Annotated in this window: 53 protein-coding genes, 1 tRNA gene and 1 pseudogene (2 of these 55 only partly in view); 28 read left to right on the forward strand and 27 right to left on the reverse strand. The window is 70.9% G+C overall.

Annotated elements, in window-relative coordinates; translation table 11 throughout:
• Window positions 1-20, reverse strand: partial view of a DUF2277 domain-containing protein gene (locus tag ACFYZQ_RS02930; RefSeq protein WP_389140936.1) — the beginning only. The gene continues 214 nt to the left of window position 1, outside the view; only the first 20 of its 234 coding nucleotides appear in the window; the start codon lies at window positions 18-20; its stop codon lies off the left edge, out of view.
• A 97-nt stretch (window positions 21-117) separates the two neighbouring features.
• Here ACFYZQ_RS02930 and ACFYZQ_RS02935 point away from each other — a divergent pair, with 97 nt between their 5' ends.
• Entirely contained in the window at window positions 118-1,029 is a 912-nt protein-coding gene (locus tag ACFYZQ_RS02935; RefSeq protein ID WP_389140938.1) for a ketopantoate reductase family protein, read from the forward strand.
• Window positions 1,030-1,140: 111 nt separating this feature from the next.
• The gene (locus tag ACFYZQ_RS02940; protein ID WP_389140940.1) at window positions 1,141-1,491 is read left to right on the forward strand and encodes a hypothetical protein; all 351 of its coding nucleotides are present in this window, start codon (window positions 1,141-1,143) and stop codon (window positions 1,489-1,491) included.
• Window positions 1,492-1,534: 43 nt separating this feature from the next.
• Here the strand turns inward: ACFYZQ_RS02940 and ACFYZQ_RS02945 are convergent.
• Window positions 1,535-1,606, reverse strand: a tRNA-Val gene (locus ACFYZQ_RS02945).
• A gap of 82 nt (window positions 1,607-1,688) precedes the next feature.
• Here ACFYZQ_RS02945 and ACFYZQ_RS02950 point away from each other — a divergent pair.
• The 3 genes and pseudogenes from ACFYZQ_RS02950 to ACFYZQ_RS02960 form a co-directional block, all read left to right on the forward strand.
• Window positions 1,689-2,179: pseudogene (locus ACFYZQ_RS02950) on the forward strand (hypothetical protein); the annotation flags it as partial.
• 74 nt (window positions 2,180-2,253) lie between these two features.
• A complete protein-coding gene (locus ACFYZQ_RS02955) occupies window positions 2,254-3,522 on the forward strand; it encodes a hypothetical protein (RefSeq protein ID WP_389140942.1) in 1,269 nt (422 codons plus the stop codon).
• A 76-nt stretch (window positions 3,523-3,598) separates the two neighbouring features.
• Window positions 3,599-4,171: a DUF4383 domain-containing protein gene (locus tag ACFYZQ_RS02960; protein WP_389140944.1), complete on the forward strand. Its 573-nt coding sequence runs from the start codon at window positions 3,599-3,601 to the stop codon at window positions 4,169-4,171.
• Here the strand turns inward: ACFYZQ_RS02960 and ACFYZQ_RS02965 are convergent.
• The 3 genes from ACFYZQ_RS02965 to ACFYZQ_RS02975 all read right to left on the reverse strand — a co-directional run bounded on the left by ACFYZQ_RS02965 (window position 4,159) and on the right by ACFYZQ_RS02975 (window position 9,075).
• A complete protein-coding gene (locus ACFYZQ_RS02965) occupies window positions 4,159-5,274 on the reverse strand; it encodes an amidase domain-containing protein (protein ID WP_389141870.1) in 1,116 nt (371 codons plus the stop codon). The genes ACFYZQ_RS02960 and ACFYZQ_RS02965 overlap by 13 nt on opposite strands.
• A gap of 174 nt (window positions 5,275-5,448) precedes the next feature.
• Window positions 5,449-6,747, reverse strand: coding sequence for a hypothetical protein (locus ACFYZQ_RS02970; protein ID WP_389140946.1), 1,299 nt, complete (start codon window positions 6,745-6,747; stop codon window positions 5,449-5,451).
• A 129-nt stretch (window positions 6,748-6,876) separates the two neighbouring features.
• Window positions 6,877-9,075, reverse strand: a complete 2,199-nt coding sequence (locus ACFYZQ_RS02975; protein ID WP_389141872.1) for a transglycosylase domain-containing protein — start codon at window positions 9,073-9,075, stop codon at window positions 6,877-6,879.
• Between the two features lie 343 nt (window positions 9,076-9,418).
• Here ACFYZQ_RS02975 and ACFYZQ_RS02980 point away from each other — a divergent pair, with 343 nt between their 5' ends.
• On the forward strand, window positions 9,419-9,640 hold the full coding sequence (locus ACFYZQ_RS02980) for a zinc ribbon domain-containing protein (protein WP_389140948.1): 222 nt from the start codon (window positions 9,419-9,421) through the stop codon (window positions 9,638-9,640).
• Window positions 9,641-9,646: 6 nt separating this feature from the next.
• Here the strand turns inward: ACFYZQ_RS02980 and ACFYZQ_RS02985 are convergent, their stop codons facing one another.
• Genes ACFYZQ_RS02985 through ACFYZQ_RS02995 form a run of 3 tightly spaced genes read right to left on the reverse strand, consistent with a single transcriptional unit; the run spans window position 9,647 to window position 14,750 of the window.
• A complete protein-coding gene (locus ACFYZQ_RS02985) occupies window positions 9,647-10,459 on the reverse strand; it encodes an HAD family hydrolase (protein WP_389140950.1) in 813 nt (270 codons plus the stop codon).
• The gene (locus ACFYZQ_RS02990) at window positions 10,459-13,569 is read right to left on the reverse strand and encodes a phosphoribosyltransferase (RefSeq protein ID WP_389140952.1); all 3,111 of its coding nucleotides are present in this window, start codon (window positions 13,567-13,569) and stop codon (window positions 10,459-10,461) included. Before ACFYZQ_RS02990 ends, ACFYZQ_RS02985 begins: the two co-directional genes overlap by 1 nt.
• 14 nt (window positions 13,570-13,583) lie before the next feature.
• A complete protein-coding gene (locus ACFYZQ_RS02995) occupies window positions 13,584-14,750 on the reverse strand; it encodes an HpcH/HpaI aldolase/citrate lyase family protein (RefSeq protein ID WP_389140954.1) in 1,167 nt (388 codons plus the stop codon).
• Between the two features lie 185 nt (window positions 14,751-14,935).
• On the opposite strand from ACFYZQ_RS02995, the gene ACFYZQ_RS03000 reads away from it, so the two are divergent.
• Window positions 14,936-15,727: a TerD family protein gene (locus tag ACFYZQ_RS03000; RefSeq protein WP_389140956.1), complete on the forward strand. Its 792-nt coding sequence runs from the start codon at window positions 14,936-14,938 to the stop codon at window positions 15,725-15,727.
• A gap of 16 nt (window positions 15,728-15,743) precedes the next feature.
• Here ACFYZQ_RS03000 and ACFYZQ_RS03005 read toward each other — a convergent pair whose 3' ends face one another.
• The 6 genes from ACFYZQ_RS03005 to ACFYZQ_RS03030 form a co-directional block, all read right to left on the reverse strand.
• On the reverse strand, window positions 15,744-16,484 hold the full coding sequence (locus tag ACFYZQ_RS03005; RefSeq protein ID WP_389140958.1) for a Tellurium resistance: 741 nt from the start codon (window positions 16,482-16,484) through the stop codon (window positions 15,744-15,746).
• 91 nt (window positions 16,485-16,575) lie between these two features.
• Entirely contained in the window at window positions 16,576-17,715 is a 1,140-nt protein-coding gene (locus ACFYZQ_RS03010) for a DUF475 domain-containing protein (protein ID WP_389140960.1), read from the reverse strand.
• A 120-nt stretch (window positions 17,716-17,835) separates the two neighbouring features.
• Window positions 17,836-18,411 carry a TerD family protein gene (locus tag ACFYZQ_RS03015; protein WP_389140962.1) on the reverse strand — a complete coding sequence of 192 codons (576 nt, stop codon included), beginning with the start codon at window positions 18,409-18,411 and terminating at the stop codon, window positions 17,836-17,838.
• A gap of 120 nt (window positions 18,412-18,531) precedes the next feature.
• Entirely contained in the window at window positions 18,532-19,107 is a 576-nt protein-coding gene (locus ACFYZQ_RS03020; RefSeq protein ID WP_100826004.1) for a calcium homeostasis/redox stress adaptation protein, read from the reverse strand.
• 129 nt (window positions 19,108-19,236) lie between these two features.
• Entirely contained in the window at window positions 19,237-19,701 is a 465-nt protein-coding gene (locus tag ACFYZQ_RS03025) for a peroxiredoxin (RefSeq protein WP_389140965.1), read from the reverse strand.
• 116 nt (window positions 19,702-19,817) lie between these two features.
• The gene (locus ACFYZQ_RS03030) at window positions 19,818-20,255 is read right to left on the reverse strand and encodes a DUF3052 domain-containing protein (protein WP_388787770.1); all 438 of its coding nucleotides are present in this window, start codon (window positions 20,253-20,255) and stop codon (window positions 19,818-19,820) included.
• Window positions 20,256-20,705: 450 nt separating this feature from the next.
• On the opposite strand from ACFYZQ_RS03030, the gene aceE reads away from it, so the two are divergent.
• Together aceE and ACFYZQ_RS03040 are read left to right on the forward strand one after the other, a co-directional pair.
• Complete coding sequence (gene aceE / locus ACFYZQ_RS03035) at window positions 20,706-23,453, forward strand: pyruvate dehydrogenase (acetyl-transferring), homodimeric type (RefSeq protein ID WP_389140967.1); 2,748 nt, start codon at window positions 20,706-20,708, stop codon at window positions 23,451-23,453.
• A gap of 88 nt (window positions 23,454-23,541) precedes the next feature.
• Window positions 23,542-24,285: a potassium channel family protein gene (locus tag ACFYZQ_RS03040; RefSeq protein ID WP_389140969.1), complete on the forward strand. Its 744-nt coding sequence runs from the start codon at window positions 23,542-23,544 to the stop codon at window positions 24,283-24,285.
• A gap of 40 nt (window positions 24,286-24,325) precedes the next feature.
• Here ACFYZQ_RS03040 and ACFYZQ_RS03045 read toward each other — a convergent pair whose 3' ends face one another.
• Window positions 24,326-24,631, reverse strand: a complete 306-nt coding sequence (locus ACFYZQ_RS03045) for a small hydrophobic protein (RefSeq protein WP_389141873.1) — start codon at window positions 24,629-24,631, stop codon at window positions 24,326-24,328.
• A 229-nt stretch (window positions 24,632-24,860) separates the two neighbouring features.
• On the reverse strand, window positions 24,861-26,477 hold the full coding sequence (locus ACFYZQ_RS03050) for an MFS transporter (protein ID WP_389140971.1): 1,617 nt from the start codon (window positions 26,475-26,477) through the stop codon (window positions 24,861-24,863).
• A 63-nt stretch (window positions 26,478-26,540) separates the two neighbouring features.
• Between ACFYZQ_RS03050 and ACFYZQ_RS03055 the strand changes: the two genes are divergently transcribed.
• The 3 genes from ACFYZQ_RS03055 (at window position 26,541) to ACFYZQ_RS03065 (ending at window position 29,404) form a co-directional block, all read left to right on the forward strand.
• On the forward strand, window positions 26,541-27,173 hold the full coding sequence (locus ACFYZQ_RS03055; protein WP_389140973.1) for a TetR family transcriptional regulator: 633 nt from the start codon (window positions 26,541-26,543) through the stop codon (window positions 27,171-27,173).
• 82 nt (window positions 27,174-27,255) lie between these two features.
• Window positions 27,256-28,473: an alpha/beta hydrolase gene (locus ACFYZQ_RS03060; RefSeq protein ID WP_389140975.1), complete on the forward strand. Its 1,218-nt coding sequence runs from the start codon at window positions 27,256-27,258 to the stop codon at window positions 28,471-28,473.
• A gap of 67 nt (window positions 28,474-28,540) precedes the next feature.
• Window positions 28,541-29,404, forward strand: a complete 864-nt coding sequence (locus tag ACFYZQ_RS03065; protein WP_389140977.1) for a DUF4429 domain-containing protein — start codon at window positions 28,541-28,543, stop codon at window positions 29,402-29,404.
• 136 nt (window positions 29,405-29,540) lie between these two features.
• Here ACFYZQ_RS03065 and ACFYZQ_RS03070 read toward each other — a convergent pair whose 3' ends face one another.
• Window positions 29,541-30,557, reverse strand: a complete 1,017-nt coding sequence (locus ACFYZQ_RS03070; protein WP_389140979.1) for an aldo/keto reductase — start codon at window positions 30,555-30,557, stop codon at window positions 29,541-29,543.
• On the reverse strand, window positions 30,554-31,024 hold the full coding sequence (locus ACFYZQ_RS03075) for a MerR family transcriptional regulator (protein WP_389140981.1): 471 nt from the start codon (window positions 31,022-31,024) through the stop codon (window positions 30,554-30,556). The genes ACFYZQ_RS03070 and ACFYZQ_RS03075 overlap by 4 nt, the downstream gene beginning before the upstream one ends.
• Before the next feature lie 97 nt (window positions 31,025-31,121).
• Here ACFYZQ_RS03075 and ACFYZQ_RS03080 point away from each other — a divergent pair, with 97 nt between their 5' ends.
• From ACFYZQ_RS03080 to ACFYZQ_RS03090, 3 genes are read left to right on the forward strand one after another with little or no spacing between them, the layout of a single operon-like run.
• Complete coding sequence (locus ACFYZQ_RS03080; RefSeq protein ID WP_389140983.1) at window positions 31,122-31,601, forward strand: GNAT family N-acetyltransferase; 480 nt, start codon at window positions 31,122-31,124, stop codon at window positions 31,599-31,601.
• 18 nt (window positions 31,602-31,619) lie between these two features.
• A complete protein-coding gene (locus ACFYZQ_RS03085; protein WP_389140985.1) occupies window positions 31,620-32,447 on the forward strand; it encodes a serine hydrolase domain-containing protein in 828 nt (275 codons plus the stop codon).
• A gap of 48 nt (window positions 32,448-32,495) precedes the next feature.
• On the forward strand, window positions 32,496-33,626 hold the full coding sequence (locus tag ACFYZQ_RS03090; RefSeq protein ID WP_389140987.1) for a DUF5954 family protein: 1,131 nt from the start codon (window positions 32,496-32,498) through the stop codon (window positions 33,624-33,626).
• A 76-nt stretch (window positions 33,627-33,702) separates the two neighbouring features.
• On the opposite strand, the gene ACFYZQ_RS03095 is transcribed toward ACFYZQ_RS03090, so the two are convergent.
• On the reverse strand, window positions 33,703-34,359 hold the full coding sequence (locus ACFYZQ_RS03095; protein WP_389141875.1) for a pirin family protein: 657 nt from the start codon (window positions 34,357-34,359) through the stop codon (window positions 33,703-33,705).
• A 61-nt stretch (window positions 34,360-34,420) separates the two neighbouring features.
• Here ACFYZQ_RS03095 and ACFYZQ_RS03100 point away from each other — a divergent pair, with 61 nt between their 5' ends.
• From ACFYZQ_RS03100 to fabF, 5 genes are all read left to right on the forward strand, one after another.
• A complete protein-coding gene (locus ACFYZQ_RS03100) occupies window positions 34,421-35,635 on the forward strand; it encodes a PucR family transcriptional regulator (protein ID WP_389140989.1) in 1,215 nt (404 codons plus the stop codon).
• Window positions 35,636-35,724: 89 nt separating this feature from the next.
• The gene (locus tag ACFYZQ_RS03105; protein ID WP_389140991.1) at window positions 35,725-36,639 is read left to right on the forward strand and encodes an ACP S-malonyltransferase; all 915 of its coding nucleotides are present in this window, start codon (window positions 35,725-35,727) and stop codon (window positions 36,637-36,639) included.
• 9 nt (window positions 36,640-36,648) lie between these two features.
• Complete coding sequence (locus ACFYZQ_RS03110) at window positions 36,649-37,716, forward strand: ketoacyl-ACP synthase III (RefSeq protein WP_389140993.1); 1,068 nt, start codon at window positions 36,649-36,651, stop codon at window positions 37,714-37,716.
• 87 nt (window positions 37,717-37,803) lie between these two features.
• Window positions 37,804-38,052: an acyl carrier protein gene (locus ACFYZQ_RS03115; protein ID WP_388787728.1), complete on the forward strand. Its 249-nt coding sequence runs from the start codon at window positions 37,804-37,806 to the stop codon at window positions 38,050-38,052.
• 86 nt (window positions 38,053-38,138) lie between these two features.
• A complete protein-coding gene (gene fabF / locus ACFYZQ_RS03120; protein ID WP_389140995.1) occupies window positions 38,139-39,401 on the forward strand; it encodes a beta-ketoacyl-ACP synthase II in 1,263 nt (420 codons plus the stop codon).
• A 70-nt stretch (window positions 39,402-39,471) separates the two neighbouring features.
• Here the strand turns inward: fabF and ACFYZQ_RS03125 are convergent, their stop codons facing one another.
• Window positions 39,472-40,383, reverse strand: coding sequence for a hypothetical protein (locus tag ACFYZQ_RS03125; protein ID WP_389140997.1), 912 nt, complete (start codon window positions 40,381-40,383; stop codon window positions 39,472-39,474).
• Window positions 40,384-40,618: 235 nt separating this feature from the next.
• On the reverse strand, window positions 40,619-41,113 hold the full coding sequence (locus tag ACFYZQ_RS03130; RefSeq protein ID WP_330340336.1) for a DUF3145 domain-containing protein: 495 nt from the start codon (window positions 41,111-41,113) through the stop codon (window positions 40,619-40,621).
• A 257-nt stretch (window positions 41,114-41,370) separates the two neighbouring features.
• Between ACFYZQ_RS03130 and ACFYZQ_RS03135 the strand changes: the two genes are divergently transcribed.
• Both ACFYZQ_RS03135 and ACFYZQ_RS03140 read left to right on the forward strand, forming a co-directional pair.
• Window positions 41,371-42,258, forward strand: coding sequence for an SGNH/GDSL hydrolase family protein (locus ACFYZQ_RS03135; RefSeq protein ID WP_389140999.1), 888 nt, complete (start codon window positions 41,371-41,373; stop codon window positions 42,256-42,258).
• 36 nt (window positions 42,259-42,294) lie between these two features.
• The gene (locus ACFYZQ_RS03140; RefSeq protein WP_389141001.1) at window positions 42,295-43,305 is read left to right on the forward strand and encodes an aldose epimerase family protein; all 1,011 of its coding nucleotides are present in this window, start codon (window positions 42,295-42,297) and stop codon (window positions 43,303-43,305) included.
• On the opposite strand, the gene ACFYZQ_RS03145 is transcribed toward ACFYZQ_RS03140, so the two are convergent.
• Both ACFYZQ_RS03145 and ACFYZQ_RS03150 read right to left on the reverse strand, forming a co-directional pair.
• Window positions 43,277-44,152 carry a hypothetical protein gene (locus ACFYZQ_RS03145; RefSeq protein WP_389141003.1) on the reverse strand — a complete coding sequence of 292 codons (876 nt, stop codon included), beginning with the start codon at window positions 44,150-44,152 and terminating at the stop codon, window positions 43,277-43,279. The two genes, ACFYZQ_RS03140 and ACFYZQ_RS03145, sit on opposite strands and share 29 nt — an antisense overlap.
• A 262-nt stretch (window positions 44,153-44,414) precedes the next feature.
• Window positions 44,415-44,744, reverse strand: coding sequence for a YrdB family protein (locus ACFYZQ_RS03150; protein ID WP_389141005.1), 330 nt, complete (start codon window positions 44,742-44,744; stop codon window positions 44,415-44,417).
• A 143-nt stretch (window positions 44,745-44,887) separates the two neighbouring features.
• Between ACFYZQ_RS03150 and ACFYZQ_RS03155 the strand changes: the two genes are divergently transcribed.
• A complete protein-coding gene (locus ACFYZQ_RS03155) occupies window positions 44,888-45,613 on the forward strand; it encodes a LysR substrate-binding domain-containing protein (protein ID WP_389141007.1) in 726 nt (241 codons plus the stop codon).
• A 46-nt stretch (window positions 45,614-45,659) separates the two neighbouring features.
• Here ACFYZQ_RS03155 and ACFYZQ_RS03160 read toward each other — a convergent pair whose 3' ends face one another.
• Window positions 45,660-46,463 carry an EI24 domain-containing protein gene (locus ACFYZQ_RS03160; protein WP_389141009.1) on the reverse strand — a complete coding sequence of 268 codons (804 nt, stop codon included), beginning with the start codon at window positions 46,461-46,463 and terminating at the stop codon, window positions 45,660-45,662.
• 42 nt (window positions 46,464-46,505) lie between these two features.
• Window positions 46,506-46,961: a MarR family winged helix-turn-helix transcriptional regulator gene (locus tag ACFYZQ_RS03165; RefSeq protein WP_389141011.1), complete on the reverse strand. Its 456-nt coding sequence runs from the start codon at window positions 46,959-46,961 to the stop codon at window positions 46,506-46,508.
• Window positions 46,962-47,064: 103 nt separating this feature from the next.
• On the opposite strand from ACFYZQ_RS03165, the gene ACFYZQ_RS03170 reads away from it, so the two are divergent.
• Entirely contained in the window at window positions 47,065-48,063 is a 999-nt protein-coding gene (locus tag ACFYZQ_RS03170) for an NADP-dependent oxidoreductase (RefSeq protein WP_389141013.1), read from the forward strand.
• A gap of 101 nt (window positions 48,064-48,164) precedes the next feature.
• Here ACFYZQ_RS03170 and ACFYZQ_RS03175 read toward each other — a convergent pair whose 3' ends face one another.
• Window positions 48,165-49,322, reverse strand: coding sequence for a serine hydrolase domain-containing protein (locus ACFYZQ_RS03175; protein WP_389141015.1), 1,158 nt, complete (start codon window positions 49,320-49,322; stop codon window positions 48,165-48,167).
• A 187-nt stretch (window positions 49,323-49,509) separates the two neighbouring features.
• On the opposite strand from ACFYZQ_RS03175, the gene ACFYZQ_RS03180 reads away from it, so the two are divergent.
• Window positions 49,510-50,373 carry a hypothetical protein gene (locus ACFYZQ_RS03180; protein ID WP_389141017.1) on the forward strand — a complete coding sequence of 288 codons (864 nt, stop codon included), beginning with the start codon at window positions 49,510-49,512 and terminating at the stop codon, window positions 50,371-50,373.
• Window positions 50,374-50,583: 210 nt separating this feature from the next.
• Here the strand turns inward: ACFYZQ_RS03180 and ACFYZQ_RS03185 are convergent, their stop codons facing one another.
• The gene (locus ACFYZQ_RS03185) at window positions 50,584-51,408 is read right to left on the reverse strand and encodes a hypothetical protein (protein WP_389141019.1); all 825 of its coding nucleotides are present in this window, start codon (window positions 51,406-51,408) and stop codon (window positions 50,584-50,586) included.
• Window positions 51,409-51,609: 201 nt separating this feature from the next.
• Here ACFYZQ_RS03185 and ACFYZQ_RS03190 point away from each other — a divergent pair, with 201 nt between their 5' ends.
• The 3 genes from ACFYZQ_RS03190 to ACFYZQ_RS03200 all read left to right on the forward strand — a co-directional run.
• Entirely contained in the window at window positions 51,610-52,767 is a 1,158-nt protein-coding gene (locus tag ACFYZQ_RS03190) for a mandelate racemase/muconate lactonizing enzyme family protein (RefSeq protein ID WP_389141021.1), read from the forward strand.
• On the forward strand, window positions 52,764-53,768 hold the full coding sequence (locus ACFYZQ_RS03195) for a zinc-binding dehydrogenase (protein WP_389141023.1): 1,005 nt from the start codon (window positions 52,764-52,766) through the stop codon (window positions 53,766-53,768). The genes ACFYZQ_RS03190 and ACFYZQ_RS03195 overlap by 4 nt, the downstream gene beginning before the upstream one ends.
• A 111-nt stretch (window positions 53,769-53,879) precedes the next feature.
• Window positions 53,880-54,838, forward strand: partial view of a hypothetical protein gene (locus ACFYZQ_RS03200; protein WP_389141025.1) — the 5' portion only. The gene runs 10 nt beyond the window's last position; the window shows 959 of its 969 coding nt (coding positions 1-959); it begins with the start codon at window positions 53,880-53,882; the stop codon falls past the right edge of the window.

Here is a 54,838-nt window from a genome sequence, read left to right on the forward strand (position 1 = left end):
GTCTTGATACTCCGGCACATGTCACCAGTGTCCCTCAGCCAACGGTCCCTGTCTGCGATGATCCACACCGAGGCGGCCACCCTCCCGGGGGCCGACCGACGAGAGGAACAACCTGACATGGCGAAGAACCTCACCGTGGCCGTCCTGGGCCCCGGAGGGACCGGTGGCCTGCTCGCCGCCCTCCTGTCCCGCGCCGGCCACCGCGTGATCTGCCTGGCCGGGACCGACACGGCCCGCGCCCTGCGCACCACCGGCATCCGCGTCCGCAGCGCCCAGTTCGGCGACTTCACCGCCCCGGTGGAAGCGGACACCCGGCTCCGCGAAACCGTCGACGCCTGCCTGGTCACGGTCAAGCACACCGCCCTCGACGCGGCCCTCGCCCGCGTCCCGGCCACCGCCCTCGGCGACGCCCTCCTCGTACCGTTCCTCAACGGCGTGGAACACCCCGCCGTCCTCCGCGCGCACCACCGCCCCGAACTCGTCGCCCCGGCGGTGATCCGCGTGGAGTCCACCCGCCTCGCTCCCGGCATGATCGAGCACGGCACCCCCTTCACCGAGATCGACCTGTCCGGTGACCAGGTCCCCCGCCCCCGCCTCGACGCCCTCGCCGAAACCCTCACCGCCGCCGGCCCGAACACCCGGGTCACCGCCGACGAGTCCGCGACCCTCTGGGCGAAGATGTCCTTCCTCGCCCCCTTCGCCCTGCTGACCACCCGCTACGCCGTTCCGATCGGCGAGGCCCGTAGCCGCCACCGCGCCGAGCTGACGGCCCTGGTCGCGGAGACGGCCGCCGTCAGCCGTGCCTGCGGCGGCCCCGCCGACCCCGTTCAGGCACTCGCCCGGTACGACTCCTTCCCGCCCCTGGCCAAGTCGTCGATGCAGCGCGACGCCGAGGCGGGCCGCCCGCTGGAACTGGACGCCATCGGCGGTGCGCTGCTGCGCGCGGCGGACCGGTACGGCATCGCCGTACCCGTGACGGCCGGGCTGGTAAGAGAGTTGGGTGAGCAGGAGGCCGCCCGCGGTCACTGACCGGCTCACGCGTTCACCCCTTCACTTGACTGCTCCCCTCCCTGAGTGGAGACCAGGTGAACCTCTCAGACGAACTCACCACCCAAAATCGAACAGGCGTATCATTGGCGTGTGGCTGCGACCTATGACTTTCCGAGTGACCTTCTCGCCGGTCAGGAGGAGCTGCACCAGGTCAGGGCCGAGCTGTCGGCCCTGCTGAAGCGGCTGCCCTGGTCGGTGGAGCCGCTGGACGGCTTCAGTGACGAGGGTGGCTGGCGCAAGGTGGAACGCCCGGCCTCCCCGGGCTGGTCGGCCGACGAACAGGCCGAGGTGGAGAAGCTCCGCCGACGCGAGCACGAACTCGCGGTGTTCGTCAGCTGCCACCGCTTCTGGGCGGAGGTGTCCGCGAGCGACCGCGTGGACGCCCGCACGAAGCTCAAGCACGCACGCAGGACGCAAGCAGAAGAGAAAGAAGAGGACTGACAAGCAGACGACCCCGGCCGCGGCGGCCGGGGTCGTGTCACGGTGGGCGCGGACGGTTTCGAACCGCCGACATCCTGCTTGTAAGGCAGGCGCTCTACCCCTGAGCTACGCACCCGCGACGAGTCGACAGCCTACATTGCCGGGAGCCCTCTCTCGCAAACCCGTTCCGGATGGGTTCGCGGGCCACCGATTCCTGGGGTCGGTACATGCCCTCAGCCGCCCACACCGCTCCCCTGGAGATCGTCGCCGCCGACTCGAACAAGGCGGACACGGTCGAGGTCACCCGGTGGTTCGAGGGCTCGACCGTGGTGGGCACGGACCCGAAGGTCAACTGGCAGATGAAGGACGACCGGCTGGTACTGCGGATGAAGTGCTCCGGGTTCATCACCGACTGCGCCGCGAAGCACCGCATCGAGGTGCCGCGCGGGATCGCGGTCAAGGTGCGGGACGACGACGGGAGCGTCCGGGCGCACGGTTTCCAGGACGCCCTGGGGATATGCCGGACCTGGTGGAGTCCCGCACCGACGACGGGTCGGTCACGATCGGGTTGCCCCGCGCCGTGTACCGGGTGACGACGCAGACCGCCGACGGCGGGGACGACGTCACCGTGCCCCGGAGCGACTCCAGCCCCCACGTGGTCTCCGCCGGCACGAAGGAGGGGAGAATCACGGTGCGAACCGTGAACTGACCGGCCCGTGTGTTCGTCCTCAAGGGGTGGGACAATGGCACCCCGCAGGGCGAACCACGGCACGGGAGAGGGATGTGGCGGCGACACCCCGAAGGACTGCTGGTCCGGTCCGTGGCTGGTTCGGTGGCCGCGCCGAGGCACAGCGGGCGGAGGCGCAGGCCGCCAAGGACGACGCCGCCGCCGCGTTCTACGAGCTCGACACCGCCCAGCGTGACCTGCGGATCTCGATCGAGACGATCAGCGCCGTGGACGACTCCCCGGCGGCCCGTCGCGCGGTCTCCGATTTCGAGGCGCTCGGGCGGCGTATCGACGAGGTCAGTCAGCGCTACATCCAGGCGGTCGACGCCCACGATCTCGACCGTGACGACCTGGAGGCGTCCGCGGCCGGCCGGGCCCGTGCCGAGCTGAGCGCCGCCAAGGACGAGCTGGTGCGGGTCAAGCAGGAGCTGGACCGTTTCGGCGGCTCGCTCGGGCCGCTGCTCGGCAAGGCCGAGACCCAGCTGGCCCGGCTGGCCCCGGCCGTCGAACGGGCCCGGCAGGCGCTGCTGGCCGCGTCCAACGCCCTCGACGCCGTACGGGAGTCCGGGCTCGGGGCCGACGACCTCGCGGCCCGGCTCGCCGCCCTCTCGCCGGAGCTGACCAGGCTCAACCAGGGCGCCGGGCAGCACGGCGTGCCGCAGACGCTGGAGCGGGCCGAGCGGGTGCAGCGGGAGGCGGAGGCGATCCGCGCGGAGGCCGCGCGGCTGCCGGAGCGGGCCGCCGAGATCGACCACCGGCTGGTGAGTCTGCGGACCCGCGCGCAGGCCCTGACGACCCGGGCGGGGCAGGTGGAGCCGGTGCTGAGCGAGCTGCGGCGCCGGTTCTCCGCGGCCTGCTGGCAGGACCTGCAGCAGGTGCCCGGGCAGGCCGGCGAGAACGTGCGGCAGGCGGAGCGGAAGCTGGCCGAGGCGCAGGCCGCCCGGGACGCCCAGCGCTGGCCGGACGCCACCTCGCTGCTGTCGACCGTGCGGGCGCTGCTGAACGCCACCGACGACGCCGTGTCGGCCGCCGGGGACCGGCTGGCCCGGCTGAACGCCGTGCAGAAGGACCCGCAGGCGGAGATCGAGCGGACCCGGTTCGCGATCCGGGACGCGCAGCGGCTGGCCATGACGGGCCGCACGACGCCCGACCCCCGGCACGCCCGGCCGCTGGACGACGCCGTGGGCCGCCTGGACCGGGCGATCGCCACGCTGGAGGGCCGCCACCCCGACTACTGGCACTTCCTGACCGAGACCGAGGCGGTCCGGCAGACGGTGGCCCGGGTGGTCGCCCAGATCCGCGAGGAGCGCGGCGCCGGTCACTGAGCCGTTGCCGCGCGGGCCGGGCGGGCGGATATTGGGAGATACGTACGTTCTGCGCCCGCACCACAGGGAGGCGGAGATGGCCTCGCCCCACACAGTGCGCCCGGGGAGCCGCCGGCGGATCAGTTTTGACGAGCATCTGCCGGTCGACCACCGGTTGAACACCGTCTACCGGATCGGCGCCGGTCTGATGGGTCTCTTCCTGCTGGTCTTCGGCATCTTCGGCGTCGTCCACCACATCGGGTTCTTCGACACCGGCGGGAACGCCGTCATCGGCCTGAACACCAACGGCACGCTGAGCGTCCTGTCGATCGTCGTGGGGCTGCTGCTGTTCGTCGGCATGGTGGTCGGCGGGAACTTCGCGTCGACGCTCAACATGGTCCTCGGCGTGCTGTTCATCCTGAACGGCTTCCTGAACCTCGGCCTGCTGGACACCGACTACAACTTCCTGGCCTTCAGGATCCAGAACGTGTTGTTCAGCTTCGTGGTCGGGCTGCTGCTGATGGTCTTCGGGATGTACGGCAGGGTCGGAACGTCCCTGCCGCACGACAACCCCTACTGGCGGGCCCGCCACCCCGAACCGTCGCCGCAGGAGGAGCGGTTGACGCTGGAGCAGCGGGACCGGGAGGGGCCGCAGGATCAGGTGCGGTAGGCGTAGAACGCCGCGTTCGGGTAGGAGGCGACGAGGCTCGCCACCGACCGGTTGTAGGTGTTGGTGGAGTGGTACGTCACGTACGGCACGCCCTGCGGGCTGCGGTAGGTGACGATCATGGAGTGGTCCTTCTCGCCGTCCTTGTTGAAGTCCATCTGGAGGACGTCACCGATGTCCGCCTGGTAGACGTTGGCGAGGCTGGTGACCCGGCCGGAGGACAGGGCGAACCAGGAGAACTCGTTCACGCCGACGAACGAGTCGGACTGGATCTCTGAGTTGCCGAACCACTTGTGGAAGTCCGTGCCGTCGCCGGGCACGTGCTTCCAGCCGCCCGCCTTCAGGGACTGGCTGACGAAGTTGGTGCAGTCGCCGCCGGCGCCCGCGCCGTTGAAGTCCGGGTAGTCCTTGTTGTAGTTGTTCCAGTACTTCGTCGCGTACGCCACCATGGCCTTGTAGTCGTAGCCCTTGGCGGTCATGTTCTTGGCGTTGGCCGGCGCGGGCCACGCGGTGGCCGAGCGGGTCGCCTCGGGCGGGCCGGCGTCGGCGGGGGCGGGGCTGGCCTTCACCGCGACGGTCGGCTGCTTGGCGACCTGGTTCACCGCGATGTAGCCGTTGTCGGTGTCCTGGACCTTGGTCAGCTGCCAGGTGCCCTGGCGGTCGGCCTTGAAGGTCAGCTCGTGGTGGGCCTGGAAGCCGGTGGTCTTCGGCTCGGTGCCCTTGACCTTCGTGTACGTCAGCGTCGTGGTCTCGGTGACGTCGGCCTTGGCGGTGCGGCCGGTCACGCGCGTCGCGTCCAGCGTGACCCGGGTGCTGCCGGCGCTGTACTTCTCACCGAGCTTCGACAGGCGGGTCTTGCGGCCGCGCAGCTCGGTCAGCGCGGAGCTCTCCGAGCGGGACTGCGAAGCGGACATCTTCACGTCGCCGGTGAATCCGGACGTGGCCTGCCTCTTGCCGGCACCCTGCACCAGGGCCTCCGTGCGGTCGGTGAAGACCGCGTCGGCCAGCCGCTGGAACGTCGCCTTGGTCGCCGCGTCCACGGTCGGGTCGTCGACGACCGCCGCGCCGGCGCTCCAGTTGGGCACCAGGGCCACTCCGGCGACCACCGAAGCGGCCGCGGCCGTGACTATGGCGGCGCGGCTCCGCTTACGGCTCAGTTTTCTGGATTTCAATGAAGTTCCCCTCTACACCGGTACACCTACCGGGAGATGGCATCTTCGCACGGCTGTTGAGTCGGTTGTGAAGGGGGATGCACAAGTGGAATCAAGCAGTTGCAGGCGTCACTTGACGACCGTCGCCCAGTCCGGGTTCTGCGCCGGATCCAGGGCGCGCAGGTTGGCCAGGGTCGAGGGCTTCTGTACGTCCATCCAGTCGGCCAGCTCCTTGAAGGAGACGCATTTGACGCCCTTTTTGGTGCAGACGTTCTTGATGACCTGGTCGACGGACTTCATATAGATGCCGCCGTTCCAGTCCTCGAAGTGGTTGCCGACGAACAGCGGTGCGCGGCTGCCGTAGTAGACGCGGTTGAAGCCGTTCATGTATGAGTCGACGGTCTGCTGTTCCCACTTGGCGTACTGCGCCGGGTCGCCGTGGACCTCGCCCTCGGACTGGTTGTAGAGGAAGTTGAAGTCCATCGACAGGCCCTGATTGTTGGCCGAGTACGGGAGCATCTGGAGCGGGAAGTCCCATACGCCGTTCTTCTTCGTCGGCCATATCTGGAAGTTGCCGGGGGAACTGGCGTCATAGCGCCAGCCGTAGCTCTTCATGGCCTTCAGCAGGTTCGGCTGGCCCTCCAGGCAGGGCGCGCGTCCGCCGGTGACCTCCTTTCGGAAGTCGAAGGGCAGCGCGGGGATGTCCTTGAAGCCGGTGTTGGTCTTCCATTTCTCCACGAAGGAGTAGAACTGGTCGATCTCGCTCTTCCACTGCTGGACGCTCCAGTCGCCGCCGCCCTTGGCCCCGCAGAAGTGGCCGTTGAAGTGGGTGCCGATCTCGTTGCCCTGGTCGTACGCCCGCCGGAGTTGCTCCAGCGTGGTGCGTATGTGCTCGTCGGTGGCGTAGTCGATCGCGGCGTCGCCGGGCTTGTGCATCGGGCCCTGGTAGAGGTCCTTCTTGCTCTTGGGCAGCAGGTAGATGCCCGTGAGGAAGAAGGTCATGTGGGCGTCGTACTCCTTGGCGAGCTCCCGGTAGTGGGAGAAGAGGTGGTCGCTGCCCTCCAGCGCGCCGTCCCAGGAGAAGACGACGAACTGGGGCGGCCGCTCACCGGGCTTGAGCGGAACGGGCTTCAACTGGCCTTTCTGCGGGCCGGTGTAGGAGGTTGAGCCGTCACCGAGGATCTTGGTCTTGCCGTCCCACTTGGGCTCCGGAGTGCTCTTGGGGGCGGTCCTGCCGCTCTTGCTCGGGCCCGTGGCGGCGGTGGGCGTGGTGTCGTCCGGCCGGGTCAGGACCAGGAAGCCCGCGACCACGGACGCCACGACGAGGAGGGCGGCGAGGGTGATGACCTGCGGGCGGGTGGCCCGTGGGGCGCGGCGGCGGGGGCGGGCTTTGCGGCGGTGGCCGGTCGACGACTTCGTGCGGGTCATGCGGGGGCTCATTCTGCGAGGCGGGGCGGCGGGTCGCGGGGGACGCCCGGCGGGGGACGCCCGGCAGAGGCGGCGGACTGCGGGGCGGCGGGTTGCGGGGCGGCGGGTTCTGGGAGGCGACCGACGGGGTCAGCCGAAGCCCATGGCGCCCGACCAGACGGTGTAGGGGACGCTGTCGGTCGCGGTGCCGGCGAGTCCCTTGAGCGGCAGCGGTTCAAGGGACTTGGCGAGGTCGATGCGGTAGACGACGACCGCGGTGGACACGGAGGAGGCGGTGCCCGCGTACCAGGAGGCGGTGTCGTTCTCGGTGGTGCCGGCCTTCCCGGCCGGCTGGGCCGTGGCGGGCGCACCGTTCGGGTGCGCGATGCGGAAGGACTCCCTGAGCGCCCGGCTGACGTCGTCGGCCACCTCCGTGCCGACCGCGCGGTGTGCGCGCGGGGTGGCCACGGCGACGTCGGCGCCGTTGCGGGTGATCCGGCGCACCGAGTACGGCTCGGTGTGCTTGCCGGAGGCGGCGAACGTGGCGTATCCGCCGGCCATCCGGATCGCGCTGGGAGTGGAGTTGCCCATGGACAGGGCGGGCACCTGCGGGCCGATGCTGGAGGGGAGCAGCCCGGCCGCCTCGGCGGTTTCCGTCACCTTGGCCAGGCCCGTGTCCATGCCGAGTTGCACGAACGGCGCGTTCACCGACTGGGCGAGCGCCTTGTCCAGGGTGATGTCCCCGTAGGACTTGCCGCCGTCGTTGTGGGCCTTGACCCGGTCGCCGCTGCGGTCCCAGTAGGGGCCCTCGGGCGTGGTGACGATGTGGCCGTCGTCGCCGTCGTAGACCGTCTCGGGGGTGATGGGGGCCGGGAGTCCGTTGCGTTCCTTGACGACGCCGTGCTCCAGGCCGGCGGCGTAGACGAACGGCTGGAACGCCGAACCGGCCTGGACGGTGGTCGCGTTGGACTCGTTGTAGCCCTGGGTGCGGTGGTCGGGGCCGCCGTAGACGGCGAGTATCCGGCCGTCGGCGGACACCGAGGCGGCTCCGTAGTGCGCGGCCTTCGCCTCTTCGGGGTGGTCCTTCTTCGCCTGCTCGCGGGCCTGGGTGACGGCCTTGGTGAGCGCGTTCTCCCGCTTGCGGTCGAAGGTCGTGTAGATCTGGTAGCCGCCGAGGTCGAACTGCTTGTCCGTGATGTGCGCGGCCTTCTTGGCGTACTGGGACGCGAGCTCCACCAGGTAGTCGCTCTGCTCACCGGTGTCGTACAGCGGGTTGCTCTTCAGCGGGTCGGGGAACTTCGTGTACTTCGCCCGTTCCTGCGGCGACAGTTTGCCGATCTTGACCATCCGGTCGAGGATCCAGGACCAGCGCTCCACGGCGCGCTTGTGGTTGGCCTTGCCGATCGTGGGGTCGTACAGGCCGGCGCCCTTGAGCAGGCCGGCGAGGCAGGCGGCCTCGGACGCGTTGAGCTTGCTGACGTCCTTGCCGTAGTAGGCCTGGGCCGCGCGCTGGATGCCGTAGGTGCCGCGGCCGAACCAGCTGGTGTTGAGGTAGCCCTCGAGGATGTCGTCCTTGCTCATCTTGTTGTCGAGCTTGAGGGCGATCATCGCCTCGGTGAACTTGCGGCTGACCGTCTGGTTCTGGGTCAGGTAGACGTTCTTCACGTACTGCTGGGTGATCGTGGAGCCGCCCTCGGTGTCCCCTTCGCCCACCGTGCGCCACAGGGCCCGGGAGATGCCCTTGAAGGAGATGCCCGGGTCGGTGTAGAAGTTCTCGTTCTCCGCGGCGAGCACCGCCCAGCGGACGTCCTCGGGTATGTCCTTCAGGGGCATCGCCTGCCGCTGCACCCAGCCGGTACGGGCCATGGGCGTGCCGTCGGACCAGAAGTAGACGTTGTCCTGCTGGGTGGCGTACGTGTTGAGGTTGTCCGGTATGTCGGTGGTGGCGTAGGCGGCGACCATGAACACGCCGGTCAGACCGAAGGCCGTGAGCCACGCCCCCAGCCACTGCCGCCAGGAGGGCGTCCAGCGGCGCCAGCCGGTGCGGCCCGGGCGCGGGTAGACCGGCCTCAGTTTCCGGGCGTACGGGGATATTCGGGCGGCGAGCGGTGCGAGGTGCCGTGCGGCGGCGGCGGTGACACGAGCAACGGCCCGGGGCGGGGCGGTCCTGCCGCGCGGCTTGCGGCGGTCGGCCCGCCGGCCGGGCGTGCGGGGGAGGTCCTTGGGCCGGAGCACACCCAACGCCATGGTCTGGTCCGGCTTCGGCGGCGCGGCGGCACCGGCGCCATGGCCGGGGATGTTCCTGCGCAGGGCGTCGACGTTGAGCTGCATGGTTTCGTCGGGCGGCATCGCCCCGCCGGCCGCCGGCCGTACGTCCGGCGCGGCCCGGCGCCCCCGGGGACGACGGGCCCGCCCCGGGACGCCCTCCCCCTGACCTGCCTGGGTCACTCCTGTGTCTCCCTCCGCACTACGTTCTTGCGCGCGGGTGAGACTCAGCGGGTGGACTTGACCGCCGCTCACGCGACGTACGGCCCCCCTCTTCCCCCGGTCTTACTCCGGTCTTGCGGCTCCTCGCGGCACTCACAAATTAGCAGTGATCTTCGCAGAATCTCCTCACAAGTGCAGGACGGAAACCAACACTAATGAAACTCTGAGCTGCGAATGTCACGCTGCTGCCGGTTAGCCTAGCTGCATGCCTCGCTACGAGTACCGCTGCCGCAGTTGTGGAGACACCTTCGAACTGAGCCGCCCCATGGCCGAGTCGGCCGCGCCGGCCACCTGCCCCGCCGGGCACGACGACACGGTCAAGCTGCTGTCCACCGTCGCGGTCGGCGGATCGGCGGCCGCCCCGGCACCCGCGCCCCGCGCGGGCGGTGGTGGCGGCGGGTGCTGCGGCGGCGGCTGCTGCGGCTGAGCCACCCTAGCGGGGAGCCCTGGCCGCCCTGAGGAACTCCCGGGTGATCCGCTCCCCCGCCAGCACCCCGCGCTCGGGCAGCGCGGTGATCCCGGGGGCCGTCCAGTCGGTGTCGGCCAGCTCGCCGTGGCCCGGGCGCCAGCCCCGGTCCACGGCCAGCAGCAGGTCGGCGTCGAGGAGCGAGTCGCCCGCGCCGAGGACGAGGTCGGCGCCGGTGCGGCGGGCGACCTCGCGGACGGCTGCGCTCTTGGTGAGCGGCTTGGGTACGGCGTAGAGCTTCCGGCCCTGCAGGGAGACCGTCCAGCCGCGGTTCTCCGCCCAGGCGGCGAGCTCCTTCACCCACTCCTCGGGGAGCAGCTCGCGTTCCACGACCAGGTAGGCGAAGAGGTCCTCGGCGACGCGGTGCTTGCGCAGCCACACCGGGTCGGCGGTCCTCAGCAGATGCTCCTGGACCTCGTCGAGCGGCGCGCACTCACCGGCCAGCCGGTCGGTGACCTGACGGTGCCAGTCGGCGTCCGAGACGCCGTCCACCAGCAGATGGCCGCCGTTGGCGCAGATCGCGTACGCGGGCTCCGGGCCCGGCAGGTTGATGCGCTGGTACTGCTTCCGGGTACGGGTGGTCGTCGGCACGAACACCGTCGTGTCCCCGAGCTCGGTGAGCAGTCCGGCCGCCGTCTCCGTCATGTACGACAGCGGTCTGCTCTCGTGCACCTCCACGCACAGCAGGCGGGGCGCCCGGGCGTCCGGCATGGTCAGCGCCAGGGCCGCCGCGGAGTAGATCAGGGTCCGGTCGAGATCGCTCGCCACCAGCACCGGCATCAGACGTTCACCGCCTTGCCGTCGGCGCCGGTCGCACCGCGCGTGTACTTGGGGTGGATCAGGCCCACGCAGGTGTACGGCAGCTCGTCGACCTCCTCGACGGGCACACCCCGCTGTTCGGCCAGCAGGCGTACGTGGTCCAGGTCGGCGCCCGCCCCGGCCCGGGCGAGGATCTTCCACGGCACGCGGCGCAGCAGCACGCGGGTGGTCTCGCCGACGCCGGGCTTGACGAGGTTCACGTCGTGGATGCCGTACTCCTCGCTGATGCGCTCCACCGCCTTCCAGCCCTCCCAGCTGGGCGTGCGGTCACCGGCCGCCAGGTCCTTGACGGCCTCGTCCACGCGGTCGGCGACGGCCTGGAAACGGGCGGAGACGGCGTCCAGGAAGGCCACGGACACGTCCACGGCGGCGAGCTCGCGGTAGAACTTCGCGCCGTGGAAGTCGTGCGGGCCGACCAGGTCGGCGCGCAGCACGGTGCGGGAGATGAGGCCGGAGACGGTCGAGTTGAGGCAGGCGGAGGGGATGAGGAAGTCCTCGCGGGTGCCGTACGTCCGCACGCACGAGCCCGGGTCGGCCAGCACCGCGATCTCCGGGTCGAAGCCGGTGATGTGGTCGGAGGCCTCGAACCCGGCCAGCGCGTCGGCCAGCTCGCGGGTGATGGCGCCCTTGCCGGTCCAGCCGTCGACGAAGACGACGTCCCGGGGGTCGTGGTGGGCGGCCAGCCAGCGCAGGGCGTTGGCGTCGATGCCCCGGCCGCGCACGATCGAGACGGCGTAGTGCGGCAGCTCCAGGCCGTGCCGGAACTGCGCCCAGCGGCGCATCAGCACGCCGACGGGGGTGCCCGCGCGGGCGAGGGAGACCAGTACGGGGCGCGGTGACCGTTCGGCGATCACGGTCTCGGTGACGACCCCGACCGCGTGGGCGATCCGGGCGGCCGAGGCCTCGAGGGCGGCGTGGAACAGTGCCTGGTACTGCTCGCTCGGCTGGTACTCCACCGGCAGCGACTCGGCGTAGTGCGCCCCGCCGCTCTGGATCGCCTCCTCACGTTCCTCGGTCGGCGCCTCCAGCGTCACGTCCGAGAGGTCCTGCAGCAGCCAGCCGACCTCCTCGGGCGCGTACGAGGAGAAGGCGGGGCCGCGAAGGGGCTCGGGCAGCATGGGGGGCCTTTCGGGGGCGTACGACGGTACGACGGCGAGCAGGACGTGCGGGGCGTGCTCGGCCAGCCGGGCCAGCAGGCCCTGCGGGGCGTGCAGTGCGGGGGTGTCGGCGGCCGAGTCGACGACGGCGACGACCGCGTCGAAGCCGGCGCCCGCGACGTTGTAGGCGTAGCGCTCGCCGGGGCCGTCGGCGGGGTCGTCATGGGCGGGGAAAACGATTCGGCTGCGTATCGCGTAGCCGGGGTCGTCGACCGCGAGGACTGGCGAGCGGGTGGTGGTGGAGTACCGCACCTCGCCCTCGACCGCGCGCTCCAGCGCCTCGGCCAGCCGCAGCGGGGCGTACATCAGCTCCTCGAACCCGAGCACGAGCACCCGGCGTGCGTCACCGGGCAGTGCCTCGGCGACCCGGGCGGCCATGGCGGGCAGCGCCTCCTCCAGCCGTTCCCGGTGCACGGGCGTGAACCCGTGCCGGCCCCCGTCGGGAACCCCGACGGGCCAAGGGAGCGGGACGCGGGCGATCCGACCGCGAGAACCCGCACGGGGCCCACGGGGACCGCTCACGCCGGCCCCTCGGGCATCCGCCCCGGCCATCCCGGCGTCGGCCACCCGCTCCACCGCCCCGGCATCCACCCCGGAACCAACTTGCCCAGCCCCTCCGTGCGTATCTTCACGGCCTGCCGCATCGGCCGTCCGAGCCTCGTCGGCAGGGGCCTCCGCCACGGCTGCTCCGGGGGCCGCCGGAAGGCCGGGTGCCTCCGGCACGACCCTGTCGGCCGCTCCGGCCGCCGCACGGCCTGCCGCCGCGCAACCGCCGATCTCGCCGGTACCCGCCATCGGGGGGCCGCTGTCGACGAACGCTGCTGCCTCGCCCGCCGCCGACGGGACGCCTCGCGCGCCCGCCGCCTGCCGCGCGAGTCCGGGGGGCGCTGCGGGACCCGCCCCACGGCCTGCCGCCGCGGAGCCCACCGCCCGGGTGCCGGTACCGAAGGACGCCACGGCCTCCCCCGTCACCGGCGGGGCGCCCCCGGCAGCCGGGCTCTCCGCCCCTGCCAGTCCCGCGCCCCTCGCCCCCGCCTCGTCTCCCCCGGCCGGAAGGCCGTCCGGCAGACCGCCACCGGCCGGCTCCCGGACGCATGCGTCGGCCCCTTCGGCCCGCGCCTCAGAGCCGGTCGCCCCGGCGCCGCCGATCGTCGCGGCATGGGATGGCCCACCGTCGGGCATCCCCGGCGCAGCCGACTCGTAGCGCGTCACCAGGGCCTGGCCCTTCTCCAGCACCCCCTCCGGCAGGAGCACCGTGCCCGAGGCGGCGGCCACCAGGTCCACGCGGGCGCCGATCTCGTCGGCGAAGGCGGCCAGGCGGGCCGCGTCCCGCGGGGAACGCATGTCGACCAGCGCGACCACGACGTACCGCCCCCGGGGGTGGCGCTCGTGCAGGTCGCGGATGGTGTTCAGGACCGTGTTGCCGGTGGAGAACTCGTCGTCGACGAGGACCAGCGGGCCGTCGCCGGCCAGCAGGGCCGGGTCCTCGGGCAGCAGCAGGTGCGAGGTGGCGTGCGAGTGGGCCTCCTCGAAGCCGCCCGCGGGGGCGACGCCGGGTACCGGGCGGCGGGTGGAGTGCAGGTAGGGCGCGAGGCCCAGTCCGTCGGCGACCGAGTGGCCGAGGCCGGTGGCGGTCTCCGCGTAACCGAGCACGACCGCCCGGGCCGCCTCCTCGTCGCCGAGCAGGTCCCGGACCCGGCGGCCCAGGGCGCCCCCGTGGCCGTACACCACCGCCGGCGACTGCGGTACGTGCTTGCCCAGCACGTTGGAGACCAGCAGGTGGGCCCGCTTGGGGTTGCGGCGCAGGGCGAGCCCCAGCAGGCCCGTCAGCGCGTCGTCGCCCCTGAGCTCGACCCCGAGCCGCTCGGTGACCCAGGCGCCGGACCAGACCTCGTCGTTCACTGGCTTGTTCAATGCGTCCCTTGTGTTCAGCCGGGGATCCCGGCGGCGAGCAGCTCCACGAAGCCGACGTCCTCGTTGGCGACGCCGAACACCTCGGCGCGCAGCATGACCCGTTCGGCCCAGGCGCGGTGCGGCTTCACCTCGTTCATCTTGTTCGTGTACGCCGACCTGAGTACACCCCCGCCGCCCCGTTCCGGCCGCAGGATGTCCGCCGCGTCGCTGAACTCCTCGTGGCTGACCACGGACAGCGCGTGCACGGGAAGTACGTGGGAGGGATGGATGCAGGTCTTGCCGAGCAGGCCGTTGGCCTGGTCCAGGGAGATCTCCCGCAGCAGCCCGTCCATCGCGTGCTCGATGAGCCGCTCGCGCAGCTCCACGGCCTGCCCCTCCAGGAAGGGGCTGTGCCGCAGCATCGGCTTGAACATCCGCTCGGGCACCCGGAAGTACTCCCACACCGGCCCGGTCACCGTGAACCCGGTGCCGTCGGCCCGCCCGAGCATGTTCACCACGTCGGCGATCACGGAGGCGACGATCTGCACGTCGTACGCGGTCATGTCGGGGGCCCGGCGCAGCCCGTAGGAGGAGCAGAAGTCGGTGACGCCGAGGCGCAGGGCGAGCACCCGGTCGCGGTACTTGTCGACCGCGCGGAAGATCCCCGCCAGGACGTCCACCCGTGACTCCAGGTAGAGCAGCTCGGGCGACTCCAGCACCGGCATGGCGAACAGCCGCCGTCCGCTCGCCGTCTCCGCGGTGGCCAGCGCCTCCAGGAAGGGGATGCCGCGTTCCTCGGTGAACTTGGGCATGACGAAGCCGGACAGCAGCCGGGCGGCGGGGCCGAGGCGGCGGACCAGGTCGGGGATCTGCTCGGGTGCCCGCACCCTGATGAAGAGCAGGGGCGGCTCGGCGCCGTCCCGCGCGGCCAGGTCGGCGAACTGCCGTACGAGGTTCTCCTCGCCCGCCCCGACGTCCGCGTCGTCGATCGAGTCCTCCAGGCACAGCACCATCGAGACCACGCCGTTCCCGGCCTGCTTGACGATGTCGTCGGCGAGCCGCGGCCGCGTGGCCGGGCTGTACAGCGTGGCGCCCAGGGCCGCCGACAGCAGCCGGGCCGACGAGTCGGCGGTGAACTCGCAGGGCTCCTGGTGGAAGAGGCGCTGCCGCACCTCAGGGGCGATGTGCCCGAAATGACGCATGGAACTCCCCCGTGGCACAAGGTGAACCTGTGATCTGGCGAACAGGTGGCCGGTAATAGTACGTAGTTCTCCATGGCCCGAGTTCCCCCGGGCCATGAATTTCAAGTTACGGCGGGCGTGCGCATTCGTTTCCGCAGTCGGACCCCGCATTGTCGTGACCAGGACCGAGAGGGCAGGATGACCGCATGACGCACGCGATGCTGAAGGGGTCGAACGTCCCGCTCGAAGCCACGACGGTGCGCGCCGTGCTGCGCTGGGCGCCCGGGCAGGGGGTCCCGGACGTCGATGCCTCGGCGCTGCTCCTCGGCCCCGACGGTCGTGTGCGCTCCGACGAGGACTTCGTTTTCTACAACCAGCCCCGGCACCCCTCGGGGAAGGTGTGGCGGCTCGGCAAGAAGCGTGTCACCGAGGGCCTCACCGACACGATCCAGACGGATCTCGCCGGTGTCGAGCCCGGCGTCGGCCGTATTCTGCTGGTCGCCTCGGCGGACGGCGTCCCCTTCGACCACGTACAGGCCCTGCGCATCCTGCTGTACGACGCCGCCGCCCCCGAAGGGGAGCCGCTGGCCCACTTCGACATCAAGCCGGAGACCGGCGCCGAGACGGCGCTGATCTGCGGTGAACTGTACCGGCGCGGCGAGGGCTGGAAGTTCCGCGCGCTGGGCGAGGGCTACTCCAACGGCCTGAAGGGCCTGGCGACCGACTTCGGCATCTCGGTGGACGAGTCGGAGGCGGCGGACGCGGAGGACCCCTCCCCGTCCCAGCCGCTTCCCCCGGAGCAGCCGACGAACCCGGGGCCGTCCCAGCCCGCCTACGGCTATCCGCAGGCGCAGCCCGCCACCACACAGCCCTCCTACGGGTACCCGCAGTCCGCGAGCAGGCCGACGTACGGCTACCCGCCCGCGGCGACCGCCCTCCCGGAGCTGAACCCGGACTTCCGGCTGCCGCCGCAGGGGCCGCAGTTCGTCGGGCGCTGACCGGGCGCGGCGCGGGTCACTTCTCCACCTTGGTCTTGTAGCCGCGCCCCCACTGCAGCCCCCACCCGTACAACCGGTCGAGCTCGGCCTGGAACCCGTACACGAACTTCACCTCGCGCCGGACGACCAGCTCACCCTTGACGTTCTCGATCATCACCACCGCGCAGGAGCGGGCCTGCTGGTGGCGTTCGTCCAGGCCGATCTCGATCCGGGGGCCGTTGCTCGGGTAGAGGGTGACGATCGCGTGCGTACGGTCGAACGCCGGGGTCTGGTCGTAGATGTAGACGAAGACCAGCAGCCGTTTGATGTTCTCCCGGTGGTCGAGATTGACGTACATCGTCTCTCCCGACGCCGAGCCGAACCGGTCGTCGCCGCTGAGCTTGACGTACGGCGGGGCGTTGACGTCCCCGAGGTAGCCGCCGAGGGGCTGCACCACGCCCTTGGTGCCGTCCATCAGCTCGTACAGGCAGCCCAGGTCGAGGTCGACGTTGACCATGCTCTGGCCGTGCCCGAGGACCTCCGCCGGTTTGAGCGCCTTGAAGGGGTCGCGGAACAGGCTCGTGCGCGGACCGGCGCCGTCCAGGTCGGACGTCCGCATCCGCCAGGTCAGGTTGACGCGCAGATGACCGGTGGCCGCTCCCTGTTTGGTGAGGGACACCTGGTGGTGCCGTTTGGTGAGCTTGATGGAGCCGCTCGCGGCACTGCCGGAGTCGAAGTCGTCGGCACGGGCTCCCAGCAGCCCGTCGAAGAAACCCATTCCCGCCCCCAGGTCCTCGGGTCACATAGGTGAGCGGGGCGGCCGCCATCGACGGCCGCCCCGCTCAGAGCGTTCCTCACTCGGGGCGCTGTCACACCCCGGACGAGACCTCAGCCTTGTCGTCCGCTTTTCCCTCCGCGGCCGCCAGGGCGCGGTTGCGGCGGACGGAGGACCAGAAGGACCAGGCGATCAGGACCACGCCGACGAGGCCGGTGATGACCTCGTTGATCTCGTACTGGATGGTGACCATGAGGATCACGGCCAGGGCCCCGATCGCGTAATGGGCGCCGTGCTCCAGGTAGACGTAGTCGTCCAGGGTGCCCTGGCGGACCAGGTAGACGGTGAGCGACCGGACGTACATCGCGCCGATGCCCAGGCCCAGCGCCATCAGCACGATGTCGTTGGTGATGGCGAACGCGCCGATCACGCCGTCGAAGGAGAAGGAGGCGTCGAGGACCTCGAGGTAGAGGAACATGAAGAACGCGGCCTGGCCGGCCAGGACCACCGCGGACCGCTTCTTGCCGGTGCGGGCGGCCTCTTCCTCCTCCTCGTGCTCGCGCTCCTCCTCTTCCTCGAGTTTGTCCTCGAAGTAGCCGGAGAGACCGCCGACGACCATGTAGGTGATCAGGCCGGCGATGCCGGAGATCAGGACGGTCTGCGCCTTGTCGACGTGCGCGCCGCCGTGCTGGTGGGCGTGGGTGGCGAAGGTGAAGGCGGTGATCAGCAGGACGATCAGCGCGATGCAGACCGACAGCATGTCGACCTTGCCGAGCTTGGCCAGGGGGCGCTCGATCCAGCGCAGCCACTGGATGTCCCGGTCCTCGAAGATGAAGTCGAGGAAGATCATCAGCAGGAACATGCCGCCGAAGGCCGCGATCGCCGGGTGGGCGTCGGTGACGAGCTGCTGGTAGTGGTCCTTGTTGTTCAGCGCGAGGTCGACGGCCTCGATCGGCCCCATCTTGGCGCTGATCGCGACGATCACGACCGGGAAGACCAGCCGCATGCCGAAGACCGCGATGAGGACGCCGACCGTGAGGAAGATCTTCTGCCAGAAGGCGTTCATCTTCTTCAGGATCCCGGCGTTGACCACCGCGTTGTCGAAGGACAGCGAGATCTCCAGGATGGCGAGGATCGCCACGATGCCGAAGGCTTCCCACCCCCCGTAGAAGATCGCCGCGACCAGACCGAGCGCGGTGACCGCGAACGACCAGCCGAAGGTTTTGAGAAGCACTGCTTACCCCATCGTGTCGGTACGAGTCCGCCCCGGGCCGTACTCGGCTTTACTAACTATTGACCACGAAGTCTAGAGCGTGGCCCTTAAGCCGGGCCAGGAGGGGCATCTCGGTCAGGCCTAGGAGACGTTGACCCCGAAGTCCAGGGCGATGCCCCGCAGTCCCGACGCATACCCCTGACCCACCGCCCTGAACTTCCACTCGCCGCCGTAGCGGTAGAGCTCGCCGAAGATCATGGCGGTTTCGGTGGAGGCGTCCTCGCTCAGGTCGTAGCGGGCCAGTTCCTGGCCGTCGGCCTGGTTGACGACCCGGATGAAGGCGTTGGAGACCTGGCCGAAGGTCTGGCCGCGCTCGTCCGCCAGATGGATGGAGACAGGGAAGACGATCTTGTCGCAGTGGGCCGGCACCTGGGGCAGGTCGACCAGGATCGACTCGTCGTCGCCCTCGCCCTCACCGGTGAGGTTGTCGCCGGTGTGCTCGACCGAGCCGTCGGGGCTCTTGAGCTGGTTGTAGAAGACGAACCACTCGTCGCCGAGCACCCGCCCGCTGCTGCAGAGCAGCGCGCTGGCGTCGAGGTCGAAGGGGGCGCCGGTGGTGGAGCGGGCGTCCCAGCCCAGCCCGATCATGACGTTCGTGAGGTTCGGTGCGGCCTTGGAAAGGGAGACGTTGCCTCCCTTGGCGAGCGTGACGCCCATGTTGCTGGTCCTCCCCTTGGGGCCTGCCCGGCCCGGTGCTTCTTCTTCGGTTGTCCTGCACGTCCGGCGCCGACCGTAAACGGTGCGGCGCCGGAGCCGGGCCCTGTCGGGCTGGGTGCCTCAGACGTTGACGCCGAAGTCCTGGGCGATCCCGCGCAGGCCGGAGGCGTAGCCCTGGCCGATGGCGCGGAACTTCCACTCCGCACCGTGCCGGTACAGCTCGCCGAAGACCATCGCCGTCTCGGTGGAGGCGTCCTCGCTCAGGTCGTACCGGGCGATCTCCTGTCCGCCGGCCTGGTTGACCACGCGGATGAACGCGTTGCGCACCTGACCGAAGGACTGCTGGCGGTTCTCGGCGTCGTAGATCGACACCGGGAAGACGATCTTCTCGACGTCGGCCGGGACGCCCGCGAGGTTGACCTTGATCTGCTCGTCGTCGCCCTCGCCCTCACCGGTGAGGTTGTCACCGGTGTGCTCGACCGAGCCGTCCGGGCTCTTGAGGTTGTTGAAGAAGACGAAGTGCTGGTCGCTTGCGACCTTTCCCGAGTTGTTCAGCAGCAGCGCGCTGGCGTCGAGGTCGAAGTCGGTGCCGGTCGTGGTGCGGACGTCCCACCCCAGACCGACGATGACGGCGGTCAGGCCCGGGGCCTCCTTCGTCAGCGATACGTTGCCGCCCTTGCTGAGGCTGACTCCCACGAGTCCTCCATTGGTTTCCTGGGGCGGGGAGCCCCGTCGCGTGCGTCGGATACCGGATCAACGAGTCGATCCTAGTGACGGGTTCCCGCCCCACGCAGTCCCTGCAACCGAAGAATCGCAGGGTGTCGGTCAGGACCGGAGGGTGTCGAGCGCCTTGACGTACTCGTTCAGGTCACGGGCGTCCGGCAGCGCGTTGACGACCGTCCAGCGGACGACGCCGTCCTTGTCGATGACGAAGGTGCCGCGCACGGCGCAGCCCTTGTCCTCGGCGAAGACGCCGTAGGCGCGGGAGACCTCGCCGTGCGGCCAGAAGTCGCTCAGCAGCGGGTACTCCAGGCCCTCCTGCTCGGCGAAGACGCGCAGCGTGTGGATGGAGTCGTTGGAGACGGCGAGCACCTGGGTGCCGCGGTCGTCGAACTGCGGCAGGTTGTCCCGGACCTCGCACAGCTCGCCGGTGCACACGCCGGTGAAGGCGAAGGGGTAGAAGAGCAGCACCACGTTCTTCTCACCGCGGAAGTCCGACAGCTTCACGGACCTGCCGTGGTTGTCCTTCAGCTCGAAGTCGGGGGCCTTGTCGCCGACCTGGATCGCCATCGTCCTGCATCCCTTCGGTGGGGCTGTTCGGGTGGGAACACCCTACGCAGCGCCCACCGCGGGCGGCGGGCGGGTACGGGCCGAGCCGGCCCGTACCCGCCCGCCGTCGACGAGGTCTACTTCCTGGACTTCGCGGCCTTCGGCGTCGCCAGGCGCGAGCCGCTCCAGTCCTTGCCGACGCTGACGCTCTTGGACGCCGTCAGTCCGGCGGTGGTCGCGGCTTCCGAGATGTCACTCGGCTCCACGTACCCCGAACGGCCGGTCTTCGGCGTGAGGAGCAGGATGGCGCCGCCTTCCTCGATGTACGTGGTGGCATCGACCAGCGCATCCGTCAGGTCGCCGTCGTCGTCGCGGAACCACAGCACGACGGCATCGGCCACGTCGTCGTAGTCCTCGTCCATCAGCTCGCTGCCGATGACTTCCTCGATGGACTCGCGGAGCTCCTGGTCGACGTCGTCGTCGTAGCCGATCTCCTGGACCACCTGCTCGGGCTGGAACCCCAGCCTGACGGCAGGGCTCGTCCGCTCCTCCGCGTGGTCCGCGGTCGCGCTCACGGGTTGCCTCCTGATCATGTCTTGTTGAGTATCTCAGCCACGCGCGTGCGCGAAGCATTGGCCGTAGTCCACACGGGCGGGGCGGATCGCGCAAGTACCCGGCCGTCCAGACCGCCGAAACAGTGACGATCCCGGCCGTGTCGCCGCAACTCATGGCACCGTATCGCGAGCCCGGCGGACGTACACCTCACCTTTGTGCCCGGTTTGCGAGGAATGAAATCATTCGAAATGATCCGCCGTTACGAGTCTCGAACTAGTTTGCCAAGCCTGTCGGACCCTCGGGCGTATCGTTGCGTTTTGGCCGGGCCTGCCCGACTGCCGCTCGAGGGGGGCCGTACGGACGGCTCGGTTACCTCACGGTAGAGATGACGTACGTCATTCCGAGGTACACGATGGGGAACGGTGTAGGCACGAGCAAAAAAAGTGGCCCTCTGACAGGTAAGGAACAGCGTGGCTTCCGGATCCGATCGCAACCCGATCATCATTGGCGGCCTTCCGAGTCAGGTTCCTGACTTCGATCCCGAAGAGACCCAGGAGTGGCTGGACTCCCTGGACGCCGCCGTCGACGAGCGAGGCCGGGAGCGGGCCCGCTACCTCATGCTGCGCCTGATCGAGCGGGCCCGCGAGAAGCGCGTGGCCGTGCCCGAGATGCGCAGCACGGACTACGTCAACACGATCCCCACCAAGAGCGAGCCGTTCTTCCCCGGCAACGAGGAGATCGAGCGCAAGATCCTCAACGCGACCCGCTGGAACGCGGCCGTGATGGTCTCGCGCGCCCAGCGTCCCGGCATCGGGGTCGGCGGGCACATCGCGACCTTCGCCTCCTCCGCCTCCCTCTACGACGTGGGCTTCAACCACTTCTTCCGTGGCAAGGACGAGGGCGACGGCGGCGACCAGGTCTTCTTCCAGGGCCACGCCTCCCCGGGCATCTACGCCCGCGCGTACCTGCTCGACCGGCTCACCGAGCAGCAGCTGGACGGCTTCCGTCAGGAGAAGTCGAAGTACCCGAACGGCCTCTCCAGCTACCCGCACCCGCGCTCCATGCCGGACTTCTGGGAGTTCCCGACGGTCTCCATGGGCCTCGGCCCCCTCGGCGCGATCTACCAGGCGCGGATGAACCGCTACATGGAGGCACGCGGCATCGCGGACACCTCCAAGTCGCACGTGTGGGCGTTCCTCGGCGACGGCGAGATGGACGAGCCGGAGTCGCTCGGCCAGCTGAGCATCGCCGCCCGCGAGGGCCTGGACAACCTGACCTTCGTGGTCAACTGCAACCTCCAGCGGCTCGACGGCCCGGTGCGCGGCAACGGCAAGATCATCCAGGAGCTGGAGTCGCAGTTCCGCGGCGCCGGCTGGAACGTGATCAAGCTGGTCTGGGACCGCACCTGGGACCCGCTGCTCGCCCAGGACCGGGACGGGATCCTGGTCAACAAGATGAACACGACGCCGGACGGCCAGTTCCAGACGTACGCCACCGAGACCGGCGCCTACATCCGCGAGCACTTCTTCGGCGACGACCACCGGCTGCGCGCGATGGTCGAGAACATGACCGACGACCAGATCCTGCACCTGGGCCGCGGCGGTCACGACCACCGGAAGATCTACGCGGCGTTCAAGGCGGCCAAGGAGCACAAGGGCCAGCCGACGGTCATCCTCGCCAAGACGATCAAGGGCTGGACGCTGGGCCCGAACTTCGAGGGCCGCAACGCCACGCACCAGATGAAGAAGCTGACGGTCGACGACCTCAAGCGCTTCCGCGACCGTCTGCACCTGCCGATCTCGGACAAGGACCTGGAGTCCGGCGCACCGCCCTACTACCACCCGGGCCGGAACTCCGAGGAGATCCAGTACATGCACGACCAGCGCAAGAAGTGCGGCGGGTACGTCCCGACGCGCGTCGTGCGCTCCAAGCCGCTCGCGCTGCCGGACGACAAGGCGTACGCGACGGTGAAGAAGGGCTCCGGCCAGCAGTCCATCGCGACGACCATGGCCTTCGTCCGGCTCCTGAAGGACCTCATGCGGGACAAGGAGCTCGGCAAGCGGTTCGTGCTGATCGCGCCGGACGAGTACCGCACGTTCGGCATGGACTCCTTCTTCCCGAGCGCGAAGATCTACAACCCGCTGGGCCAGCAGTACGAGTCGGTGGACCGGGAGCTGCTCCTGGCCTACAAGGAGTCCCCGACCGGGCAGATGCTGCACGACGGCATCTCGGAGGCGGGCTGCACGGCCTCGCTGATCGCGGCGGGCTCGGCGTACGCCACGCACGGCGAGCCGCTGATCCCGGTGTACGTCTTCTACTCGATGTTCGGCTTCCAGCGCACCGGCGACCAGTTCTGGCAGATGGCCGACCAGCTCGCGCGCGGTTTCGTCCTGGGCGCGACCGCCGGTCGTACGACCCTGACCGGTGAGGGCCTGCAGCACGCGGACGGCCACTCGCAGCTGCTCGCCTCGACGAACCCGGCCTGCGTCGCCTACGACCCGGCGTACTCGTACGAGATCGCGCACATCGTGCAGGACGGTCTGCGCCGGATGTACGGCGGCGACGCGGAGCACCCGCACGGCGAGGACGTCTTCTACTACCTCACCGTCTACAACGAGCCCATCCAGCACCCGGCGGAGCCGGCGGACGTGGACGTGGAGGGCATCCTCAAGGGCATCCACCGGATCGGTGCGGGCACCTCGGGCTCCATCCCGGCGCAGATCATGGCCTCGGGCGTGGCCGTGCCGTGGGCGATCGAGGCGCAGCGGATCCTCGGCGAGGAGTGGAACGTCAAGGCCGACGTGTGGTCGGCGACCTCCTGGAACGAGCTGCGCCGCGAGGCCGTGGCGGTGGAGGAGCACAACCTGCTGCACCCGGAGGAGGAGCAGCGGGTGCCGTACGTGACCCGGAAGCTGAGCGGGTCCGAGGGTCCGTTCGTGGCCGTGTCCGACTGGATGCGGTCGGTCCCGGACCAGATCGCGCGGTGGGTGCCGGGCACGTACCAGTCGCTCGGTGCGGACGGCTTCGGCTTCGCCGACACCCGGGGCGCGGCCCGGCGGTTCTTCCACATCGACGCGGAGTCGATCGTGGTGGCCGTGCTGACCGAGCTGGCTCGGGAGGGCCAGGTCGACCGTTCGGTGCTGAAGCAGGCCATCGACCGGTACCAGCTGCTCGACGTGTCGGCGGCGGATCCGGGAGCGGCCGGGGGCGACGCGTAGTCGGCACGTAGCCGGCGCACGGCTTGACCGGGTGACGGGCGGCGGGGCTTGATCCCGCCGCCCTTACCTGTTCTTTACTATTGCGGCCATGAACGAACAGTCGGCGCAGGCCTGTTGGGAACGACGCACACAACGGCCGTTGCTGGTGCTCGCGGTGGCGTTCGCCGTCGCCTACGCCGTGCCGATCGTGGACGATCCCGCCGATCAGCTCCTGACGTCCCTGTGCACGGTGACGGAGTGGGTGGTGTGGGGAGCGTTCGCCGCCGACTACCTGATGCGGCTCGCGCTCACCCGGCACCGCCGGGAGTTCGTGCGGTCGCACTGGATAGACCTGTGCGCGGTCGTCCTGCCCATGCTGCAGCCGCTGCGGCTGCTCAGGATGGTGGCCACGCTGCTGCTGGTGGGGCGGCGGGCGCGGATGGCCTCGCAGATCCGGCTGACGACGTATGTCGGCGGTGCGGTGGTGGGGCTGCTGATGTTCGGCTCGCTCGCGGTGCTGTCCGTGGAGCGGGAGTCACCGCGGGGGAACATCCGGACGCTGGGTGACGCCGTCTGGTGGTCCTTCACCACGATGACGACCGTGGGGTACGGGGATCACGCGCCGACGACCGGGCTGGGGCGCATGATCGCGGTCGGGCTGATGCTGTCCGGGATCGCGCTGCTCGGTGTCGTCACCGCGAACATCGCGGCGTGGTTCATCTCGCGTTTCGAGAAGGACGACGTGGAGGAGCGGCGCCAGACGGAGGCCATCGCCAATCTGGCGGAGGAGGTGCGGCTGCTGCGCGCCGAGGTGGCGGCGCTGGTCTCGCGGGAGGAGCAGCGCCGCTTTTAGCCGGGGGCCTGGGGGCGGAGCCCCCAGTACCCTCGCGCCCTCAGAAGAACCCGTTGCCCACCGATGCCGACCCGGCCAGCCAGACGAGGGCCAGCAGGGTGTCGATGGCGCCCAGGACAACGGCCACCAGGGCCGGGATGTTGCGGTCGGAGGACCACTGACGGCCCATGGAGAGCCAGCCGCAGACGACTGCGACCGGGCCCAGGATGATGCCCAGGACGAAGAAACCGGCGATCGCGCAGATACAGCCGATGATCCCGAGCGTGGCGCGGTCCGGCCCGCTCCGCTGCCACGTCCGGCCGCGTGAACGGGGGTACCCGCGCGTTCCGTGCCCGAAGCCCGCCATCATCAACTCCTTGACTCTCTTGGACAATTCGGGTTCGGAAGTGCGGGTACCCCGGTTCCACGTCCGCAGACCTGCGCGCTGCCCCCCTCCGGCAGCGCGCCGCGGTCCCGGGTGTCCTCCCATGCCCTGCGGAGGACATGACCCACTGTGACCTGCGGCGCGTGCCGGGGCGAGGAATCTTGAGCGGAGTCACCCTGATGAGGTAACTCCGCCCCGGCGGTGAGGGAACCTAGATGTGGCCGACGCCCGCGCCCGCCTCCGCGTTCTCGCCGCGCTTGGTGAGCAGGGCGACCAGGACGGCCACCGCCGCCACGCCCGCGGCGACCAGGGACGCCAGGCTCATGCCGGAGATGAAGGTGTCGTGCGCCACGCCGGTGATCTTCTCGGCCAGCGGCTGGGGCGTGCCCTTGGCCACCGGTGCCACACCGACCTGAACGGCCTCGGAGGCCTGCCCCAGTTGGGCGGGGGTGAGCTTGGGGAGGCCGGCGTCGGCCCAGTTGCCCGGCAGGTCGCTGTCGACCTTGGAGGCCATCACCGCGCCCAGCACCGCCGTTCCGAGGCTGCCGCCGATCTGCATCGCGGCCTGCTGCAGACCACCGGCCACGCCGGAGAGCTCCATCGGGGCGTTGCCGACGATGACCTCGGTCGCGCCGACCATGACGGGCGCGAGGCCGAGGCCCAGCAGACCGAACCAGAGGGACATCACGGCGCTGCCGGTGTCCGTCTCCAGGGTCGACATGCCGTACATGGCGATCGCGGTGGCCGCCATGCCGCCGGCGAGCGGGATGCGCGGGCCCAGCTTGGTGATCATGGCGCCGGCCAGCGGTGAGCCGACGATCATCATCCCGGTGAGCGGGAGCAGATGGAGGCCGGCGTCGATCGGGCTCATCCCGTGCACGTTCTGCAGGTAGAAGGTGACGAAGAACAGGCCGCCCATGAACGCGATGGCCATCAGGACCATCAGGACCACGCCCGCCGACAGCGGCACCGAACGGAACAGGCCCAGCGGGATCAGCGGCTCCTTCACCTTCGTCTCCCAGACGGAGAACGCGGCGAAGAGCAGCACGGACGCGCCGATGAAGGCCCACGTCTTACCGTCGCCCCAGCCCCAGGCGGGGGCCTTGATGAGCGCCCAGACCAGGCAGAACATCGCGCCGGAGAGCAGGACGATGCCGGCGATGTCGAAGGAGCGGGGCGCGTTCTCAGCGCGGTGGTCCTTCAGGATCAGCAGGCCGAGGACGAGGGCGAGCAGACCGACCGGCACGTTGATGAAGAACACCGACTGCCAGTTGACGTGCTCGACCAGGACACCGCCGAGGATCGGGCCGCCCGCGGTGGACGCGCCGATCACCATGCCCCAGAGGCCGATCGCCATGTTCAGCTTCTCGGCCGGGAAGGTGGCCCGCAGCAGGCCGAGGGCGGCCGGCATCAGCAGCGCGCCGAACAGGCCCTGGAAGACGCGGAAGGTGACGACCGCGGCGATGCTGCTGGACAGGCCGATCGCACCGGAGGCGCCGGCGAAGCCGACCACGCCGATCAGGAAGGTCTGCCGGTGACCGAACCGGTCGCCGAGCTTGCCCGCGGTGATCAGGGAGACCGCGAGGGCGAGGAAGTAACCGTTGGTGATCCACTGGACCTGCGCGAAGGTGGCGCCGAGGTCCTTCTGGATCGCCGGGTTGGCGATCGCCACGATGGTGCCGTCGAGGGCCACCATCATGACGCCCACGGCCACGGTGATGAGGGTGAACCACGGGTGACCGCGCAGCCCTCCGGCCGCGGTCGGTTCCGACGGGGCTTCCGGCGCGTTGTCCCCCGGCCCCGTCGAGTCGATGGTCTGACTAGTCATACGTGCGAGGCTAGTGTCAGTCGCTGACAATTGACAAAACATTTCAGTTACACGGAGAAGCACATGAGTGGAACGGGGCTGCGCGAGCGCAAGAAAGAGCGCACCCGGGACGCGCTGGTGCGAGCCGCGCTCGAACTGTTCGTCGCAGCGGGGTACGAACGGACGACCGTCGACGAGATCGCCGAGGCCGTCGGCGTCTCGCAGCGGACCTTCTTCCGCTACTTCGCCGGCAAGGAGGACGCGGCCTTCTTCGTCACCCGGCTCGCGGAGTCGCACTACATCCGGGCCCTGCGTGAACGCCCGCCGGGAGAGGCACCCTTGGAGGCGCTGCGGCAGGCCGTCCTGGGGAGCTGGGACACCATCGGGGAGGCCATCGAGCAGGTCGTACCGGTCGAACTGCACCTGCGCGCCTACAAGATGATCGAGGCCACGCCCGCGCTGCTCGCCGCCCATCTGCGGCGCCAGGAGGGGCTGGAGGAGGAGATCGCCGGGATCGTGGCCGAGCGCGAGGGCCTCGACGTGGACGCCGACCCGCGCCCCCGGCTCCTGGTGGCCCTGTTCGGCGGAGTGATGCGGGTCACCCAACGGACCTGGTCGGTGGGCGAGGAGTGCAGCATCGAGGCGATCCGCGAACTCACCGCACGCCACCTCGACCAGCTGGGCCCGGCGTTGACCGGAAACTGGCGACCTGTCTGAGTTCCCCGTCACACCCGGCGAAACGTGATCCCTGTCACTCGGTTACCGCGAGACCCTCTCGTTCTCTTAGTGTGTCCTCCCAGTGACTTCCTTCGACACCTCTCCGCAACTCAACGTCTGGCGCGCGCTGCTCGCGCTGGCCGTCGTGTTCGTGATGCTCGCGACCACCGGCTGGACCGCCCTGCACGGTCACCGGAGGACGACCCCGCTGCAGGCCTCGCTGGCCGCCTGGCAGCACGGCCGCGTCGGCGGGCACCGGCTGCCGGACCCCGACGAGAGTCCCACCCGGCTCGCGCGGTTCTTCGCGTCGCTCACCGAACGGCAGAGCACCGGCCTCGCCCACCGCTATCCGCTCGCGGTCGGCAACATGAACGGCGCTCCCGTCGAGCTGCGCTACCGCGCCAACCGCATCGCCCTGCAGAAGGCGCGCAGGACGGACCTCAGACGCATGCACGACACCCGGCTCTCCGCGGCCGGGCAGCAGCAGGCGGGCCGCCGTATGCACCGCTTCGAGTCGCTCCTGCGGAGGGACCGCCACATCCTCGCCTTCGACCCCGACGGCTCCGGCCGGGTCGCCGAGGTGTTCGGGAACCTCGACAAGGCCCAGCGGATCTCCGTCGTCGTCCCCGGTGTCGACACCGACCTGCTCACCTTCCAGAAGACCAACCGGCAGTACACCGCGCCGGTCGGCATGGCCAAGGCCCTGTACGGGGCCGAGCGCGCGGCGAGCCGCACGACCCGTACGGCCGTGATCGCCTGGGCCGACTACACCGCGCCCAGCGGCCTCGGCGTGGACGCGGCCACCGCGATGCGGGCCGAGGAGGGCGCCGTACGCCTGAACGCGCTGCTGTGGGCGCTGCCCGGCAACGCACCCGTCTCCGTGTTCTGCCACAGCTACGGTTCCGTGCTGTGCGGGGTGGCCGCACGCGCGATGCCGCGCCGGGTGACCGACATAGCGGTGGCCGCCAGCCCCGGCATGCACGCCTCCCAGGCCTCGAACCTGGGCACCCCCGCGCGGGTGTGGGCCATGCGGGACGCCGACGACTGGATCCAGGACGTGCCGTACCTCGAGGTCGGCGGGCTCGGGCACGGCGCCGACCCGGTCTCCCGGGCGTTCGGCGCGCGGGTGCTGTCGGCGCGGGACGCCAAGGGCCACGCCGGTTATTTCGAGCCGGGCACGGACAGCCTGCGCAACTTCGCCGACATCGGGGTCGGCGCGTACGACGCGGTGCGCTGCGCCCATGACGAGGGCGGGTGCCGGGCGGGTTTGTCCGGTGTGATGACTGCCGGACGCGCGTAGAGACAGCAGGAAGTGCGGTCCGCACGGGGAGGGACGTGAGGAGCCTGTGCCGCATACGATGAGCCGCATGGGTGACGTACTGGCCGGATTTCACGCCGCCTGGGAGTTCGAGTCCGACTCCGTGCTCATCCGTTACGAGCGGGGGATCCGGACACCGAAGCTGTTCCAGTCGCTGGGTGAGAGACGCATCCCCCTGGCGGCGCTCGAAGGGGTGACGCTGACGCCCGGCAGACGCGGGACCGTCGTCCTGCGGGCCGAGCCCCGCCCCGGCGCCGATCCGCTGATCGAGGCGGCGGCCGGGCAGCTGAAGGAGGCCTACGACCCCTACCGGCTGGTGCTGCCCGCCGAGCGGGAGACGCTCGCGGAGTACTACGCGGACGAACTGCGAGCCCTGCTGACCGAGTCCGGTCCGGCCGACCGGCACCTGGTGGCGCCGCCCTCGGGGCCGCTGCAGTTCAAGGCGTACGACGGCAAGGCGTACTTCGACGGCTCCTCGGTACGGTTCCGGTGGTTCTGGACGGGCGCGTCCTCGGCCAAGTGGAAGGCCGGCGACCAGAACTTCCCGGTCGCCGACCTGAACGGGATCGAGTGGCGCTCACCCGAGGTCCTCGAAGGCCATCTCCGCCTCGTTCCCCGCGACTCGGCCTCCGAGCGACCGGCGCCGCCGGACCAGGATCCGGCGGCGGTGGTCTTCGGGCTGGGGTACGGGCCGGTCCACGAGTCCCTGCCGTTCGCTGCCGCCGTGTTGGCGGCGGTGCGGGCGAAGCGGCCGGAGGCCGCCGTACCCATTGCGGCGCCTGCTGTGGCGGGGCGCCGGGATCCTGCGGAGATCGCTGAGCGGATCCGGCACCTCGGGGAGTTGCATCAGGCGGGGCTGGTCACGGACGAGGAGTTCTCCTCCAAGAAGGCGGAGCTCCTCGCGGAGCTTTAGCGGGTTCGAGTGCGCGTCTGCCGGGAGCGGTTTTTGTCGACCGCGGGGCGTGGTGGGTTGCTCGCGCCCACGCGGCGGAGCCGCATATCGATACAGCCCCGCGCCTTTTTGGGACGCGTCACCTCGGGGCCGCTGATTACTCCCGACCTGCAGACGTGAACGTCATGTCTGCGTAGCGGTTCCCCGACACCTTCGCCGCGATGGGTTCCAGGAGGGACAGTTCCTCCTCTGTGAGTACCACCCGGGTCGCCGCCGTGTTCTCCTCCACCCTCGTCGGCTTGCGGGTGCCCGGGATGGGGATGACCGGTAGGGCGTGGACCGTCGCCTGCTGCTGGACCCAGGCGAGGGCGATCTGGCCGACGGAGACGCCGTGGGCCTGCGCGATCTCGCGGATCGGCTCCAGGAGGGCCGCGTTGGCGGCCGCGTTGTCGCCGGTGAAGCGGGGCTGCTGGCGGCGGAAGTCGCCGGCCGTCAGGTCCTGTTCGGCGTTGGCGAAGGAGCCGGTCAGGAAGCCGCGGCCGAGCGGCGAGTACGGGACGAGGGCCACGCCCAGCTCGCGGACCGCCGGCACCACCTTGGCCTCGATGTCGCGGCTGAACAGCGACCACTCCGACTGCACGGCCGCGATCGGGTGCACGTCCTGGGCCGCGCGCAGTTCGTCGGCGGTGATCTCGCTCAGGCCGAGGTGCTTGACCTTGCCCTCGCGCACCAGGTCGGCCATCGTCCCGACGGTCTCCTCGATGGGCACGTTCACATCGCGGCGGTGCATGTAGTAGAGGTCGATGACGTCGACGTCCAGCCGCTTCAGGCTCGCTTCGACGGCCTGGCGGATGTACGGCGGGTCGTTGCGGATGATCCGCTTGGTCGGCTCGTCCGGCGGGATCGAGAGGGCGAACTTGGTGGCTATGACGACCTCGTCGCGGTGCGCCTTGAAGAAGGGCGCGAGGAACTTCTCGTTCTCCCCGGCGCCGTACGCGTCCGCCGTGTCGTACAGGGTGACGCCGAGCTCCAGCGCCCGCTCCAGCGCGGCCCGGGACTCCCCCGCGTCGGCGGGACCGTAGCCGAAGCTCATGCCCATGCAGCCGAGACCCTGGACACCCACCTCCGGTCCGCCTTCGCCGAGCCGTACCGTCGGAATCCTGGCGTCGGTCATCGAGTGGTCCCCTCCTGAGCGTAGAAACTGATCTTCCGGTCGAGCACGGCGAGCGTGTCCCGCAGTTCGGCGATCCGGGCCAGCACGTCCTGGCGGGTCGCCTCCAGCAGGTCCCGCCGCTCCCCGTAGGTGGTGTCGCCCTCGCGCACCAGTTCCGCGTACCGCACCATGTCGGCGACCGGCATACCGGTCAGCCGGAGCTTGCTCACGAAGTCCAGCCAATCCAGGTCGCGGTTGCAGTAGCGGCGCTGGCCGGTGTGCGAGCGGTCGATGTGGGACATCAGGCCGATCCGCTCGTACCAGCGCAGGGTGTGGGCGGTGAGGCCGGTGAAGGCCACGACCTCGCTGATCGTGTATCTGTCCTGGCCGTCGGGACGCGGATGCCGGCGGGGTGGGGCGGAGCAGATGTCGGCTGGGGCGTTCGCTTCCCGCTCGGTGGCCGCTGGCGTGGTCTGCATCACCGTCATGGCCCCCACGCTATGACCTTGGAGTGCACTCCAAGCAAGCGGGTGGCGGTAAGAAATCCGGAGGACGGGCCGGGGCGCGGTCATTAGCGTGCGGGCCATGAGTCTCGTACGCCGTGCCACACCCGAGGACGCCGCCGAAGTGCTGCGGCTGCGCCAGGTCATGATCGACTCCGTGTTCGCCGGGACGGCGGGGGGCGGCGCCACCGACTGGCACACGGAGTCCCTGCCCACCTTGCGGGCCCGACTCGCCGGGTCCGACGATGACTTCGCGGCGTTCGTGGTGGACCGTCCCGAGCGGCCGGGGGCGCTGGCCGCGCTGGTGGCGGGAACGATGGAGTACCGGATCGGGCGGGCCGACAACCCGCACGGGCGGGTCGGGTACGTCTTCAGCGTCGCCACCGACCCGGACGCGCGGCGCCGCGGGTATGCGCGCGCGTGCATGGAGGAGCTGCTGGAGTGGTTCCGGGAGCGGGGTGCCCGGCAGGTCGACCTGAACGCGTCCGCCGAGGCCGAGCCGCTGTACGCGGCGCTCGGCTTCGTGCGCAAGCCCGACCCCTCGATGCGGCTGGCGCTCTGAGCCGCATAGGCTCGGGGCATGGCTCTGAACAGCTTGGCGTCGATCGAGAACTGGCCCGTGCCGACCGCCGCGGCGGGTGTCGTGCGGGCCGACGGCACGGTCCTGGGGACCCATGGGCCGGCCGGGCAGCGCTTTCCGCTGGCCTCGGTCACCAAGCCGCTGGCGGCGTACGCGGTGCTCGTCGCGTACGAGGAGGGGGCGATCGAGCTGGACGAACCGGCGGGGCCGACCGGCTCGACGGTCCGTCATCTGCTGGCGCACACCTCCGGGTTGGCGTTCGACGAGCACCGGGTGACGGCGCCGCCCGGGGAGCGGCGGCTGTACTCCAACGCCGGGTTCGAGCAGTTGGGGGACCACGTCGCCAAGGCGACGGACATTCCCTTCGCGGAGTATCTGCGGCAGGCCGTGCTGGAGCCGCTGGGGATGGCGTCCACGTCGCTGGAGGGGACCCGCTCGCCCGCGAAGGACGGGGTGTCGACGGTGGAGGACCTGCTGCGGTTCGCGGCGGAGGTGCAGGCGCCGCGGCTGCTGGATCCCCGGACGGTCGCGGAGGCGACGCTGACCGTCCACTACCCGGGGACCAAGGGCGTGCTGCCGGGATACGGACATCACAACCCCAACGACTGGGGGCTGGGTTTCGAGATCCGCGACGGCAAGTCCCCGCACTGGACGGGGGGTTCGTCGTCACCGCGGACGTTCGGCCACTTCGGCCAGGCCGGCACGTTCCTGTGGGTGGACCCCGACGCGCGGACGGCGTGCGTGGCACTGACCGACCGGGCGTTCGGACCCTGGGCGGTCGAGGCATGGCCCGTGTTCACGGACGCGGTTCTCGCCGATTCGGTGTGATTTCGCGTTCTGCGGCGAAGACACCCCGCAATCGGGCACATTCGGTACGTGACCGGTTACGAAGACAGGGTCCCCGGCTATCTGACCTTCCGGGTCGCCCCACAGGAAGGGCCCATCGCGGCCTTCGCCGAGCAGGAGGCGTGGCAGGCGCGGGAGCGGTATCCCGAACTGATGGGGATGGGCCTGGCGGAGTTCTTCCACGCGCGGGAGCGTGACGCGGGCGGCTGGGAGCTGTCCGAGTACGGCTCCGACACCCCGCAGGGCGCCAGGGACTCGCTCGGGTCCCACTTCCGCATGCGCGCCAAGGAGGCCGGGGACGCCGAGGACGCGGAGGCGCACAAGGCGTGGATGTCGGCAGCCCTGCGCATGGACCGGGAGGTCGTCGACGACCTCCGGGTCCGCGGCGAGCGGTTCCGGATCGTGCGGGCCTGCAAGTTCATCCGTATGGGGCGCGGTGGACCCGAACCGCCCCGGCCCTCCGATCCCGACCCGGCGGAGGTGGGCGAGGCGCACCGTGAGCGGTCGCGGACCAAGGGCTTCGTCGTCGATCCGTACACCAGCACCGGGCTGTCCGACAGCCTGCTGAAGCTGGATCTCCTGCGGCTCGTCGGGTCCGCCTCCGGCACGCCGGACGACGTACGGGCCGACGCACGGCGGGCCGCTCAGGCCTACCCGGGCGGTGTGCTGCTGCCGGCGGTGTTCACGGTCTCCGAGCGGGTCGACGGGGAGTGGCAGTCGCACAACCCCGGAGCGTCGCACGCCACACCGCAGGGCGCACGTGACGCCCTGGCGGCATGGCTGCGGGTGATGGCGCCGTTCACACTGCGGCTGTCGGACGAGAAGAGGGCGGAGTACGCGCGAGCGGCCGACAGGCTGGACGAGAAGCGCGGCAACAGCCTGAGCGTCGACGGGACCCGGTTCCGCGTCACCCGCGTCGAGCGGCTGGTCCGTGTCGGACCCGACGGTCCGGAGGGGCCCCGGCCCAGCGACTTCGACCCGGAGCCGCCGGTGGAGGTCCATGTGCGGCAGCTGAAGGAGCAGGGGCTGTGGAAGGAGGAGGACGAGGACGCGCCGGTCGAACTGGACGAACGGACGCTTGAACTGAAGGCGCTGTGGGACCAGGAGGAGGTCCGCCGCGCGGCGGCCAGGGAGCGCAGGGCCAACCGGAAACGCCACTGAGCCGGCCGGGACCGGGAGCCGTCGGCAACGCGGCCGAGGCCGCATGCGGCAGCCCGGTCGAGGCCGCCATGTCCGCTCACCCGGCGGTCATCTCCCACATCAGCACTTCCGCCCCCGTCACCCCCACCACCTCCATGTCCTTGGCGTCCGAGATGCGCGCCGCGTCCCCCGGCCCGAGCCGCTCCCGCTCCAACCGCACGTCGCCGCGCACCACGTGCACGTACACGTGCCCGCCGTCCGGCACCGGCGTCCGCTCCCCCGCCGCCAGACGGCGCACGTGGAGCATGGCGCCGGCCTCCGGGACGGCGTAGGGGGTGGAGTCGGCGATGCCGCGGACGATCTCGTAGGACGGGGTGCCGCCGGGGCGGGAAGGGGCCAGCCACATCTGGACGAAGGTCAGCGGCTCGGCGCCGGCGTTGCGCTCCACGTGGCGGACTCCGGACGCCGAGCTGAGGCGCTGGACGTCGCCGGGGCGGACGACCGTCTCGTGGCCGGTGGAGTCGCGGTGGGTCAGCTCGCCCTCGACGACCCAGGTGACGATCTCCGTGTGGCTGTGCGGGTGTTCGTCGAAGCCGGCGCCGGGCGCGAGCCGCTCCTCGTTGCAGGCGATGACCGCGCCGAAGCGCAGGTTGTCGGGATCGTAGTGCGGGCCGAAGGAGAAGGCGTGGCGGGAGTCGATCCCGGCCTCCGGATCCCCTCCGCGGTAGCGCTCCGCCGCGCGCCGTACGTCCATCACGTGGACCACCGTAGACCCGGCGACGCACGGGCCCGTCCCGATAAGGCAGTCTTGTCCCGTGCCCGAACCAGAAACCGGCAAGTCCGAACACGCAGCGCGCCGCGCCTTCGACGTACACCCGCACCAAGCGACCCTGAGGCGGCTGGAGAAGTCCTCCGGGAACCTCGCCGCACAGGCCATCGCGCGGATGGACGAGACCCTGCCGTGGTACCGGGCGATGCCCCCGGAGAACCGTTCCTGGATCGGACTCGTGGCCCAGGCGGGCATCGCCGCCTTCACCGAGTGGTTCCGGCACCCGGACGCGCCGCAGGCGATCTCCACGGACGTGTTCGGGACCGCGCCGCGCGAGCTGACCCGGGCCATCACGCTGCGGCAGACCGTGGAGATGGTGCGGACCACCATCGAGGTCATGGAGTCCGCGATCGACGAGGTCGCGGCGCCCGGTGACGAGGGGGTGCTGAGGGAGGCGCTGCTCGTCTACGCCCGGGAGATCGCCTTCGCCACGGCGCAGGTGTACGCCCAGGCCGCCGAGGCACGCGGTGCCTGGGACGCGCGGCTGGAGTCGCTGGTGGTGAACGCCGTGCTGAGCGGCGAGGCCGACGAGGGGGCCGTCAGCCGGGCCGCGGCGCTCGGATGGAACTCGCCCGAACATGTGTGCGTGGTGCTGGGCACCGCCCCCGACGGGGACAGCGAGCTGACCGTCGAGGCCATCCGGCGCGCCGCGCGACACGCCAAGCTGCAGGTGCTCACGGGGGTCCTCGGCGAGCGGCTGGTCGTCATCGCGGGCGGCAGCGACAATCCGCTGGCCGTGGCCCGTTCGCTCATCGGCCCGTTCGCCGCCGGGCCGGTCGTCGCGGGGCCGGTGGTGCCCGACCTGCTGGCCGCGACCCGGTCCGCGCAGGCCGCGGCGGCCGGGCTGAAGGCCTGCACGGCCTGGCAGGACGCACCGCGGCCCGTGCTGGCGGACGATCTGCTGCCGGAGCGCGCCATCGCCGGTGATCCGGGGGCCCGCGAGCAACTGGTGGAGGAGATCTACAGACCGCTGGAGGAGGCCGGTTCCGCTCTCCTGGAAACCTTGAGCGTCTATCTAGAACAGGCGAGCAGTCTGGAGGGTGCCGCGCGCATGCTCTTCGTTCACCCCAACACCGTCCGCTACCGGCTCCGACGTGTGACCGACGTCACCGGTTGGTCGCCCTCCGATGTACGATCCGCCTTCACGCTGCGGATCGCACTGATCCTGGGGCGTCTGGCCGACGGGGATACTCAGCCCTAGGCTTTTGTCGGAGGTCCACAAAACCCCCTTCCGTTCTTCGTCCCTGTCCTCACGGGCGGCCGCGCCCGTCCCCAAGAGAGAGTGTGAGAGTGCTCGTACTCGTCGCTCCCGGCCAAGGCGCCCAGACGCCCGGCTTCCTGACTCCCTGGCTCGAACTGCCAGGCGCCGCCGACCGCGTGGCCGCCTGGTCCGAGGCCCTCGGACTGGATCTCGCCCACTACGGCACGCAGGCCGACGCGGACGCCATCCGCGACACCGCGGTGGCCCAGCCGCTGCTGGTCGCCGCCGGACTCCTGTCCGCCGCGGCACTCGGAGACGTACTGCCGGGCGCGGTCGCCGGCCACAGCGTCGGCGAGATCACCGCCGCCGCGTTCGCGGGAGTCCTGGACGACACCGCCGCGCTGGGTCTCGTCCGCAGGCGCGGGCTGGCCATGGCCGAGGCCGCGGCGATCACCGAGACCGGCATGTCGGCGCTGCTCGGCGGCGACCCCGAGGTGTCCGTCGCGCACCTGAAGAAGCTCGGCCTGACCCCGGCGAACATCAACGGCGCCGGCCAGATCGTCGCCGCGGGCACGCTGGAGCAGCTCGCCGCGCTGAACGAGGACAAGCCCGAGGGCGTCCGCAAGGTCGTCCCGCTGAAGGTCGCCGGCGCCTTCCACACGCACCACATGGCCCCCGCGGTCGAGACCCTCGCCAAAGCCGCCGCGGCCCTGACGCCGGCCGATCCGAAGGTCACGTACGTCTCCAACAAGGACGGGCGGACCGTCGCCTCCGGCCCCGAGGTGCTCGAGCGGCTGGTCGGCCAGGTCGCCAACCCGGTCCGCTGGGACCTGTGCATGGAGACCTTCAAGGAGCTCGGCGTCACCGCGCTGCTCGAGGTGTGCCCCGGCGGCACGCTGACCGGCCTGGCCAAGCGCGCCCTGCCGGGCGTGCAGACGCTCGCGCTGAAGACCCCCGCCGACCTCGACGCGGCCCGCGAGCTCGTCGCCGAGCACGCCGCCTAAGGAGCCCTGATGGCGAAGATCAAACCCAGCAAGGGCGCCCCGTACGCGCGCATCCTCGGTGTGGGCGGCTACCGCCCGACCCGGGTGGTGCCCAACGAGGTGATCCTCGAGAAGATCGACTCCTCCGACGAGTGGATCCGCTCGCGCTCCGGCATCGAGACCCGGCACTGGGCGAACGACGAGGAGACGGTCGCCGCGATGTCGATCGAGGCGTCCGGCAAGGCCATCGCCGACGCCGGGATCGCCGCCGAGCAGATCGGTGCCGTGGTCGTCTCCACCGTCTCGCACTTCAGCCAGACGCCCGCCATCGCCACGGAGATCGCCGACAAGCTCGGCACGGGCAAGGCCGCGGCGTTCGACATCTCGGCGGGCTGCGCGGGCTTCGGGTACGGCCTCACGCTCGCCAAGGGCATGGTCGTCGAGGGCTCGGCGGAGTACGTGCTGGTCATCGGTGTCGAGCGGCTGTCCGACCTGACCGACCTGGAGGACCGGGCGACGGCCTTCCTGTTCGGTGACGGCGCGGGCGCCGTCGTCGTGGGCCCGTCCGAGGAACCGCACATCGGCCCGACCGTGTGGGGCTCCGAGGGCGACAAGGCCGGGACCATCAAGCAGACGGTGCCGTGGGACCGTTTCCTCCCCCACTCTCGGCTTCGCTCGAGCGGGGGGACCCCCACCGGCGACGTCTCCCAGCTCCCGCTGGACAGCGCGGGCAACGTCAAGTTCCCCGCGATCACGCAGGAAGGCCAGGCGGTGTTCCGCTGGGCCGTGTTCGAGATGGCGAAGGTCGCCCAGCAGGCGCTGGACGCGGCCGGGATCAGCGCGGACGACCTGGACGTCTTCATTCCGCACCAGGCCAACGAGCGGATCATCGACTCGATGGTGAAGACGCTGAAGCTGCCGGAGCACGTCACGGTCGCGCGTGACGTGCGTACCACCGGCAACACCTCGGCCGCCTCGATCCCGCTCGCGATGGAGCGGCTCCTGGCGACCGGCGAGGCGAAGAGCGGCGACACCGCACTCGTCATCGGATTCGGGGCGGGTCTCGTGTACGCCGCGACGGTCGTTACCCTCCCCTAGGCACTCCGTGCCGGATCATCATCGGGTCCGGTGCGGAAACACGAAACACCGCCACACCCTCTGGATTACTACGAAGGAGCGCCTGACATGGCCGCCACTGAGAAGGAGATCGTCGCCGGTCTCGCCGAGATCGTGAACGAGATCGCCGGCATCCCGGTCGAGGACGTCCAGCTGGACAAGTCCTTCACCGACGACCTGGACGTCGACTCGCTGTCCATGGTCGAGGTCGTCGTCGCCGCCGAGGAGCGCTTCGACGTCAAGATCCCCGACGAGGACGTCAAGAACCTCAAGACCGTCGGCGACGCGACCAACTACATCCTCACGCACCAGGCCTGAGTCACCCCTTAGGCCGTCAGGCTGCAAAGCCCCGCCACCCGGCGGTGGCGCCGCTGAATCCCCATTCCGTTGGAGAAAGAATTCCCGTGAGCCCGACCAATCGCACCGTGGTCGTCACCGGTATCGGCGCAACCACACCGCTGGGTGGCGACGCAGCCTCGTTCTGGGAGGCCCTGGTCGCCGGCCAGTCCGGCGTCAGCCTGCTGGAACAGGAGTGGGCGGCCGAACTGCCGGTCAGGATCGCCGCGCAGATCGCCGTCGAACCCGGTGAGATCATCCCCCGCCCGCAGGCCCGCAAGCTGGACCGGTCCGCGCAGTTCGCGCTGATCGCCGCCCAGGAGGCCTGGAAGGACGCGGGTTTCACCGCCAAGGCCGGCGAGGACCCGTCCGTGAACCCCGACCGGCTGGGAACGGTCATCGCCTCCGGCATCGGCGGCGTGACGACCCTGCTCGACCAGTACGACGTCCTCCGGGACAAGGGCGTGCGCCGGGTCTCCCCGCACACCGTGCCGATGCTGATGCCCAACTCCCCGGCGGCCAACGTCGGTATCGAGCTGGGCGCCCGCGCCGGCGTGCACACCCCGGTCTCGGCCTGTGCCTCGGGTGCGGAGGCCATCGGCTACGCCATCGAGATGATCCGCACCGGCCGCGCCGACGTCGTCGTCGCCGGTGGCACGGAGGCGGCCATCCATCCGCTGCCGATCGTCGCGTTCGGCAACATGATGGCGATGTCCAAGAACAACGACGACCCGCAGGGCGCCTCGCGTCCCTACGACTCCGGCCGTGACGGCTTCGTCATGGGCGAGGGCGCGGGCGTGATCGTCCTGGAGTCCGAGGAGCACGCGAAGGCCCGCGGCGCCCGGATCTACGTCGAGGCCGTCGGGCAGGGCATCTCGTCCGACAGCCACCACATCACGCAGCCCGAGCCGTCCGGCAACGGCATCGCTCACGCGCTGCAGAACCTGCTGGACAACACCGACCTCAAGCCGGCCGAGATCGTGCACGTCAATGCGCACGCCACGTCCACCCCGCAGGGTGACGTCGCCGAGGTCAAGGCGCTGCGGAAGGTGTTCGGCGACGACGTCGACCACATGGCGATCTCCGCGACCAAGTCGATGACCGGTCACCTGCTCGGTGGCGCCGGCGGCATCGAGACGGTCGCGTCGATCCTCGCCCTGACCAAGCGGACCGCTCCGCCGACGATCAACCTCGACCAGCTCGACCCCGAGGTGAACGCGGACGTGGTGAGCGGTGCGGCCCGGCAGCTGCCCGAGGGCCCCGTCGCCGCGCTGAACGACTCGTTCGGCTTCGGCGGGCACAACGTGGTGCTGGCGTTCCGGACGGTCTGAACACGACGACGGCCTGCACGACCCCGTCGGGGTCGTGCAGGCCGTCGTCGTGTTCGGGGTGACTCCCGGTTCAGGCGCGCTTGAGGTGGACCGCCACCGTCTCGCTGGCGGTCACCGGCTGTGCGTAGTCCGGGTCCGTCGCCGTCGCTCGCCCCTCGACCTCGACGTCGCCGCGCTGGAAGGGGGTGTCTCCGGTGGGTACGGCCGTCGCGGTCCAGGCCGTGGGTGCGCCCGGCGTGCAGGACACCGACGTGGTGAAGGAGCCGCGGATGAGCTTCTGCTTCTTCACCTGCGTGACGTTGCCGGAAACATCCACCTTGACCGGCTTGTTGCAGCTCACCGTCCCGTGCAGGGTGGCCTTGCCGTTCAGGGTGCTTGCGGTGCCGTCCAGGGCCACAGCGAGGCCGAGGCCGAGCTCGGCCGGCGGGGCCGGGTTGTCGATGTGGACTTCACCGCGCGCTGCGGCGGTGCCCCCCTCGCAGTGCTGTTCGAAGGTGGCGTCGAGCTTCTTCACGTAGCCCTGCGGGCCGAACTCCACGTCCGAAATGGTGAACTCGCCGGTGAGCGTGTTGCACCCGCGCCCGTTTCCGCTGAGGTCCAGCCCCGGCTCGTTCGGCCCGTTGAACGGGTGGCGGGTGGCGCCGGTGTAGGTACCGGGCGCCAGGGCCTTGCCGGACGGCGCCGCGAGGTCCAGGTACCACCAGTCGCCGTTCGCTCCGTCGGTCGAGAGGTGGACCGCGTTGTGGGCGCTGTCGGAGGTGATGTTCAGCCGGTCCTGGGACGCGGTCGAGTAGGCGTAGGACTGGCCGCCGCTGATGTAGTCGCCCTGGTCGCCGCTGAAGCCGAAGGATCCCTGGGTGACGGGCAGGGCGTGCGCGTTCGCGCCGGACAGCAGGCCGGTCGTGCTGGTGGCCATGCCCAGGGCCAGTGCGAGGACGGCCGTGGCACGGGCCAGGACGCGTCCGGGCGTGCTGAGTGACATTGATGTCCCCCTGAGAGATGAAGTATCCCGGTGCCGACGTCATGCGCATGACGTGTCGGCGGAGCGAGTCTGCCAACCGGCGATACTTGCGACAACTGTGTTTCGAGCGGCGGAAGTTGCAGTTCCGGCCAACCGCTGGGCGCAGGGGACGTGTCTGTGATGCGGGTTCGGGATGTGCTCGAGCCGGTATCCGTGGGCGTCGGCTTGTGGGGTCACGGCCAGGACGGCGCCCCTGTCACACCACCTGGTGCAGCCAGCGCACCGGGGCGCCCTCGCCCGCGTACCGGAACGGTTCCAGTTCGTCGTCCCACGGCTTGCCCAGCAGCTTGGCGATCTCGGCCTCCAGGTCCGTCTCGCCGCGCTGGGAGCGCGTCAGTGCCGCCCGCAGCCGGTCCTCGGGGATGAGGATGTCGCCGTGGATGCCGGTGACGGCGTGGAAGATACCCAGGTCGGGGGTGCAGCTGTAGCGTTCGCCCTCGGCGGTGGGACAGGGCTCGGCGGTGACCTCGAAGCGCAGCAGGTGCCAGCCCCGCAGCGCCGAGGCGAGCTTGGAGGCGGTGCCGGCCTCGCCCTGCCAGGAGAACTCCGAGCGCCAGGTGCCGGGGGCCGCGGGCTGCCGGATCCAGTCGAGGCTGACCCGGGTGCCCAGCACCCCGGCGACGGCCCACTCGACGTGCGGGCACAGCGCGCGCGGCGCGGAGTGCACGTACAGAACTCCACGTGTCGTCACCGGAACCTCCGGGCAGAGCGGGACATCTTGCTGACTGGCTGGCGGCAGTGGCGCGACGGCCGCGTTGATGGCGAGGCTACCGTGCGGCGGCGCAAGGAGTGTGACGTACTGTCTGTCCCGGTGCCAGGAAACGCCCACCATTCACCCATGGGGACGCTTGTACGGGTGTGAGCCGTTCCATGCCGCCCGTCGGGAACCCTCGCGGGTTGTCATGGGTTGGGGACGTTGACGGCACGACGAGGGGATGGGCCTCAAGCATGCGAAACCGACGCCGACGGGCACGGACGGCGCTCACCGTCGTACTGGCAGCGGTCCTGGGCGTGGCCGGCTGCGACACGCTGGGCGGCGCCTCCCCCGCGCCGAAGGGCGGCAAGGCGTCGCGGCCCGTCCCGGTGTGGGACTCGAGCCCCTCCTCGATCGCCGCCGTCGGCGACTCCATCACCCGCGGCTTCGACGCGTGCACGGTGCTCTCCGACTGCCCCGAGGTGTCCTGGGCGACCGGCACGAACACACGGGTCGACAGCCTCGCGGTCCGACTGCTGGGGCGCACCGGGGCGGCCGAGCGGAGCTGGAACTACGCGGTGACCGGCGCCCGGATGACCGACCTGCCGGGGCAGATGGCCCACGCGGTCACCCGGAAGCCCCAGCTCGTGACGGTGATGGCCGGCGCGAACGACGCCTGTCGGACGACGACCTCGGCCATGACCTCGGTGGCGGAGTTCCGGGCCTCCTTCGAGAAGGCGATGAGCACGCTGCGCGAGGCGCTGCCGAAGACGCAGGTGTACGTGGCCAGCGTGCCCAACCTGAAGCGGCTGTGGTCCGAGGGCCGGACGAGCCCGCTCGGCAAGCAGGTGTGGAAGCTGGGCATCTGCCCGTCGATGCTCGGCGACGCCGACGACCTGACCAGCGCGGCCACCCTGCGCCGGGACACGGTGCAGCAGCGGGTGCGGGCCTACAACAAGGTGCTCGCGGAGGTCTGCGCCAAGGACGAGCGGTGCCGTTTCGACGGGAACGCCGTGTTCGACTACCGGTTCGGCACCGGCCAGCTGAGCCGCTGGGACTGGTTCCACCCGAGCACGGACGGCCAGGCCCGGCTGGCGGCGATCGCGTACCGGACGGTGACGGCGAAGGAGCCGGTCTCCTAGATCCTTCCCTCAGCTTCGTGACCTAGGGTTTCCCACATGAGCGAACTTTTCGGCACACTTTCCGACGGCACCGAGGTCCATCGCTGGACGCTGGAGCGCGCCGGGACGCGGGTGAGGGTCCTGACGTACGGCGGGATCGTGCAGTCGGTGGAGGTCCCCGACCGGGCGGGTCGGACGGCGGACGTGGTGCTGGGGTTCGCGGGCCTCGACGGCTACCTCACCCACCCGGAGCCGTATCTGGGCGCCCTCGTGGGCCGGTACGCCAACCGGATCGGCGGCGCCCGGTTCACCCTCGACGGCGTCACCCGCCCGCTCGCCGCGAACAACGGCCCGAACTCCCTGCACGGCGGCGAGCGCGGCTTCGACAAGCGCGTGTGGGACGCGGAGCCGGTGGAGCACGGGGTGCGCCTGACCCGGGTCAGCCCGGACGGCGAGGAGGGCTTCCCGGGCCGGCTGGAGGTCTCGGCGACGTACACCCTGGACGCGTCCGGCGCGCTGCGGATCGCGTACGAGGCGGTGACGGACGCGCCGACCGTGGTCAACCTGACCAACCACAGCTACTTCGACCTCGGCGGCGGCACGGGCCCGACCGGCCACGAACTCCGTCTCGCCGCGTCCCGGTACACCCCCGTCGACGCCGACCTGATCCCGACCGGCGCCCTGGAGGACGTCGCCGGTTCGCGATTCGACTTCCGTACGGCCCGTGAAATCGGCACCGGCTACGACCACAACTTCGTGCTCGACAAAGGCGTCACGGGCACCCCCGAGGAGGTCGCCGAGCTGCACGATCCGGTGTCCGGGCGGCTGCTCACGATCGCGACCACGGAACCCGGCCTCCAGGTGTACACGGCCGACCATCTGGGCGCCCCGTTCACGCCCAACGCCGGCATCGCCCTGGAGACCCAGCACTTCCCGGACTCCCCCAACCGGCCGGACTTCCCCGGCACGGAGCTGCGGCCGGGCGAGGTGTACCGCTCGGAGACGGTGTACGCCTTCGGGGTGCGGGGCCAGCGGGTGTCTAGGCGGTCTCGCCGCGCATCCGCTTGACGGCCTTGCCCAGGACGGCCATCGCGCCCAGGCAGACCAGCAGGGTGGTACCGCCGATCAGGATCGGGGGCGGTGTGCCGTCCTTGACGCCCTCGCCGGTCACGGTGGTGGCCGACAGGAGGATGACCGAGTACAGGCTCCGGCCGACCCTGGCGCCGGCCGGGATCACCTGGAGCAGCTGCGGGACGGTGGTCGCGGCGGCGAGGCCCATGCCGAAGGGGATCGCCGCGCCGAGCATCAGTGCGCCGAAGCCCAATGAGTTGCCGTACGCGCCCCACCCGGCCCCCTTGACCAGCAGGTAGCCCGCCGCGCCGAAGGACAGCAGGACCAGCAGGCCGTTGACGTACGCGGCCTGCGTCGCCGCCTTGCGGGCGCCCGGCAGATGGGCGGCCGGGGAGCGCCAGGCGTCCGGGGCGATGAGCCGCAGCCGCCGCTTCATCGCCTGCATCTGCATCAGGGCGAGGGCGCCCACGGCCACCATGACCAGGCCCACGGCCGTGCCGGCGAAGCCGATCGGGGCGCGGGTGATGCCGTAGTGGGCGCCGCCGGAGGTGAGCGGGATGCCGAGGACGAATCCGTAGGCCATGAACTTGGCCTTCTGCTGGATCTTCACGACCAGCTCGCGCTGCCCCGGGGTGAGGTCCGGATCGAGCCGCACCCGGCCCTGGCCGAGGCGCTGCTCGGGGGCGTGCGGCGGGTACGGCTGCGGAGGCTGGGGCTGCTGCTGGTGGGGGTTGTGGGCCGGGTTCTGCGGATACGGCTGTTGGGGCGGGTACGGCCGCCGGTACTGCGGTTGCTGCGGCGGGTACGGCTGGTACGGCTGCTGCTGCCCCTGGCCTGGATGCATGGTGTGGCTTCTCTCCCCCGTACCGGCGCGTGCCGGCGTGTTCCATGGTCTCGCGGCCGGGGAGTCTGCCACACCTGCCTGAGACACCCGAGCCCCGGCCCGGAGGTCAGGTCCCGGGCCGGGGCTGCTCGTGGGGGTGTCCCGGATCAGACGTTAACCGTCGCGGTGAGCCTGCGGTCGGCGATCGAGCGGTCGGCCTGGATTTCGTACGAACCTTTCACAAAGACACGACTGTTCTCCCCCCAGGTCCAAAAGACCCGCCCTACTGCCCCCAGACGACGGCCAGCGTCTTGCTCAGCAGGCAGACCAGGGCGAAGGCCACCGCCCACCCCCAAGCCCCGGCGAGGGCGAGTGCGGCCACGCCGGCGCCGAACCACACCACCTCGAAGCCGACGCGGGCCGCGCCGCGCGTCTTGTACGTCGCTTTCGGCGATCCGAACAGCACCCACAGTGTGATCAGTACGGCGGGGGCGGCGAACCCGAGCAGCCAGGCGAACGGGGTGGCGACGTCGAGGGTGAACCCCCAGTACGCGACGGCCGCCAGGGCGCCCAGTTCGATGAGGAACAACACGCCGAGATTGGCTGGCTTCATGGTCAGCAGTATCACCTGCCGGCCGGTACCGCCGCCACGATTTCGATCTCGACCTGGGCCTCCGGCCGGAACAGCCGCGGGACTTCGAGGGGGCGCTCGGCGGGGGCCCGCTGTTCGACCGGCTGCCGAGGGGCGTACGGATCATGGAGGCGGGCCGGGCGTTCGTCCCGCACGCGCAGGCGGTCGCCGGGGTGCTGCACGACGCCGCGCAGGAACTCGCGGCGCTCCGCGAAGTGGCGGGCGGACGGCTCAGGTTCGGCGCGTTCCCCACGGCGGACGCGGCGCCGGTGCCGCACGCCCTGGCCGCCTTCAGCTCCCGGCACCCGCGCGTCCGGGTGCACCGCGAGGAGGGTTTGACGCCTGCGATCCTGGACGGGCTGGCCACCGGCCACCTCGATCTGGCGATCGTCTCGACGACCGGCCGGGCCCGGCTGGACGCGTACGACCTCCACCACCTCCTCGACGAGTCCCTGTACGTCGCCGTCCCCGCCGGTCACCCCCTGGCCGGTCACCCGGGTCCGGTCCCGCTCGACCGGTTCGCCGAGGCCGACTGGATCTCCGGCAGCCCGCGCCCCGAGGGCACCCTGCTGGACGCCGCCCTGCGCCGCGGCTTCCGGCCACGTGTGTCGCACGTCGTCGCCGAGTGGACCGCCAAGCAGGGCTACGTCGCCGCCGGCCTCGGCGTCGCCCTGGTCCCGGCGCCGGCCGCCGAGTCCGTACGGCCCGACATCAGCCTGCTGCGGGTGCTGGACGAGGGTGCCCCGGCCCGGGCGGTGTACGGGGCGACGGCACGGGGGCGGTCCCCCTTCCCGGCGGTCCTGGCGTTCCTTGCGGCGCTGCGGGAGGCGGCGGCCCGGATGCCCGCCTGACGCGACGGCGCGAGCCCGAGGCCGACGGTGGCGGGGAGTGTCCGGGTCAAGGAGTGGCGTTCTCCTCGTCGGAAGCGGTGCCGGACTCGTCCGGCTCCCCGGCGTTCTCCTCGCCCAGCAGATCGCGGGCGAGGAGCGTGGCGCCCGCGACCGCGCCCGGCATCAGGAAGACCGCGACGAAGGGGACCAGGAAGGCCAGGCCCAGGGGCGTGCCGAAGCCCCAGACGAGGGCCTTGCGGGAGCGGAGCAGGGCGAGGCGGGCGCGCAGTTCGACGCCGCGGCGCTGCAGGGCCACGCCGGCGAGTTCCTCGGTGAGGAAGAAGCCGGTGACGAAGAAGCCGATCACCGGTACGACGGTCTGGCCGACGAAGGGCAGGAAGCCGAGGCCGAACAGCAGCACGCCCCAGACGGCGGCGCGGACCACGATCCGCAGGCTGTCGCGGGCGGAGATCCACAGCTCGCGCCAGAGCGGGAGGCCGGACTCGGGTGCCGTGCCGTCGGGTGAGACGTCCCGGTCGACCTTCTCGGAGAGGCTCTCGTAGAAGGGCTGGCCGACGAGCAGGGTCACGGCCGTGAAGGTGACGACGGACAGCAGGAGGCCGAGGGCGAAGAGGACCGCCGTGAGGAAGCCGCGGAACAGGCCCTGCCAGGGGCTGGACCAGTCGTCGGCGAACGGGGTGGCCCAGGCCACGAAGTCCTCGCCCCACAGGGCGAGGACTACCAGCGCAGCCGCGTACAGGACCAGGGTGATCAGGCCGGGGAGCAGTCCGAAGCCGTAGCTCCTGCCGTGCCGGGCCACCCAGCGCTGGCCCTTCAGGAGATGACCGAAACCCGCCCCGAGATCACGCATGGGGGAACCCTATCGGGGCCCGCCGGGGCCCTGACGGGTGCCTCAGGCGTCCAGCATCCGGCGCAGCAGGTCGCGCAGGGACAGCCGTTCCTCGTCGGACAGCCCGGCCAGCGGTTCGCGGGCGAAGCGGAGACCTTCGCGCAGGTCCTGGGCGACCCTGCGGCCGTCCTCGGTCGCCGCCGCCAGCTTCACCCGGCGGTCGGCCGGGTCGGGGCGGCGCTCCACCAGGCCGCGGGACTCCAGCCGGTCCACGATCCCGGTGACGTTCGACGGCTCGCACTTCAGCTTCTGCGCCAGTTTGCGCATGGGCAGCGGCTCCAGGGAAAGCAGACTGAGTAGCCGGGCCTGCGCTCCGGTGAGCGTGTGCTCGCCCGCCGCCTCCTCGTAGTCCGCGTAGAACCGGGCCACGACGTCCCCGATGAGCTCGACGACCTCCATGGTCAGGGCGTCGGGCCGGCGGGTCTGCCGGTTCTGCCGGGTCTTCGATGGGGTGGACATGTCCTCCAGGGTACCCCCGTTATTTGACATCCTGAAATATTCAGGAGCATGGTTGTTTCAGGTACTGAAATAAATCCGTGAAGTGGAAGCGAAAGGCGCTGTCATGATCAACCGCGAGTGGCACCTGCTCAGCCGTCCGGTCGGCTGGCCGAAGCCCGAGGACTTCGCCCTGGTCGAGGCGGAGGTCCCGACGCCGGGCGAGGGTCAGGTGCTGGTGCGGAACGAGTACCTGTCCGTCGACCCGTACATGCGCGGCAGGATGAGCGCCGCCAAGTCGTACGTCGCCCCCTTCGAGCTGGGCAAGGTCATGCAGGGCGGGGCGGTGGGCGAGGTCGTCGCCTCCAACGCCGAGGGCGTCTCCGTCGGTGACCACGTGCTGCACTTCTTCGGCTGGCGGGAGTACGCGGTCCTGGACGCGAAGAACGCCGTCAAGGTCGACCCCGAGGCCGCTCCCCTGTCGACGTACCTCGGTGTCCTCGGCATGACCGGTCTGACCGCCTACGCCGGTCTGCTGCGCACCGCCTCCTTCAAGGAGGGCGACTCCGTCTTCGTGTCGGGCGCGGCCGGTGCCGTGGGCAGCCAGGTCGGTCAGATCGCCAAGCTCAAGGGCGCCTCGCGGGTCATCGGCTCGGCCGGCTCCGACGAGAAGGTGAAGCTGCTCGTCGAGGAGTACGGCTTCGACGCGGCCTTCAACTACAAGAACGGCCCGGTGAGCGAGCAGCTGCGGGAGGCCGCGCCGGACGGCGTCGACGTCTACTTCGACAACGTAGGCGGCGACCACCTCGAGGCGGCCATCGGCCAGCTCAACCAGGGCGGCCGGATCGCGGTCTGCGGCATGATCTCCGTCTACAACAACACCGAGGCCGCCCCCGGCCCGAGGAACCTCGCCCGCCTCATCCAGACCCGCGGCCGCATCGAGGGCTTCCTGGTCGGCGACCACTACGACCTGCAGCCGCAGTTCGTCCAGGAGGTCGGCGCCTGGGTCCGCTCCGGCGAGCTGAAGTACCGCGAGACGGTCGTCGAGGGCATCGAGAACAACGTCGAGGCGTTCCTCGGGGTCCTGCGCGGCGACAACACCGGGAAGATGATCGTCAAGCTCTGACGTCGTCGCCGTGACGCCCGCCTGATCGCGGTCGTTGCGTACGACGGAGGCCGCACCCTTGGACGTGGGGTGCGGCCTCCGTCTCCTCCCGGCTCCTGTGGTCAGTGCGCGAGCGCCGCCCTGTGCACCGCCCTCGCCAGCCGGTCGTTCTCCGGGGCCGCACCGCCCGGGAAGGCGCACCGGCGGCGGGTGTAGCCGTAGGCGAGGCCGCTGCGCGGGTCCGCGAAGGCCTGGGAGCCGCCCGCGCCGGCGTGCCCGAACGCCCCCGCGCCGAGGAAGTGGTGCCAGGCGTCCGCGGTCGCCTGGAAGCCCAGGCCGAACGCCTTGTGGGCGCGGGCCACCAGGTCGTACCCGACGGAGTGCAGTTGCCCGAACTCCGCCACCGTGTCCGGTTTCAGCAGCGGTGCCTCGCCGTCGACCTCGCTGATCATCGCGGCGTACAGCCCCGCCAGCCCGCGTGCCGAGGCGACTCCGCCGACCGAGGCCGGGCCCTTGGCGCGGACCACGGGGTCGTTGGGCAGCTCCTGCACGTCGGTGGGCTCGGCAGCGTGCCGGTTGAGGGCTATGGAGGCCAGCGCGTGCGGCCCGGTCGGTGTCGCGTCCAGCAGGGCCTGCTGCTTCGGCGTCGGCAGCATCGGCTGGGCGCTGCGGAAGCGGGGTTCACGGGAGTGGGGAAGGCCCAGGTGGAAGTCCAGGCCGTACGGGGCGCGCACCCGTTCCTCGTGCAGTTCCTGGATGGTGCGGCCGGTGGCCCGTCGCACGACCTCGCCGGTCAGGGCGCCGATGACCAGGGCGTGGTAGCCGAAGCCGGCGCCGGGCCGCCAGAACGGCCGCTGGTCGGCGAGGCGTTCGGCCATCGCCCGGTCGTCGGCCAGTTCCGCCAGGGTGAAGCCGGAGTCGGTGCCGACCAGGCCCGCCCGGTGCGCCAGCAGGTCGCGGAGGGTCAGTGCGCCCTTGCCCTCGGCGGCGAACTCGGGCCAGTAGTAGGTGACTTTGCGGTCCAGTTCCAGTGTGCCGTCCTGCACGAGCAGCGCCACCACGAGATGGGCGGCCCCCTTGGTCGACGAGTGGACCCCGTACAGGGAGCCCCCGTCGACGCCCTCACCCGCCCACAGGTCGACGACCCGCCGTCCGTTCACGTACGCGCACAACTGACCCTCGTAGTCGTCGCGTTCCTCTGCCACGAACGCGGCGAACTCCTCGCGCACCGTCTCGAAGCCATCGGCGACCGTGCCGTGGACGGTGATCTCCTGCGTCATCCGCGTGCCTCCTCCGGGATGGTTCCCTAGATCGAATACGGCGCGACGCGTCCCTTCGACTCAACAGGTCGATGGCCCACCCATCTGTTGCCGTCGTTGTCGCCGCGATGTCTCCTGCGGACGGCCGGCAGCGGGCATGCTGGTGACGACCGGGCCCGGGGCGGGCGGCGGACAGGCGGGAGGGGCCATGGCGACGATTTCCTCGCTCCCCGGCGGGAACGACGTACTGCGCGTGCTGCGCGGCACCACCGACATCACCGGCCAGCTGCTGGACACGGCCGGCAACATCACCCGGATCGCGGTCAACACCCTCGACCCGAGGGCCGGTTCGGGCCCCGAGCTGCTGCGGGTGCTGCGCCGGACGACCGCCGAACTCGCCGAGGCCAGTGCCTCACCGCAGGCTCAGGAGACGTTCCACCGCATCGTGGACACCCTCACCCGGCTGGGCACGACCGGTGCCCCGCTGGCGACGCACCCGGTCAGCGAACCGGCCCAGGTCCTGCTCGCCGCCCTCGGCGACAGCCTGCTGCCGGTGCTGGACGCGGTGGAGCCGGCGGTGGAGGAGTGCGCGGCGGTGGCCGGGGAGCTCAGCGAGGCGCTGTCCCCGCTGCTGCCCGCGGCGGCGGGCCTCGCCGCGGGCCTGCTGCTCGCCCTGATCCCGGTGCTCCGTGCGGCGGCCGAGGTCATGCGGGACTCCGCTCCCGAGCTGCGCCGCATCGCCGACGCGCTGACCGCCGCGCTCGCCCCCGCGCTGCCCCTCCAGGTCGCCCTGGCGGAGCGCGCGGCCGCGGTCGCCGCCGACGTCGCCCGGGCCACGCTGCCGCCCCTCGCCGATCTGACGGAGGCGGCGGCAGCGGCGACGCAGGCGGCCCGGCCGGCCCTGGTCGCGGGCGAGGAACTGTTCGTGGCGGGCCTGGAACAACTCCAGCCCCTGCTCCTGGCCACCGCCTCCCACACGGGCCGCGCCGCCCGGGCGGTGGCGGTACGCGTGTCGGCGGCGGTCAGCCCGGCGGCCGAGCGTGGAGTGGTGGTGGCGGTGACCTCGGCGTAGTCACCACCGCGGGAACACCGACGCGGCAACGCCGACTGGGGATGCCCGGCACGGGGATGCCCGGCACGGGGATGGCCGGCACGGGGATGGCCGGCGCGAGGAGCGCCGACGTGAGGGCACCCGGCGCAGACCGCCCGGCGTGGGGCGGTGGCGCGGGCGGGGCGCCGCCCTGATGGTTGGTTCGGCCATGCACGCGTGGCGTCGCCTCGGTCAGGAGCACCACCACAGAATCCGTTTGCACGTCTGCGACGGCGACGGTTGCGGGGTCGGGCGGGAGGTCGTCGGGGCCGCGGTCGGGGTGGCCGTCGGGCCGCTCGTCGCCGGGGAGGTCGGGGCCGTGGTGGTCCCGCCCGAAGGGGGCTGCGTCGACTGCTGCGCCTTGGCGGTGCTGCCGTCGTCCGGGGAGTGCGAGGCCTTGTCCTTCGGGGACTTGGAGGCGGTGGGCGAGGAGGAGGCGCCCCGCGTCGGGGTGCTCGTGCCGCCCGGCGAGGTCTCATCCAGGGGGCGGGCCGTCGGCGCCGGGCCGGCGGTCGACGCACCGCCGTCCGGTGCCTCACCGCCGGCCGTCGCGGGGTTCGGGTTCGAGAAGCCCGGGGCGTCGATGCCCAGCTCGGCGAGGCTCAGGCCGCCCGCCGCGAGGACGAAGCCCGCGGCGACCAGGAGGGTGCGCCGCCGACGGCGGCGGTGCGCCGCGGCCTTGCGGTCGCGACGGCTCGCGGCCGCACCCGCCGGCCCTTCGTCGTCCCCGCCGCGCCCCCGTCCGCCCGGTCGGCGCCGGACCGCCGTCCGCCCCTGCGCTTCGCTCGCGGCCTCGTCGTCCGCGTAGCCCGCGTAGTCCGCGTCGGGCGCGTCCGTCCCTTCGGCGTCGGCGTCGTCCGCGTCGGACTCCTCGTAGGGCTCGTAGGCGCCCTGGGGCTCGTGCGGCGTTGCGGCGCCCTGTGGCGCGTACGCGTGGGAGGTCCGAGCCGGCGCGCCGCACCCCGGGCAGGTGAGGGCGCCATTGAGGTGCCGACGGCACGGGTCGCAGTAGTCCATGACGCGGGAAGACTAAGTTCCCGGACGGTAACGTTCCTAGGTGCCTCTGTGAAGGTTTCGTAGGGGACCGAAAGACCTCTCGAAAGCCTTGTCGAAACCGTTACCTGTGCGCCCCATTGACACTCACCTCACCCCATCCTTACTGTCACGCCAGCATTTCGAACGTGTGACGAAATCTCGAACACCTGAGGGGCAATCGCCGTGCGCATCACCGGAATCAGCACACACGTGGTCGGCACGCCGTGGCGCAACCTGACCTACGTCCAGGTGCACACCGACGAGGGGATCACCGGAGTCGGCGAGACCCGGATGCTCGGTCACACCGACGCGCTGATCGGCTACCTGAGGGAGGCCGAGGCCAATCACATTCTCGGCTCCGACCCGTTCGCTGTCGAGGACCTCACCCGCCGGATGAAGTACGGCGACTACGGCCGCGCGGGTGAGATCGTGATGTCCGGCATCGCGGTCATCGAGATGGCCTGCTGGGACATCAAGGGCAAGGCGCTCGGCGTCCCCGTCTGGCAGCTGCTGGGCGGCAAGGTCACCGACAAGGTGAAGGCCTACGCCAACGGCTGGTACACCACCGAGCGGACCCCGGAGGCCTATCACAAGGCCGCCCAGGGGGTCATGGAGCGCGGTTACAAGGCGCTCAAGATCGACCCCTTCGGCACCGGCCACTTCGAGCTCGACCACGAGCAGACCCTGTACGCCGTCTCCCTCATCGAGGCCGTCCGGGACGCGATCGGCCCCGACGCCGAGCTGATGCTGGAGATGCACGGCCGCTTCTCCCCCGCCACCGCCGTCCGTCTGGCCAAGGAGATGGCCCCCTTCAAGCCGGCCTGGCTGGAGGAGCCCTGCCCGCCGGAGAACCTGAAGGCGCTGGAGAAGGTCGCCGCCAAGGTCGACATCCCGGTCGCCACTGGTGAGCGCATCCACGACCGCATCGAGTTCCGCGAGCTCTTCGACAGCCAGGCCGTGGACATCATCCAGCCGGACGTCGGCCACATCGGCGGCATCTGGGAGACCCGGAAGCTGGCCGCGACCGCCGAGACCCACTACATGCTGGTGGCCCCGCACAACGTGGGCGGCTCGGTCCTGACCGCCGCGAGCCTCCAGGTCGGCTTCACCTCCCCCAACTTCAAGATCCTGGAGCACTTCAACGACTTCGCCGACGCGGAGATCAAGAAGGTGATCAAGGGCGCCCCCGAGGTCGTCGACGGCTACTTCCACATCTCCGACGCCCCCGGTCTCGGCGTCGAGCTGGACACCGACGCGGCGGCCGAGTTCCCGCAACAGCAGGCCCGGTTCGACCTGTGGGCCGAGGGCTGGGAGCAGCGCAAGCCGAAGGGCACCAAGTGAGCTCCGCTGTCCTGATCGAGGCACCGGGCACCCACCGGGTCGTCCCGCACGAGCCGCGCGAGCCGGGTCCCGGCGAAGCGCTGGTCGCCGTGCACGCCGTGGGCATTTGCGGAAGCGACCGCGAGGTGTACCAGGGCAACCGGCCCGAGGGGTACGTCCGCTACCCGCTCACGCCCGGCCACGAGTGGTCCGGGACCGTGCGGGCGGTGGGCACCGGGGTCCCCTCATCCCTGGTCGGCCGCAAGGTCGTCGGGGAGGGGTTCCGCAACTGCCAGGTGTGCGACCGCTGCCACGCGGGCGAGACCACCCTGTGCAGCGCGGGCTACGAGGAGACCGGCTTCACCCAGCCGGGCGCGATGGCCACCACGCTCACCCTCCCGGCCCGGCTGCTGCACGCGCTGCCGGACGACGCCGACCTCACCGCCGCCGCCCTGCTGGAGCCGGCCGCCTGCATCGCGGCCGCCGCCCTGAAGGGGAACGCCCAGCCGGGCGAGCGGATGGCGGTCGTCGGCACCGGCACCCTCGGGATGTTCGCCGTGCAGTTCCTGAAGGCGGTCTCCCCCGCCGAGCTGCTGGTCGTCGGCACCCGGGGAGACCGGGAGGCGCTGTCGAGGCAGTTCGGCGCGACCGACTTCCGGCTGAAGGACGAGGAGCTCCCGGACGACTTCGACGTCGTCATCGAGACCGCCGGCTCCGCGTCCGCCGCGCGGACCGCCGCCTCCCTGCTCAGGCGCGGCGGACGCCTGGTCCTGACCGGGATCCCGGCGCAGGGCGCCGACGGTCTCGACCCGACCGACCTCGTCGTGCGGCAACTGGAGGTGCACACCGTCTTCGGTGCGCCGCCTGACGCCTGGTCGCACACGGTGCGGGTGTTCGGTGCCGGGTTGCTGGATCCGCTGCCACTGGTCACGCACGAGCTGCCGCTGACCGAGTTCTCGCAGGCCATCGAGCTGGTCGGGGCAGGCGACCCGAAAGTCGGCAAGGTGCTCCTCCACCCCTAGCCGTACGCCGGTACGGGGGTGACCTGACCGCCCCCGTACCGGCGTGCACCAGCTTTTTCCGTACCCCGAGCCGCGAACCTCGTCCGAAATATCGAACACGAAGGACAGCTTGTGACCGACGCTTCCGCCACGGCAGCCCGCAGGCCCGGTGAGCAGGCACTCACCGCGCTCGGCCTGGGCGCGCCCGCACTCGACCCCGCCGACGCCTCGCCGCACTCCTTCCCGGGCGGCGGTCGCTGGCGCACCGAGATCCCCTCGTGCGAGGGTCCCGAGGCGCTGGCGGTCGTCCTGAAGGAGGCCTCGCGGCTCGACGTGCCGATCCACCGCATCAGCCAGGGCAGCGGCGTGTGGATGCTGACCGACGCCGAGATCACCGAGATGGTCGACGCCACCGCCGAACGCGACATCGAGCTCTGCCTGTTCACGGGCCCGCGCGGCACCTGGGACATCGGCGGCTCGGTGCGCACCGACTCGCGGGGCGGGGGCCTCAGGGCGCGCGGCCACGACGCGGTAGCCGGCTGTGTCGAGGACGCCATCCGGGCCACCGAACTGGGCGTCAAGTGCCTCCTCGTCGCCGACGAGGGCGTGCTGTGGACGCTGCACCGGGCGCGCGAGCAGGGCATCATCCCCGCCGACACAACCCTGAAGGTCTCGGCGCTGATCGGACCGGTCAACCCCGCCTCGTATGCGGTGTACGAGGGGCTCGGTGCCGACTCCGTCAACGTGCCCAGCGATCTGACGCTCGATCACCTCACGGAGATCAGACGGGTGTCCGGCGCTCCCATGGACATGTACATCGAGGCCCCCGACGACCTCGGCGGATACGTCCGGATGTACGAGGTGGCCGAGCTGATCCGGCGCGGCGCACCGCTCTACCTGAAGTTCGGTCTGTCCAAGGCCCCCGCCATCTACCCGTACGGCCATCACCTGCGGGAGCTGACCCTGGCCACCGCCAAGGAGCGCGTCCGGCGCGGCCGGCTGGCCCTGGACCTGCTGCAACGGCACGGAGTCGACGGCGACATGGCGCCTCTCGGTTCACGGCTGCCCGGCGCTCTGAACAGGTTCGGAAC

The organism is Streptomyces sp. NPDC001843, from assembly GCF_042891955.1.
Classification (GTDB): Bacteria; Actinomycetota; Actinomycetes; order Streptomycetales; family Streptomycetaceae; genus Streptomyces.

Bases quoted from the DNA above. Each gene is read 5' to 3' on its own strand.
- ACFYZQ_RS02935 (WP_389140938.1), top strand. From the start codon at position 118: ATGGCGAAGAACCTCACCGTGGCCGTCCTGGGCCCCGGAGGGACCGGT.
- ACFYZQ_RS02960 (WP_389140944.1), top strand. From the start codon at position 3,599: ATGGCCTCGCCCCACACAGTGCGCCCGGGGAGCCGCCGGCGGATCAGT.
- ACFYZQ_RS02970 (WP_389140946.1), bottom strand. From the start codon at position 6,747: ATGACCCGCACGAAGTCGTCGACCGGCCACCGCCGCAAAGCCCGCCCC.
- ACFYZQ_RS02975 (WP_389141872.1), bottom strand. From the start codon at position 9,075: ATGCCGCCCGACGAAACCATGCAGCTCAACGTCGACGCCCTGCGCAGG.
- ACFYZQ_RS02980 (WP_389140948.1), top strand. From the start codon at position 9,419: ATGCCTCGCTACGAGTACCGCTGCCGCAGTTGTGGAGACACCTTCGAA.
- ACFYZQ_RS02985 (WP_389140950.1), bottom strand. From the start codon at position 10,459: ATGCCGGTGCTGGTGGCGAGCGATCTCGACCGGACCCTGATCTACTCC.
- ACFYZQ_RS02995 (WP_389140954.1), bottom strand. From the start codon at position 14,750: ATGCGTCATTTCGGGCACATCGCCCCTGAGGTGCGGCAGCGCCTCTTC.
- ACFYZQ_RS03000 (WP_389140956.1), top strand. From the start codon at position 14,936: ATGACGCACGCGATGCTGAAGGGGTCGAACGTCCCGCTCGAAGCCACG.
- ACFYZQ_RS03005 (WP_389140958.1), bottom strand. From the start codon at position 16,484: ATGGGTTTCTTCGACGGGCTGCTGGGAGCCCGTGCCGACGACTTCGAC.
- ACFYZQ_RS03015 (WP_389140962.1), bottom strand. From the start codon at position 18,411: ATGGGCGTCACGCTCGCCAAGGGAGGCAACGTCTCCCTTTCCAAGGCC.
- ACFYZQ_RS03025 (WP_389140965.1), bottom strand. From the start codon at position 19,701: ATGGCGATCCAGGTCGGCGACAAGGCCCCCGACTTCGAGCTGAAGGAC.
- ACFYZQ_RS03040 (WP_389140969.1), top strand. From the start codon at position 23,542: ATGAACGAACAGTCGGCGCAGGCCTGTTGGGAACGACGCACACAACGG.
- ACFYZQ_RS03045 (WP_389141873.1), bottom strand. From the start codon at position 24,631: ATGGCGGGCTTCGGGCACGGAACGCGCGGGTACCCCCGTTCACGCGGC.
- ACFYZQ_RS03050 (WP_389140971.1), bottom strand. From the start codon at position 26,477: ATGACTAGTCAGACCATCGACTCGACGGGGCCGGGGGACAACGCGCCG.
- ACFYZQ_RS03055 (WP_389140973.1), top strand. From the start codon at position 26,541: ATGAGTGGAACGGGGCTGCGCGAGCGCAAGAAAGAGCGCACCCGGGAC.
- ACFYZQ_RS03065 (WP_389140977.1), top strand. From the start codon at position 28,541: ATGGGTGACGTACTGGCCGGATTTCACGCCGCCTGGGAGTTCGAGTCC.
- ACFYZQ_RS03070 (WP_389140979.1), bottom strand. From the start codon at position 30,557: ATGACCGACGCCAGGATTCCGACGGTACGGCTCGGCGAAGGCGGACCG.
- ACFYZQ_RS03075 (WP_389140981.1), bottom strand. From the start codon at position 31,024: ATGACGGTGATGCAGACCACGCCAGCGGCCACCGAGCGGGAAGCGAAC.
- ACFYZQ_RS03080 (WP_389140983.1), top strand. From the start codon at position 31,122: ATGAGTCTCGTACGCCGTGCCACACCCGAGGACGCCGCCGAAGTGCTG.
- ACFYZQ_RS03085 (WP_389140985.1), top strand. From the start codon at position 31,620: ATGGCTCTGAACAGCTTGGCGTCGATCGAGAACTGGCCCGTGCCGACC.
- ACFYZQ_RS03095 (WP_389141875.1), bottom strand. From the start codon at position 34,359: ATGGACGTACGGCGCGCGGCGGAGCGCTACCGCGGAGGGGATCCGGAG.
- ACFYZQ_RS03110 (WP_389140993.1), top strand. From the start codon at position 36,649: ATGGCGAAGATCAAACCCAGCAAGGGCGCCCCGTACGCGCGCATCCTC.
- ACFYZQ_RS03115 (WP_388787728.1), top strand. From the start codon at position 37,804: ATGGCCGCCACTGAGAAGGAGATCGTCGCCGGTCTCGCCGAGATCGTG.
- ACFYZQ_RS03125 (WP_389140997.1), bottom strand. From the start codon at position 40,383: ATGTCACTCAGCACGCCCGGACGCGTCCTGGCCCGTGCCACGGCCGTC.
- ACFYZQ_RS03135 (WP_389140999.1), top strand. From the start codon at position 41,371: ATGCGAAACCGACGCCGACGGGCACGGACGGCGCTCACCGTCGTACTG.
- ACFYZQ_RS03140 (WP_389141001.1), top strand. From the start codon at position 42,295: ATGAGCGAACTTTTCGGCACACTTTCCGACGGCACCGAGGTCCATCGC.
- ACFYZQ_RS03145 (WP_389141003.1), bottom strand. From the start codon at position 44,152: ATGCATCCAGGCCAGGGGCAGCAGCAGCCGTACCAGCCGTACCCGCCG.
- ACFYZQ_RS03150 (WP_389141005.1), bottom strand. From the start codon at position 44,744: ATGAAGCCAGCCAATCTCGGCGTGTTGTTCCTCATCGAACTGGGCGCC.
- ACFYZQ_RS03155 (WP_389141007.1), top strand. From the start codon at position 44,888: ATGGAGGCGGGCCGGGCGTTCGTCCCGCACGCGCAGGCGGTCGCCGGG.
- ACFYZQ_RS03160 (WP_389141009.1), bottom strand. From the start codon at position 46,463: ATGCGTGATCTCGGGGCGGGTTTCGGTCATCTCCTGAAGGGCCAGCGC.
- ACFYZQ_RS03165 (WP_389141011.1), bottom strand. From the start codon at position 46,961: ATGTCCACCCCATCGAAGACCCGGCAGAACCGGCAGACCCGCCGGCCC.
- ACFYZQ_RS03170 (WP_389141013.1), top strand. From the start codon at position 47,065: ATGATCAACCGCGAGTGGCACCTGCTCAGCCGTCCGGTCGGCTGGCCG.
- ACFYZQ_RS03175 (WP_389141015.1), bottom strand. From the start codon at position 49,322: ATGACGCAGGAGATCACCGTCCACGGCACGGTCGCCGATGGCTTCGAG.
- ACFYZQ_RS03180 (WP_389141017.1), top strand. From the start codon at position 49,510: ATGGCGACGATTTCCTCGCTCCCCGGCGGGAACGACGTACTGCGCGTG.
- ACFYZQ_RS03185 (WP_389141019.1), bottom strand. From the start codon at position 51,408: ATGGACTACTGCGACCCGTGCCGTCGGCACCTCAATGGCGCCCTCACC.